Source organism: uncultured Faecalibacterium sp. (assembly GCF_900066275.1).
GTDB lineage: Bacteria > Bacillota > Clostridia > Oscillospirales > Ruminococcaceae > Faecalibacterium > Faecalibacterium taiwanense.
In genome coordinates, this window is the sequence record NZ_FMFG01000009.1 from 1 (window position 1) to 56,817 (window position 56,817).

The window sequence follows — 56,817 nt, forward strand, 5'->3', positions numbered from 1 at the left end:
GTGCCTTCACCCACCCGTGGCCGATGCCGCCGGGATTGGTGGTGGCCCGCATGTACACCCGCGTGCCCGGGCCGGTGGGACGGTTGCGGCTCATCATGTAGCTGTACTCTTCCCATTCAAAGTGGGTCAGCTCGTCAAAGCCGATAAAATCGAAGGCCTTGCCCTGATAATTGGTACGGTCCTTGGTGTACTGCATGGAGCCAAAGTAAATTTTTGCCCCGCTGGGGAAGTTCCACACATGGGCCGTGGCGTTGTACTGTGCCTGCGGGAACGCCCTGTGGTAGTACACCTGGCTCTTGTCCACCAGATCGGAAAGCTGCGGGTAGGTCTTGCGCAGGATCAGCGCCCGGTAGTGCGGAATGTGCACCTGCCGCAGCGCTTCGATCACCAGCGCGTCGCTCTTGCCGCCGCCTGCTGCACCGCCGTACAGCGCTTCCGGTTCCGGGCGGCTCATAAATTCGGCCTGCCGCGGCTGGGGCCGCCAGACCACCGGCACTCTTGCTTGTACAATGCTCATGGTTCTTCCTCCACCGTCGGCAGCAGCACCACGCCGCACTCCGCTCCTTCTGCCTGTGCCCCCTGATCGTTCAGGGTCTTGGCTACACCGGCCAGATCCTTGAGCACCGCCGTGGCCTCCTTGAGGTCTTTCATGGTGCCTGCTCCCGATGCGCCTTCCTTTTTTGCCGCCTTCTGCCGGGCATTCAGTTCCCGCACCTGCTGTGCCAGCAGGGTGCTCAGGGTGTCCGTGGCTCGGCTCAGGCTGGCCAGCCCTCTGGCCTGTTTTGTCTGCCCCATGGTGTTGGGTATCAGCTCCTTTCCGCCCTGGTGTGCTGGGCTATGGCAAAAGGATACCACTGGTGCTGCTTTCACAACAGTGTGCACTTTTACAGGGCCATAGTGTATATTTTAAATCAAAGAATCCGATTCGTATACTTTCGTCCCTTGTAATTCATCGCTGTTTCGTATCTTTTCAAAAGCAGTGTTTTTTCTCCATCAAAATTTGTGGCAGACCCGCAGAAAACCTTCAAAGTCATACTCATTTGCGATTTTTGGACAGAAAATGAAAAAAGTGTGTTTATTCTGTGGACAAATGCTTTTGTAAAATGTTACAATAGGTTCTGTTCTTTCCCGTCCCACGCACGGACGGGATGTTTTATCTGAATCAGGAGGTTCCTCATGTTAGAAAACATCTTTCATCTGAAGGAGAACCACACCGATGTCAAGACCGAGATCATGGCAGGTATCACCACCTTCATGACCATGGCTTACATCCTTGCGGTCAATCCCAACATCCTTTCTGCTTCCGGCATGGATTCGGAAGCCGTTCTGATCGCCACCGCGCTGGCGTCCTTTGTTGGCACTGCGCTTATGGCTCTGCTTGCCAACTATCCGTTTGCACTGGCACCCGGCATGGGCCTGAACGCCTACTTCTCCTACACGGTCGTTCTCACCATGGGCTACAGCTGGCAGTTGGCCCTGATGGCCGTCTTTGTAGAGGGCATCATCTTCATCGTGCTGTCCCTCACCAATGTCCGTGAGGGCATCTTCAATGCCATCCCCATGACCCTGAAGAGCGCCGTCAGCGTGGGCATCGGCCTGTTCGTTGCTTTCGTTGGCCTGCAGAACGCAAAGCTGATCGTCAACAGCGATTCCACCCTCGTCACCTACCAGCACTTCAAGGGCGAGACCTTCTCCAGCGTGGGCATGGGCGCGATCCTTGCCCTGTTGGGTATCGTGATCACCGCCATCCTGCTGGTAAAGAAGGTCAAGGGCGGCATCCTGTACGGCATTCTTATCACCTGGGTGCTGGGCATCCTCTGCGAGATCGCCGGCATCTATGTTCCCAACCCCGACGCAGGCATGTACTCCGTCATTCCCACCGCCTTCGTCAGCTTCGACTTCTCCGCGCTGGGCAAGACCTTCGGTCAGGTGTTCAAGACCGATTTCTCCGGCGTTGGCATCCTGAACTTCTTCGCCGTCATGTTCTCCTTCCTGTTCGTTGACCTGTTCGATACTCTGGGCACCCTGATCGGTGTTGCCTCCAAGGCCGACATGCTGGACGAGGACGGCAAGCTGCCCCACATCAAGGGCGCACTGATGGCCGACTCCATCGCCACCTGCGCAGGCGCTGTGCTGGGCACTTCCACCACCACCACCTTCGTCGAGAGTGCTTCCGGCGTTACCGAGGGCGGCCGCACCGGTCTGACCGCTATGACCACCGGCATCCTGTTCCTGCTGGCAACCATCTTCAGCCCTCTGTTCCTCACCATCCCGTCCTTTGCAACGGCTCCGGCCCTGATCATCGTGGGCTTCTACATGATGGGTTCCGCCGTCAAGATCGACTTCAATGATCCCAGCGAGGGCATCCCCGCCTTCCTGACCATTCTGGCCATGCCCACCGCTTACAGCATTTCCGAGGGCATCGCCATCGGCGTGATCTCCTGGACCCTGATCAATCTGGTCACCGGCAAGGCCAAGGAAAAGAAGATCAGCCCCCTGATGTATGTGCTGACCGTGCTGTTCATCCTCAAGTACGTGTTCCTCTAAGCCGCTGATCTTACCGCAAGCAAAAAAGCTCCCGTCCATCATCAGGACGGGAGCTTTTCTGCTTCCTGTGATCCGGAACAGCCTGTGCATTCGCTCCGGGCTGTCCGGCGTGGAACTATTCTTTTTTAGCAATCGGGGTTATTTGCGCCGCGGGTGGATATGCACTTCCGGGATAGCTACGTTATCGTAGTGGATCGGCTTATCTGCCGCCGGAGTGCCGTCCGCATCCGTATGATGTGCCACCTTGCCGGTATGGATTTCCGGCAAGGCCACGGTTTCTTCCTCATGGGGATGCTCCCGCTTTTTTCCGAGCCACGTTTTCAGATGGTGATAAAGCGACATTGCACGTCTCCTTTCCCGGTGCGGAAGCCCGCCCGAACTGTAAAGATCAGCTTCAGATAAAATTGATGAACACCGTAATGACCAGACTGTTCAGAAAGTCCGCAAACAGACTGCCCACCAGCGGGATCAGCAGATACGCCTTGACCGAGGGCGAATATTTATCGCAGATGGCCTGCATGTTGGCCATAGCGTTGGGCGTTGCGCCCATGCCAAAGCCGCAGGTGCCGGATACGATCACCGCCGCGTCGTAATCGCGGCCCATGATGTTGAACACCACCAGCACCACATACAGGATCATGAACAGGGTCTGCCCGGCCAGCAGCACGATCAGCGGCAGGGCCAGCTCTGCCAGCTGCCACAGCTTCAGGGTGATCATGGCCATACCCAGGAACAACGAAAGGCAGATGCCGCCAATGTCATTGATCTCGCCCATATACACGGTGTAGCCGCCGCCATACTCACCCACATTGCGGATGATGGCCGCCGCGATCATGGCACCGATGTAGATGGGGAAGGTCATGCCCGTCAGGCTCAGAAGTCTGGACAGCACCGTGCCGATGCCCATGGCGACGATCAGCTGGAAGCTTGCCGCCGGGTACATGGTGGTGTGGCGCTCGTGCTTCATTTCTTCTTCCACCAGTAGGCTGTCATCCTCCGGTACCACCGTGGCCAGCAGGTTGTGCCGCTCTATGAGCATCTTACCGATGGGGCCGCCCATCATGCTGCCCGCGATCAGGCCATAGGTGGCCGCTGCCGTACACAGGGTGGTGGCCCCCTGAATGCCAAAGTCCTCCAGCACCGGGCCAAAGGCACCGGCGGTGCCGTGACCGCCCACCATGGGGATGGAGCCGGTGCAAAGGCCCACCAGCGCATCCACGCCCAGCAGCTTTGCCAGCCCCACGGCTACAAAGTTCTGGCTGACGATCAGCACGATGACCACGCCCAGAAACACGATCATCGCTCTTCCGCCGCTTTTCAGCACCTTGAGGTTTGCCTGGAAACCCACCGAGGTGAAAAACATCACCATGCAGACTTCCTTTAGAATATCATCAAATGCAAACTCGGCAACGCCGGTCACATAGCACACACAGGTAAAAATGGCGAACAGCACACCGCCAATGACCGGAGCCGGAATGCAGAAACGTTCCAGCACCTGCACCCTTGCCCGCAAAAATTTGCCCAGCATCAGCACCAGCACAGCAACGGCCAGTGTCTGATACATATCCAATTCGATCTTCATTGCTCTACTTTCCCTCAGTTCCCAGCCGCTTCATCGACCGTAATTCCTGCCGCCTTATAATATGCGGCCGCGCCCGCATGGAACGGGATGCCAACGCCCTCTACTGCGTTTTCCTCCGGGTCCAGCGGGATGCCCAGCTGCTCTTCCAGCCCTTCCCGGCTGGAGAACAGAAGCTGTGTCAGCTGCTGCACCTGCTTTGCAGGCAGCGCGTTGCTGGCCAGCAGAACGGCTTTCACGCCCACCGTCTGCACCTTTTCCGTCTGTCCGGGATAGGTGCCTGCCGGCAGCGTAACGCCGCTGTAGGCGCTGTAAGCGCTCTGCAGACGCTGTGCTGCCGCACCGTCCACGTTCAACAGCCGGATGCCGCACTCGCCTGCCAGAGCGGTCAGCACCGGGCTGGGCGCGCCCACCGTCATAAAGATGGCATCCACCCTGCCCGCCTTCAGCTGGGCAGCGGCATCCTCATAGTTCAGGTTTACCATGCTCACCATCTTGTCGTTCAGGCCATAGGCAGATAAGATCTGCCGCGCGTTCTGCTCCGAACCGGATTCCTCCGCGCCAATGCTCACCGTCCTGCCATGCAGGTCCTCAATGGACTGGATGTCGGAATCCGCCCGCACCACCACCTGACAGGTCTCGGTGTACAGCGCCGCCACGGCACCAAAGCCCCGGCTTTCCTCCTCGTCGACAAAGATGCCGGTCTGGTCATAGGCATCCTGCACAAGGTCTGCCTGTGCAATGGCCAGCTGCAGGTATTCGCCGGCCAGCAGACGCAGGTTCGCTGCGGAACCGGCGGTAGCCTTCAGCTCCACCTGCCCGTTGTCCGTCTCATTTTCCAATGCTGCGAACCGCTCACCGAACTCTCGGTAGATGCCGCCCTCGCCAGCCACGCCGAAGCGCAGCCGTTTAACGGTCTCCACCGACGAGCATCCGCTCAGCAGTGCTGCTGCCAGCAAAGCTCCGGCCAGCACCGCCGCGAGCCATTTCTTTTTCAAGATCACCACTCCTCTTCCTGCCGCCGCAGTGCGGCAGAGCTTTTATTCTAAATTATACGCATATTGCGGATGAAATGCAATCACCTATATTCTTACCCGCCGAACAGCCCGAAGAAGCTGGTATGGGTCACTCCCAGCACAAGGAACAGTGCGATCAGTGCAAACAGTACCCCGATGATAATATCCATCTGGTGCACGGTCAGCGGAAAATGGTCGTACATTTTTTCTTTCGCATTCACAAAGTTTTTGTCGCCGTTGTTCAGCAGGCTCTTTTTGCCCTCCTCAAAATCCGCCTTCTGCGCGGCCAACTCTGCCTGCTCCTGTGCAAGCTGTTCTTCCCGGGCCGCAAGGGCAGCTTCCCGCCGGGCAAGCTCCTCTGTGAACTGCTCCCTTGTTCGGTTTTCCTGTGCCATAAGCACACCTCCTGATGTTGTTTTTCTTTATGATACCACACAAATGCAAATAAAAAAAGCGGGCCGCCTGCCCAAAAGCAGACGACCCACAGAAAAAGCTCTTACTTCTTTGCCAGATACTTGCGGATATCGATAGCCACAGCCACGATAATGACAAGGCCCTGAACGATGTAGGTGTAGGAGGAGTTCACGTTCATGAACTGCAGAGCCACCTTCATCAGCTCAAAGACCAGAACGCCGACCAGAACGCCGGGAACAGTACCAACGCCGCCGGTGGTGGAAACACCGCCGATGGTGCAGGCTGCGATGGCATCCAGCTCATAGCCCTGTGCGGTGTTGACGGATGCGCCGCCGGACTTTGCAGCCAGCAGGCAGCCTGCCAGACCGAACATGCAGGAAGCCAGGATGTAGATGCGGATCTTGGTGGCGTTGACGTTGACACCGGCCACCTCAGCAGCAGCCTCGTTGCCGCCGATGGCGTACATGTACTTGCCGTGACGGGTCTTGTTGTACAGGAACCAGAAGCACCCGGCCACGATCAGAGCGATCCAGATCAGCACAGGCACACCGATGATGGTGTTGGAGGCCAGAGAGGTGAAGTTTTTGTTCAAAGAGCCGATGGGGGTACCGCCGGTGTACACCAGGCAGATACCGTAGACCACCTGCTGCATACCCAAGGTAGCAATGAAGGGCTGCACCTTCAGGTAGCTGACCACCAGACCGTTGCACAGACCCACGATGGCGCAGATGGCAATGACCAGAATGAACACCACGGGGGTGGACAGGGTGTGCATGTTGGGGTAGAACTTACCGGATGCGCCCTCGGTCTGCGCAAAAATGCAGGCAAGGCAGGCGGCAAAACCAGCCAGACGACCGGCCGACAGGTCGTTACCGGTGGTGATCAGGCAGCCGGAAATGCCCAGCGCGATGATGTAGCGGATGGACACGTTCTTGAACAGGTTGATCATGTTGGTGCCGGAGAAGAAGTTGGGGTGCATGATGCCAACGATCAGAGTGATGGCCAGCATCATCATAATAATGGCGTTGTTGCTGAGCCACTTGCCCACAGCCTTGCCATTCAATTTTTTGGTAGCTTCCACGATAGACAGCCTCCTTAATTACTGATTTGCCGCAGCTGCGTCAGGTGCGGTCTCGAACTGGGTAGCCAGCGCCATGATGTTCTCCTGCGTAGCGTCCTTGCCGTCGATAAAGCCGGTGATGCGGCCATCGCACATGACCATGACACGGTTGGACATACCGATGATCTCGCTCATTTCGGAGGAGATCATGATAATGCTCTTGCCCTGCTTGGCCAGATCGGCGATGATGCAGTAAATTTCATACTTTGCACCAACGTCGATGCCGCGGGTAGGCTCGTCCAGAATGAGCACATCGGGGTTGTTGGCCAGCCACCGGGCGATCAGCACCTTCTGCTGGTTGCCGCCGGAAAGGCTCTTGATCTGGGTCTTGGGGCTGGGCACCTTGATGGCCATCTTTTCCTTGTTGGTAGCCACCAGATCCAGGATCTTCTTGTTGTCCAGCATGATGGGGCCCTTGCGCAGGGCATCCAGCGATGCAATGGAGATGTTATCCGCAACACTCAGCACACCCATGATGCCGGTGGCACGGCGGTCCTCGGTCAGCAGAGCCACGCTCTTCTGGATGGCGTCGCGGGGCTGCTTGATGTTCACCTCTTCGCCCTTGATCCACACCTTACCGGAGGTATGGGCACGCAGGCCGAAGATGCCTTCCATCAGCTCGGTGCGCTGTGCGCCCACCAGACCGGCCACGCCCAGGATCTCGCCTTTTTTGACCTCGAAGCTGCAGTGGCGGAAGGAGCGCGGATGGATGGATGTAAAGTCCTCCACCTTCATCATCACCTCGTCCGAGGGATGGTTCTCCAGCGGGGGATACAGGTTCGACAGCTCACGGCCGACCATCTTTGCAATGATCTCTTCCTTGGTCATGTTGGCAACGTCCCACTTACCGATGTACTGGCCATCGCGCATGATGGTGACTTCGTCCGCGATCACCTTGATCTCGTCCATCTTGTGGCTGATATAGACCAGTGCCACGCCCAGAGCCTTCAGCTCGCGCATGATGCGGAACAGCGACTCAACTTCGTTTGCGGTCAGTGAGGAAGTGGGCTCGTCCAGGATCAGCACCTTGCAGTTTGCGGAAACAGCCTTTGCAATTTCCACCATCTGCATCTGTGCGATGCTCAGAGAGCCAAGCTTTGCACGGGGATTGATCTCCAGCTTCAGCTTTTTCAGCAGCTCCTCCGTATCCTTGTACATTTTGGCGTGATCCACCACCGTAACAGGACCGTACTTTTTGGTGGGGTAGCGGCCCAGCCAGATGTTCTCGGCCACAGTACGTGCCGGGATCGGCTGCAGTTCCTGATGCACCATGGCAATGCCGCGGTTCAGTGCATCCAGAGGGGTGGTGATGGTAACTTTTTCGCCCTCGTATTCAATTTCGCCCTCGTCCATCTTGTAAATGCCAAACATGCATTTCATCAGTGTGGACTTACCGGCGCCGTTTTCACCCATCAGCGCCATGACCTTACCGGGGCGAAGCTCCAACTGGGCGTGATCCAGCGCTTTGACGCCGGGGAAGGTCTTGACCACGCCTTTCATTACCAGACGGTATTCTGACATTCCGCAGAGCCTCCTTGTCGTTTATTATAAGGCCGCAGAAAAACCTTTTTTTCAAAACAAGGCGCGTGCGCGGAGAATATTTCTCGCACGCACGCGCTTTATAGCTTTGTTCAAGCCGTCAAGGTCCACTGCGCACCTTGCATTGTTTCAGGAAAACTTTGGTCTTACTTCACGTACTCGGAAGCGTTGTCCTTGGTCACCTTCACATAGTCGACCCAGTAGTACTGCTCGACCTTGGAGCCTTCAACGTACAGCTTGGTAGCCTCAGCAGCTGCGGTAGCCTGACCCACGTCGTCGTTCAGCACGGTACCGGTCATGTTGCCATCCAGAACGTCCTGAACAGCCTCAGCCAGTGCATCGACACCGACCAGATAGATGTCCTTGCCGACGGTGCGGTTAGCCTGCTGGATGGACTGCAGAGCGCCCAGTGCCATTGCGTCGTTGTTGCAGAAGACAACTTCGATCTTGTCGCCGTACTGAGACAGAGCGTTTGCAACGTCCTGCTGAGCGGTGGTCTGATCCCAGTTGTCCAGGTACTCGTACAGGCACTCAACTTCCTTGCCTGCATCGGTCAGGGCCTTGATGGAGTACTCGGTGCGGTACTGAGCATCGATGTTCTCGGGGTCGCCCTTGCACATAATGTAGGTGATCTTGCCGTCGCCGTTGATATCGCCCTGAGTCTCGGTCTCCAGGATCAGCTCGCCCTGATAAGTACCGGACTGACGTGCGTCAGCACCAACGTAGCAGCACTTGTCTGCGTAGGAGTCCAGAACGCTCTTGTCGGGCTCACGGTTGATGAAGACGATAGGAGTCTCAGAGGGCTTGACGGTATCAACGATGGTCTGTGCGGAAGTGGTCTGCACGGGGTTGATGACCAGCACGTCCACGCCCTGCTGCAGGAAGGTGTTGATCTGCTCGGTCTGGGTGTTCTGGTCGTTCTTGCCGTCCATGATGGTGACGGAGTAGCCCATGTCCTTCAGGTACTCTTCCAGATCGGAGCGGTACAGGGTCATGAAGTTATCAGCAAACTGATAGATGCACACGCCGATGTTTGCGGAACCGTTGGTTGCAGCAGCGCTGGAAGCAGCAGCAGAAGATGCAGCAACAGAAGAAGCAGCAGTAGAGGTGCTGGAAGAGCCGCCGCAGGCGGTCATAGCAGCAGTTGCACCAACAACAGCAGATGCCTTCAGGAAGTCACGACGCGAAATCATTTTCATAATAATGTTCTCCTTCAATTCGTATCTCAGCATTTTCACAGGAGCAATCTTGCATGCACCTGTAATTCCTGTTCGTATTATACCCTTGCAGCACCCCACTGTTCAAGAGAACAAGTTCACAAGATTGAAGGAGTTCTTTTGTGCTATTTCAACAAATGCTTTTTGGGCTCGCCAATTTCTTTTCTCGAAACATCACAATTTTTCATACATTTGCAACCTCCCTACAAAAGCAAAAAAATTATGTCATTTTTCTCTCAAAAAGATTACAAAATGTTGCATCGTCCGGTTTTTGCAGCTTTTTTATTTCTTGTATATCTTGAAAAATATTTTCAGGAATAGTTCATCCCTGTTCTTCCGCATTTTTTCGCTTCATTTCTGAAATTTTCTGAAAATCGCCTGTCATTCCCGGTTCCTGCCGCCCGCCTTTTGCAAAGAAAATGCCCAGAAGCTTTCCTGAGCCTCCGGGCATTCCGATCCGAGTATCTTTTACAGATGCAGCAGCATCTTTGCAATGTTGAAGTAGATCAGCAGCGTGGTGGTATCCACAATGGTGGTGATCAGGGGTGAAGCCATCACGGCCGGATCCACATGCAGCTTTTCTGCCGCCACGGGCAGAATGCCGCCGATGATCTGCGAGAGCAGGATGGTGCAGATCAAAGTCAGGCACACCACCAGCGCCACCGGAGCCGCGATGCGGTCAAACACCAGCAGCTTTACAAAGTTGCATACGGCCAGCGTGCCGCCGCACATCAGGGCTACGCGGCTCTCGCGCCACAGGATGCGGGGCAGATCGTGGGGCTGGATGTCGCCCACCGCCATGCCGCGGATGATGGTGGAAGTGCTCTGGCTGCCCGCGTTGCCGCCTGCGTCGGTCAGCATGGGGATGTAGGCGGTCAGCACGGTCACAGCGGCCAGTGCATCCTCGTATCCGCGGATGACCATGCTGGAGAAGGTGGCGCTGATCATTAAAAACAGCAGCCACGGCGCACGGCTCTTATACAGATCCCACATGCTCTGCTTGAAGTAGGGCTTGTCGGAGGGGCCGATTGCGTTCATCTTTGCAATATCCTCACTGGCCTCATCCTGCAGGATGCTGATAGCATCGTCAATGGTCACGATGCCCACCAGCCGGTTCTCGGCGTCCACCACCGGGATGGCCAGAAAGCCGTATTTCTCGAACAGCTTGGAGACGTCCTCCTGATCCGTGGTGGTGCTCACGCTGACCACATTGGAATCCATCAGGTCCTTGATAGGCTCTTCTGTGTTCTTTGCCAGCACCAGCGCCCGCAGGGACACCACGCCGATCAGCCTGCGGCTGTCATCGGTCACATAGCAGTTGTTGATGGTCTCCTTGTCAAAGCCATTCCTGCGGATGGCCTCCATAGCCTGTGCCACGGTCATGTCCGGCCGCAGCTCCATCAGCTCGGTGGTCATCACGCCGCCGGCCGAGTCCTCCGGGTACTTGAGCAGCTCGTTGATCATGCGGCGGGTGGTGGGGTCGGCCTGACCCAGAATGCGCTTGACCACGTTGGCAGGCATTTCCTCCACAAGGTCGGTGGCATCGTCCACGAACAGTTCGTCCACAACAGCCTTCAGCTCGGTATCGGTCAGGCCGTCGATCAGCTTCTGCTGGGTCTCAGGGGCCAGTTCGGTGAACACATCTGCGGCCAGATCCTTCGGGCACAGACGGAACAGCACCGGGAGCTTTTCTGCAGGCAGATTCTCAAATACCGCCGCAAGGTCGGGCGCGGGCAGAGTTTCCATCACATCCCGCAGGCTCTGGTATTTCTTGGCATCGTCCAGATTTGCCAGCATGGTCTTGAGGGTATCGATCGAGATTTCAGACATAAAAAAGCTGCCTCCTTTTCAGTGGCAGCTCTCGTTTCTTCTTTTCAGGGAACGCAAACACGCGCCGTGTGCATTCACACACAGCAGGGTCTGCGCAAAGCAGAAACGGCGGCTGCCATCATATAAAGTAATCGGGGAGAAAGACTGCTGCTACTGCCAGCAGGTTCCATGACAACCACCTCGTTTTCCTGTTGTAAAAAGACACTTTTTGCCTTTTCCGCCCATTACTTTACCACTGCTTTTTTGCCGCGTCAACCCTGCTTTTTAAATTTTTCCGTTTCTTTACAAAAAGTAAAAGTGCCCGATGACATTTTTCGTATCATCAGGCACTTTTATCCTGTCAGAGCATGTCCCGGGCGGGATGGAAGGCTCTTTGCTTACAGGGTCTCTACCGTATCAAACAGGTCTTTTGCGGCTTCCACAGCATCCTTGCTGCCAAACACCACCCGCACGCCGTTTGCCATGGCGGCACCCAGCTCTGCGGCCTGCTCCTTCAGCAGTGCGGCATCCACCGCACACAGGGCCTTGCGGTCTGCCGCCATCATTTCATCAGTGATGCCGCAGAAATACCGGCGGTCCGTCTCGCGGGCCTCAGCACGCGGCTTGCGGGGGGTGTCCAGCTTGGCCACAGTACCCACAATAAAATCGTTCAGGTCTTTTTCGGTGTACTCCCGTGCTGCCAGTTCTGCCGGACCTTTTGCAAAGGTGTCGTAGCTTTCCTTTACATGGGGGTCGCGGTAGGTGTACAGGTATTCCACGCCGTCCGAGGAGAGCATTCCGGTGCCGTAAGCGCCGCCCACCTCACGGATGTTGTGCCACAGGTATTCGTAGCTCATCACGCGGGCCAGCGCCTTGCGGTCGCTGCGGCGCTCCATGGGCCATACCTGTACATCGTAGTTCACACCGCCGTCAATGATAAACGCTTCGTTCACCGGCGGTGTCAGCGGCTCCACATAGGGCTTTGCCGCAGCGCGGCCCTCGGCAGCAAAGCGGCTGTCCGGCAGCAGAGTGCGCAGCTTTGCAAGGGCATCCTCGCTGCCGTACAGGCTGACCGTCAGCTCCGCGTGCTGCAGCACCTCTGTGCGCAGGGCATCCAGCTTTTCACCCAGTGCTGCCCAATTGCCGCGCTCCTGCACGCCGCACAAGAACTTGTAATAGCTCACACCGCTGCAGCGTTCACTCACCGCGCCGTCCACCGTGTAGTGGGCACTGGCGCGGGTGGCTGCGTATACATTGCCCTGCTGGATGAACTGCTGTTCCATGTTCAACTTCTGCTGGCTCAGCACCCGTGCAAAAGCAGCTTCTGCCGCCGGGCCGGTAAGGATGGTATCATACAGCCATTCGCCGCCCAGCTCCACAGCCTTTTCCAGACTGCGTTCCAGCAGGCTCAGGCACAGGCTCAGCTTGGCATGGCAGGGTGCACCCTCCTGCCGCCCAGTCCAGATGTCCAGCTGGGTGCGGCTGTCGCCCAGCCATGTGCTGCGCAGAGTGTTCAGTTGCTGAGCGGTGTGTTCGGTGCTGTCCAGCTCGTCCAGCACATCGGTCAGCAGGTCCAGATACGGCATGTCCTCAGGCTTCACATTACCAAGGTCATAGTAGAAGTTCAGGTACAGGCTGCCTGCCGAAGGGTGATGCAGCAGCTGTACCCCGGCCAGAAGTTCCCGCTCGCCTGGGGCCGTCCTTGCTCCGTCGCCAAGGTCGGCAACGGTCAGCGGGTGCTCCAGCACAAGCTTGCCATCGGTGCGGATGGGTTCGCTCTCCTCTTTTTTAGGCAGGGTGGGCACCTGCACCACCTGCACCGGAGCCGGTGCAAACAGCTCACGCAGCAGCTCATCGAACCAGCCATCGGCCATCTTTTCCCGCAGGGAAGCAAACAGCCTGTCCGTGTGCAGCAGCAGGGCGGGGTCGCCGGTGTGCAGCCAGCCAGTAGAAGCATTGATGGCATCCAGCACGCCGTCTGGCAGGGTGCCCGGGCGCTCCAGCGATGCAAACTCTGCTGCGTTCAGCGAAGCCAACAGCAGTTCCTGCGGGATGCCCTCGGCCAGAATGCCGTCCACCGCCTTGCGCACAGCGGCAGCAAACTTGCGGGCGCTCTCCTCGGTGGCACCGCGCAGCACCAGTTCCAGCACCGGCTGCAGGGTGCTGTCGTCAAAGCCAATGTCAATATCTGCGCCCAGCTTTTCGGCCAGCAGCGCCGCCTTCAGCGGGGAGTTATTGGTGCCAAGCAGGGCATCCAGCAGGATCTCCACGCCCAGCTGCCGCTCCCGGTCTGCAAAGGCACCGGTGTACCATGCCAGAGCACACTGCACCTCGTCCGGCTCCGGGTTTTCGGTATAGTAGGGCAGTTCCACGCAGGCACCCGCCTGCTCGTGCTGCATGGTCAGCTGCGGACGGCTGGTGCCCTTGGGCATTTTTGAAAGATAATCCCTGTCCAGCAGTTCCAGCTTTTCAGCCATATCCATTTTGCCATAGAGGGTAATGCAGCAGTTGTCGGCGCTGTAGTGGCGGTGATATACCCGCTTATACTTTTCATAGGTCAGCGCCGGGATGCTGGCCGGGTCGCCGCCGGAAACAAAGCCGTAGGCCGTATCCGGGAACATGGCCCGTTCCAGTGCATTTTCCAGCTGAGCATCCGGTGCAGCCAGAGCGCCCTGCATCTCGTTGTACACCACTCCGCTCACGGTACCGTCGGCACTGCGGTGCCAGCCCTCCTGCTCAAACACGCTCTTGTCCACCATGGCCAGCGGGCAGAACACCGCGTTCAGGTAGACATCCATCAGGTTTTTGAAGTCGGTCTCATTGGGCGTAGCGAACGGGTAGACCGTCTTATCCGGGAAGGTCATCGCATTCAGGAAAGATGCCATACTGCTTTTGAGCAGCTGCAAGAACGGCGAGGTCACCGGGTATTTTTCGCTGCCTGCCAGCACCGAGTGCTCCAGAATGTGGAACACGCCGGTGTCATCGGACGGGAAGGTGCCAAAGCCGATGCCAAACGCCTTGTTGGAATCCTCATTTTCCACCAGCAGCACCGTGGCACCGCTCACATCGTGGGTAAGCACGGTCAGGGTTCCGTGCTGTTCAGGGCAGTCCTCGGTACGCACGAGGGTATAACCGGGAAATCGTTCCATTTCGTTTTCTCCTTTGTGGTTTTGAAATCGTTTGACACTATTGTATCATTCGAGGGCAAAAAACACAATTACCGGTTTGTTAATAATAACCAGAAGGACAATTTAAAATGGCCTCCGTTACACTCTGGCCATATTCAGCGGAAATTTTATTTTTATTTCGCATTTGTCGCGGCCTGCGGGCCGCTCCAAACGCACTTTCACGAATAGAGTCGCTGCCGAAAACTGCATCTTTACTGCGTAATGGCAACAATATGTCGTTTGCCATTGTGCCCTTCCCGTGAAAAAGGAAACAAGCCGGCCCCGCAGGGCTGGCTTGTTTGCAAAATTATAAAATAATATTTCCTCTGATATTGCCAACGCGAAAGCGTCGGCAATTTTAAATCGTATTTTTTACACCTGTTTTGCGCCCTCAGTCCGGCAGGACACCCGGAACAGCACAAAGCCCACTGCAAACAGCAGCGCCAGCATCCCAATGCCAACATTGGCGCTGCCGGTCAGCTGGCTGCCCACGCTCACGATCATGGTGCCAAGGAAGGACGCGCCCTTGCCGCAGATGTCGAACAGGCCAAAGTATTCGCCGGATTTTTCAGCCGGGATGATCTTGGCAAAGTGGCTGCGGCTCAGTGCCTGCACGCCGCCCTGGAACATGCCCACCAGCACGGCCAGTATCCAGAACTGCCACTGGCTGGTCAGGAAGAAGGCAAACACCGCAATGCCGGTGTAGGCCGCGATGCAGACCGGGATAAGCTGGCTGGACGGATATTTTGCGCTTAGACGACCAAAGATCAGCGCCGAAGGGAAGGCCACGATCTGCGTTACCAGCAAGGCAAGCAAAAGGCCGGTGGTCTCCAGCCCCAGTGCCGTGCCGTAGGCGGTGGCCATATCGATGATGGTATACACGCCGTCGATGTAGCAGAAGAAGGCCAGCAGGAACCAGAACACCTGCTTATCCTCGCGCAGATGCTTGAGGGTGTGGCCGATGCGCACAAAGCTCTGCCGGATGGCGTGCTGCTCTACCTCCACATAGTTGATCTGCTTATAGCTCCGCAGCAGCGGCAGGGTGGTGCCCAGCCACCACACAGCGGTGATGAGCAGCGCCACGGAAAGGGCGGTCATCTGGCTCAGGCCGATGGCCCCGCTGCCCAGCACCAGCGCCAGACACACCACAAAGGGCACGCAGCTGCCAATGTAGCCCCATGCATAGCCCTGCGAAGACACAACATCCATGCGTTCCGGGGTGGTCACATCGCCCAGCATGGAATCGTAGAACACCAGACTGCCCGAAAAGCCGATCTTTGCAAGGATGAAGATGATCAGGAACGGCAGCCATGTAGTAGCAAGGCCCATGGCACAGCAGCCTGCCACGCCCACGAACAGGCAGAGCATGAAGATGGGCTTTTTAAAGCCTCTGGTATCGGCCAGCGTGCCCAAAATCGGCCCCAGCACTGCCGTGATCACCGTGACCACCGAGCTTGCATAGCCCCAGTAGGCCAGATAGTTCACCGGACTCAATCCCCCGGCCTCGGCCAGCGCATTAAAGAAAATGGGCACCAGTGTGGCGATCATCAGCACAAAGGCCGAGTTGCCCACATCGTACAGGATCCATGACCGCTCCAGCGGGGTCACCTTGAATTTTTCGCTTTGCATTTTTACTCTCTCCCTGCACCGCCGGGCGGTGCACCCTCATTTTTTGTGCCCGCTCAAAACTCCCCGAAGGTGTGGTCAAAGGCCTTGCTCAGGGGCTGGTCCGTGTCCAGCTTTGCCACAAATTCCAGGATCAGCGTTTCTGCCAGCGGAAGCGCCTGCGCATACAGTTCTTCCAGCCGCTTGCCGCTCTCCACGCACTTCGGGTTCGGCTGCGGATCTGCCACAAGGCCGTGCAGCATGTCGTATTTGCCCACCACCTTCATGCCGGTCAGCACCACCCAGCGCTTGACAGGATTGGATGCCTGCAGCAGCCTGTGCACTGAGATCATGCCCTTGAGCGAGTCCAGCGCCACCTGCTCCGAGATGCCCTCGTAAAAGGGCGCGATCGCCTTTGCATTCTGTTCCGACGGGTGGATATGGCTGGCTGTGAAAAACTTCAGCGGGTCGTATCCGTCCCGGCGCAGCAGCATGTTGTCAAACTCGGTCTCGATCTCGCAGTGGGTCACGCCGCTTTCCCGGGTGAACTGCTCCACATACGGGTGGCAGGTGCTGTCCAGCGCAAAGTGGCACACAAAACCCAGTGCATAGGCCAGCGCAGCATCCCGGTCCGCCTCGCAGTGCACCACCCTGCGCGCCCGGTCAAAAAAGACCCGCCCCGGCTCCTCGTGCATGGCGTTGCCCAATGCACCCACCGGGTTGGACTTGGCAGCATGGTAATAAAACAGCAGGTCCGGCCCGTGCAGGCCGATATCATAAAGCTCACGGTTCTGTTCCAGCTGAGCACGCAGTTCATCCGGCAGATGTTCCAGCACATTGGTGCCAAAGCGGCGGTGCGCATAAGTTGACGGCATGGCAGATTCCTCTCTTTCTCTCCGACAGGGTGCACAAAACGTCCCCCGGTTTTTGCGTTCTGTTTCAGTATAGCAGAAAGTTTCCCGACCTTCTACCCTTTTACGTCTGATTTTGGTAAAAAATTTGAATTATTTTGTGTTTTCGGCCAGTGGGCAGGCCGCGCAGCAAAAAAGGCACAGCCATCTGCAGACAGCTGTGCCTTCTCCCTTAAAATTCAGACTTTTTCGTAGCCCTGCGGCATCTCGTTCTTCCGGTTGCGGTCCATCAGGGTGCGCAGCGCGTCGCTGGCGCTCATGCCCTCCTTCACGATGGCGTTCACCGTCTGCACAATGGGCATTTCCACATTGTACTTTGCGGCCAGCTCCATGGCAGCGGGCAGTGCATTGATGCCCTCCACCACCATGCCGACTTCTTTGACTGCCTGCTCCGGGCTTTTGCCCTTACCGATCAGAATGCCCGCACGATTGTTGCGGCTGTGCATACTGGTGGCCGTCACGATCAGGTCGCCGATACCGGCCAGACCCGCAAAGGTGTGGATGTTGCAGCCCATGGCCACGCCCAGCCGGGCGATCTCGGCAATGCCGCGGGTGATGAGGGCTGCGCGGGCGTTATCGCCGTAGCCAAGGCCGGTGGAGATGCCAACACCCAGCGCAATCACATTCTTCAGCGCGCCGCTCAGCTCCACGCCCTTGATGTCGGCGTTGGTGTACACACGCATACAGGTGTTGCTGAACACATCCTGCACATACTCGGCAGCGGCTTCATCCGGGCAGGCCGAAACGATGGTGGTGGGCATGTCCAGCGCCACCTCTTCGGCGTGGGTGGGGCCGGAGAGCGCTACCAGCTTTACCCCTTTGGGGCCGCCCTCACGGTTCAGCTCGTCGGCGATGACCTCGGTCATGGTATATAAGGTGTCCGGCTCCATGCCCTTTGCAACGTCCACAAGGATCTGGCCGTCCGGGATGTAAGGCCGGGCCTTTGCCGTGGTGGAGCGCACAAATACCGACGGCACTGCAAACAGCAGCACATCCTTGCCGGTGCACACTTCCTCAATGCTCTTGGTAAACTGCAGCTCTTCCGGGATCTTCATGCCCGGCAGATTGGGGTGCACCCGCGTAGCGGAAAGGTTCTCCACCTCAGCCGGAAGCGCCGACCACACCTGCACATCATTGCCGCTGACACACAGCATCCGTGCCAGAGCCATGCCCCAGGTACCTGCACCCAGAACGCCAATTTTTTTCTTCGTCACGTTCGTGTCCTCCGTGTCTGCACCGCGCAAAGGGCACTGCACCCTCTGCGGTGAATTTGCGCCTGTGCCGGGCCAAGCCCGGTGCGCGTTGTTATGTTCATTGTACACGAAAGCCGGTGCGCCGTCAACCGCTTGCCGCATTGCACAAAGTTTTCCAGATGGGTCGTCCGTTTTTGTACACATCACGCGTTTTGAGCAAACCGTTTGCACTCCATCCGGATTCATGCTATAGTATTCTGGTAGGTTTTGTAGGAATTTTAGAAAAAGCCCTTGACTTCAAGCGCACTCCAAGCCTTATAATACCTTTGTTCTTACAATTTACAGAGTATTTGAATACCGTTCTGAGGGAACATTTTTCATGTTTGAAGCATTTCTTTCCAACCGTACGGTCAGCGTGCTGGCGGAGGCCCTGCCCCGTATCCTTACGGCAGGCCTTACCATGACCATCCCGCTCACGCTGGTCTCCTTCTTTTTTGCCATGATCATTGCCGTGGCCGTTGCGCTGGTGCAGTACGCCAATGTGCCGGTGCTGCGGCAGATCGCGCGGTTCTACATCTGGGTCATCCGCGGCACACCGCTGCTGGTGCAGCTGTTCATCATCTTTTATGGTCTGCCCAGCGTGGGCATCATGCTGGACGCTTTCCCTGCTGCGGTCATCGCCTTTGCCTTCAACGAGGGTGCCTACTGTGCCGAGACCATGCGCGGCGCACTGGAAAGCGTGCCGCAGGGCCAGCTGGAAGCCGGTTACTGCGTGGGCATGAGCTGGTGGCAGATCATGCGCCGCATCGTGCTGCCGCAGGCCCTGCGCACCGCAGTGCCCGCCCTCTCCAACTCGCTCATCGGCATGATCAAGGACACCTCGCTTGCGTCCAATATCACAGTAGCCGAGCTGTTCATGGCCGGTCAGCGCGTGGCCGCCCGCACCTACATCTTCCTGCCCATCTACTGTGAGGTGGCCGTGGTGTATCTGCTGTTCTGCACGGTCATCACCAAGCTGCAGGCACTGCTGGAGCGTCGGCTCAACGCCCACGGCTTCCAGTAAGAAAGGAGTGTGGCAACCATGTCCATGTTAGAGATCAAAAACGTCCACAAATCCTTTTTCACCTACACAAAGCCCCGCCTGCAGGCAAGCATCTTCCACCGGCCCGGTGCACGCAAAGTGACCAGCGAGCTGCAGGTGCTGCGCGGCGTGGACCTGACCGTGGAAAAGGGCGATGTGGTGGCCATCCTCGGCCCCTCCGGCTCCGGCAAGACCACCCTGCTGCGCTGTCTGAACTTTCTGGAGACTGCCGACGCAGGCCAGCTCACCTTTGACGGTGAGACGTTCGACCTTGCCCAGGCCAGCCGTGCCGACATTGCCCGGCTGCGCAAAAAGACGGCCTTTGTGTTCCAGAGCTACAATCTGTTCCGCAACAAGACTGCCCTGCAGAACGTGACCGAGGGCCTCATCATTGCCCGCAAAATGCCCAAAGAGCAGGCGGATACCGTTGGCATGAAGATGCTGGAAAAGGTGGGCCTTGCCGACCGAGCCGACTACTATCCGCGCCAGCTTTCCGGCGGCCAGCAGCAGCGCGTGGCCATTGCCCGGGCACTGGCCTCCGACCCGGAGATCATCTATTTTGACGAGCCGACTTCGGCCCTTGACCCGGAGCTGACTGGCGAAGTGCTGGCCGTGATGCGGCAGCTGGCCGAAGAGGGCATGACCATGCTGGTTGTCACCCACGAGATGGGCTTTGCCCGCAATGTTTCCTCCAAGACCGTTTTCATGGAGAACGGCGTGGTAGTGGAGCAGGCTCCCTCGCATGAGTTTTTCGCCAACCCCAAAGAGGAGCGTACCCGCGAATTTTTGCGGAAGATCGCTCACACCGAGTGAGGTTTAACCAACTCCCCCAGTCTGCTTCGCAGACAGCCCCCTCCGGGATGGGGCCTTTGGCAAAACCAGAAAGTCTCCCTCTTTGCCTGAAGGAGTTTATTTCACAAATATTTTTATAGAGAAAAGGGAATCCAACTATGAAACGCAGAACTTTTATTTCTCTTATGAGCGTCATGGCCGCTGCCGGCGTGCTGACTCTGTCCGGCTGCTCCAATTCTTCCGGCAGCACCGCTGCTTCCGGCACGGCCGCCTCTGTGGCTCCTGCTGCCGGCGACCAGCTGTCCAACATCCAGTCCAGCGGCAAGCTGATCGTCGCCCTGGAAGGCGCATGGCAGCCCTGGAGCTACCACGACGAATCCGATACTCTGGTGGGCTACGATGTGGAAGTCTCCCGCGCCATTGCCGAAAAGCTGGGCGTGGAGCCGGAGTACGTCGAAAGCGACTGGGACAGCCTGTTTGCCGGTCTGGACGCAGGCCGCTACGACATCGTGTGCAACGGCGTGGAAGTGACCGACGAGCGCGCCAAGACCTATGATTTCACCGAGCCCTACGGCTACATCCACACTGCCCTTGCCGTCCGCAAGGATAACGACGAGATCACCAGCTTTGAGGACCTGAAGGGCAAGACCACCGCCAACAGCCTTGCTTCCACCTACATGGAACTGGCCGAGAGCTATGGTGCCACCGTACAGGGCATCGACACGCTGGAAGAGACCATCCAGCTGCTCACCGCCGGCCGCATCGACGCCACCCTGAACGCCGATGTCTCCTTCTACGATTACCTGAACGTCCACCCGGATGCAGATTTCAAGCTGGTGGCCCAGACCGAGGATGCATCCCACGTTGCCATTCCTCTGCGCAAGGGCGATGCCAGCGCCACCCTGCTGGATGCCATCAACACCGCCATTGAGGAGCTGCGTGCCGACGGCACCCTGAAGGAGCTGAGCGAGAAGTATTTCGGTCAGGATATTTCTGCGGAGAACTGAATCATTTGAATGCCCTCCGCTTTGCTCTGGGCATTTTCAGCGGAAAATTTATTTTAATATTGCAAACCCCGGCAGACTGCGGTCTGCCGGGGTTTGCCTTTTCACGGGAAGGGCTATAACCGGCAAATGCATCAATCGCGTTTTCTTCAGCTCTGCACATTCATTGCATCTGAATGCAAAAAGCTCTCCCTTTCGGGAGAGCTGGCATCGCGCAGCGATGACTGAGAGGGTTTTATGCGTGAAAATATGCGTAGATGATCTGTGCCGTCTGTTTGCCCACGCCGGGGGTATTTTCCAGCTGGTCAGGCGTGGCTTCCTTCACCGCACCCACGCTTTTGAACTGGGCCATCAGCGCCTTGGCCGTTTTGGGGCCGATGCCGGGGATTTCCGTCAGGGTGGAGGAATAACTCTTCTGCTTCATCTGCTGCTTGCGGTAGGCATTGGCAAAGCGGTGGGTCTCGTCCTGAATGGCCGTGATAAAGGTAAAGGTGCCCCGGTTCATATTGATGGCAATTTCCCGGCCGTCGCTGTCCACAATGGCGCGGGTGCGGTGGTGGTCGTCCTTCACCATGCCGTAGAGCGGCACATCCGCAAGGGCAGTCCCGGCCAGTGCATCTTTTGCCGCGCTCACCTGCCCCCTGCCGCCGTCCATCAAAAGCAGATCCGGCTTCTGCCCGAACCAGTTGCTGCAGGGTTCTCCTTTTTTTGCAAGCTCTGCGTACTTTTCATACTCTGCCGCCCGCCGGGAGACAGTCTCTGCCAGTGATGCATAGTCGTCAGTGCCCGCCACCGTCTTCATCTTGAACTTGCGGTAGCCCGCCTTGTAGGGCTTGCCGTCCTTGAAAGTGACCATGCCGCACACGCTGGAGCCATCGCCCCAGTTGGAGATATCGTAGCTCTCAATGGCACGGGGCGGCTTTGCAAGGCCCAGCACCTGCGCCAGCTCGTCCAGCAGCTTTTCCTCCCGGGCATAGCGGCCGCTCTCCCGGGCAAGACGCTCCACCGCGTTGGTGTGGGCCATCTCCACCAGATGGGCCTTATCGCCCCGCTGGGGCACATACAGCTGCACCTCACTGCCGCGCTTTTCGTTCAGCGCCTGCTGCAAAGCGTCGCTGTCCGGCGGCAGCTCGTCCACCGCAATGATCTTGGGGATCTGTTCGTCATCCAGATAATACCGGGGCAGAAATTCCTCCCGCACGGCGGCAATGTCCGAAGTATCGTGGAACAAAAACTCCCGCTTGTCGGTCAGCCGTCCGTCCCGGAAGCGCAGCACCGCCGCACACACGCTGTCCGGCGTGCCTGCCAGCGCCACCACGTCCATCTCCACATCCGGGTCCACAATGACCTTCTGCCCGGCGCTCACCTTGGTGATGGCTGCGATCTGGTCCCGCAGCAGGGCCGCCGTCTCAAATTCCAGCCGGTCCGAGGCCTCCTGCATCCGCTCGTTGAGGATCTTCAGGATGTCCTTTTTGCCGTAGCGGATCAGGTGCACAGCGCTCTTGACGGCCTGATTGTAGTTTTCGCAGCTGATCCTGCCGCTGCACACTGCCATGCACTTGCCGATGTGGGCGTTCAGGCAGGGCCGTCCCTTGCCGATCTCCTGCGGGAAGCGCTTATTGCAGCGCGGCAGCAGAAAGGCATCCATGGCGGTTTCTGCCATCTGCCGCGCCGCAAAGCTGGAGGTATAGGGGCCGATATACTCGGCATCGTCCTCCTCCTTTTGCAGCACGAAGGAGAGCCGGGGCCATGGCTCCTTTGTCACCTTGATATAGCTGTAGCCCTTATCATCCTTGAGCAGGATGTTATACTTCGGCGTGTGAGCCTTGATCTGGCTGGCTTCCAGCACCAGCGCTTCAAACTCGCTCTGGCAGACGATCACGTCAAAGGCATAGGCATGGGCGATCATCTGGCTGACCTTGTTGTCGTGGGGCACGCCCTCGCGGAAATACTGGCTCACCCGGATGCGCAGCCGCTTTGCCTTGCCGATATAAATGATGGTGTCCGTCTTATCCCGGATGATATAAACACCGGGCAGCAGCGGCAGCATACAGGCTTTCTGATACAGTTCAGCTTTGGTCATGGATTCTCCTTGAAAAACAAAAAGCGGCAGGTTCCCCCGCCGCTCCATTTATAGACACAAATTACTCAGCAAAACCGGACTCCACCAGCTTGATCAGGCCGTCAACAGCAGCCTGCTCATCAGCGCCGTCAGCGATGATGCGGATGGTGGTACCGCCCACGATGCCCAGAGACAGAACGCCCAGCAGGCTCTTTGCGTTCACGCGGCGTTCTTCCTTCTCGACCCAGATGGAAGACTTGAACTCGTTAGCCTTCTGGATGAAGAAGGTAGCCGGACGAGCGTGCAGACCAACCTGATTTTCAACGGTAACTTCTTTCACGTACATAGTAAAGCGCTCCTATCTAATATCGTTTTGGGTATAGAATCTGTATCCTGTGCCTGTTGCGTTACGATTATTTTAGCGCAAGTCGAAACGGTTGTACAGCCCCCCGGCGCATTTTTGGCGGTTTCTCCAATGAAAAGCGGCCCATTTTTCATTATTTATACAAAGATAATAAAATTATTCCCCGAAGGTTAGAGGGTAGATACAAAAGTTTTCAACATTTTTTCGACCATCGGGCAATATCTCGGCCGTTTTTGTGCGTTTCCAGCACCATACCCTCCGGTCCGAGCATCCATTTTCGTGCCTTTTTCGCTGTCCGATGCACCTGCAGCTGCCGCCCGGAGTTACTTCTGTGTGCTGCCCTCGTACCGCATCCAGACCAGCGCGCACTTTTTCACCACAGCCGGATATTGCTCCGGCGTGAACTCCAGCTCGGTGCCGCTGGTCAGCTTCCAGCCCATGCGGGTGTACAGCGCTATGGCGCGGGTGTTGGTGTTCAGCACGCTCAGCACCGGGTGCGGGTGCTCCGGCAGCTTCCTGCGGGCAAAGTCCAGCATCTTCATGCCAATGCCCCTGCCGCGGGCTTTTTCAGTGACGAACAGATGTTCGATGTGCCCCACCTTGTGGTTGATGCTCACGATGCCGTCCGGCACATCCTTGGTGGTGTGCAGGTAGCACACCCAGCCTGCGGCCTTTTCCTGCCGCAGCTGCAAAAGATATTCTTCCTCGTTGAGGCTGGCACAGTATTCCGGGGTCCAGTTCTCGGCACAGGTGGTGCGGCGGCCCTCCACAAAGATGCGAGCGGCAGCAGCAAACTGCTCGTCGGTCTTGACAAGGCGCATGTTCTCGCCGCGCTTCCATTTGGGCAGCTCGGTCACAGGGTGGGTCTCATACCACTTCTCGTACAGCTCCGGGCGGCGCAGGCGGGTGCGCTCCCGGCTCTGTTCCCCGCGCCACGCATCGATCTTCTGGTGGTCGCCGCCCAGCAGCACCTGCGGCACAGCGCGGCCTTCCCACACCTCGGGGCGGGTGTACTGGGGATACTCCAGCAGGCCGTCCCAGTAGCTTTCTTCCTCGTAGCCCTTCTGCTCAGCCAGCACGCCGGGCTTCAGGCGCAGCACACTGTCCGCCACCACAAGGCTGGCCAGCTCGCCGCCGGTGAGGATGTAGTCACCGATGGAGATCTCTTCGTCCGCAAAAGCATCGATCACACGCTCGTCGATGCCCTCATAGTGGCCGCATACCAGTGTCAGGTTATCGTACTGGGCCAGCCGCTTTGCGTGCTCCTCGGTGTAGCGCTGGCCGCCTGCCGTCAGGAACACGATATGCGGGGCCGGACGGCCCTGTGAAGCCACTTCCTGCTGCACAGCACGCAGGCAATCTGCGATGGGCTGAGCGTACAGCACCATGCCGCAGCCGCCGCCGTAGGGGTAATCGTCGGTCTGCTTCTGTTTGTTCAGGGTGTAGTCCCGGATCTGGTGGCAGTGGGTCTCAATAAAGCCCTTCTTTGCCGCGCGCCCGATGATGCTGGCATCCAGCACCTGCTGGCACATTTCCGGGAACAGGGTCACGATGTCCACACGCATTCCCATGGCTCACTCTTCCTCCCGTTCGCTGTCAAAGTCATCGTCCAGCAGGCCCGGAATGGGGGTGACGAGGAGATAGCCCTCCGGCGGGTTGCGCTCTTTCAGAAAAGCATCCACGCCCGGGAACATGTATTCCTTGCCGTTCGGTGCTTTGACGGTGTAGATATCCTGTGCACCGGGGTGATCCACGCTGGTCACAACGCCGTACACCCTGCCGGTGTCGGCATCCCGCACTTCGCACCCGATCAGGTCGGCCACATACCAGCGGCCTGCGGGCAGGGTGGCATCATTGCGGTCAAAGTAGAACACCTGCCCCCGCAGCGCACGGGCAGCATCCATATCGTCCACGCCTTCCAGCTGCAGCAGAGCCATCTGGCCCTGTGCGCGGATGGACACGATCTTATAGGCCCTGCCGCCCTGTGCCGAGGGGTACAGCCTGCCCACCTTTTTCAGAAAGTTGACGCCGTCGCACCAAAGCTCCAGCTTCATTTCGCCGCGCACGCCGTGGGTGGTCACGACCTTGCCCGCTTCCAGATATTGCTGCATAATCTTGCTCCTATAATCAAAAAGGCCCCTTGCCGCAAGGGCAAAGGGCCTGTAGGGTGCTCAGTCGATCTCAACAAGGACCTTTTCATCGACCCGCACAGCAGCCGCGCGCATCACCACACGAATGGCTTTTGCGATCCGGCCCTGCTTGCCGATGACACGGCCCATATCTCCCTCTGCCACGCTCAGGTGGTAGACGATGGTGCCGTCCTCGCGAGGCTCGTCCACCGTGACCTTAACGGCTTCCTTATCCTCCACGAGACCGCGGGCAACTGCCAGCAACAGCTCCTGCATGAGTCAGCCCTCCCTACTTACAGAACGTTGGACTTCTTCAGCAGGACGCGAACGGTATCAGTGGGCTGTGCGCCGTTGGCGATCCACTGCTTTGCCTTCTCAGCGTCGATCTTGATCTCGGAAGGCTCCTTGTTGGGATCGTAGGTGCCGATCTCTTCGATGAAACGGCCGTCACGGGGGAAGCGGCTGTCAGCAACAACAACACGATAGAAGGGAGCCTTCTTGGCGCCAACGCGGCGCAGACGAATCTTAACTGCCATGGTAAATATCCTCCAAAAATTGTTTTGTGCGGCCCTTGCGGGCGCATGTTGATTATATTGTACAAACCCGCAAGGGGGTTGTATCACAAAAATTATTTCAGTCCGCGGAAGGCATTGGGGTTGCCCATCATACCGCCCAGACGGCGGGCAAAGCCCTTGGGGCTTTTCTTGAACTGCTTCATCATCTTCTGCATCATCTCAAACTGCTTGAGCAGCTTGTTCACATCCGCCACGGTGGTACCGCTGCCTGCTGCAATGCGGCGCTTGCGCTTTGGGTTGATGATGGAGGGCTTCTCGCGTTCTTCCTTGGTCATGGAATAGATCATGGCCTCGATGCGGTCGAACGCCTTTTCATCGACCTGACTGGGATCGATGCCGCTGCCGCCGGGCAGCATGCTCAGCATCGCGCCTGCACCGCCCATCTTGCGAATCTGTGCGAACTGGTCCAGCATGTCGTTCATGTCGAACTTATTCTCCATCATCCGCTTGGCGGTCTCTTCGGCAGCCTTTTCGTCGGCCGTCTCCTGCGCACGCTCGATCAGGCTCAGCACATCGCCCATGCCCAGAATGCGGCTTGCCATGCGGTCCGGGTGGAACACATCCAGATCGTCCAGCTTTTCGCCGGTGCCCTGGAACTTGATGGGCTTGCCGGTAACGGCCAGCACCGAAAGTGCCGCACCGCCGCGGGTATCGCCGTCGGTCTTGGTGAGGATGATGCCGTCGATGCTCACCTTCTCGTTGAAGGTCTTGGCAACGTTCACAGCGTCCTGACCGGCCATGGCGTCCACCACCAGCAGGGTCTCGTCCACAGGAACGGCTTCCTTGATGTCCACCAGCTCCTGCATGAGCACATCGTCGATCTGCAGACGACCGGCGGTATCCAGGATCACGATGTCATTGCCGTAATCCTTGGCGTGTGCCAGCGCCTTCTTTGCAATTTCCGGCGGCTTTGCGCCCGGCAGCGTGAACACCGGTGCGCCCGCCTGTTTGCCCACCACCTGCAGCTGATCGATGGCCGCAGGGCGGTAAATATCGCAGGCCACCAGCATAGGGCGGCGGCCCTGTTTGATAAAGTACTTTGCCAGCTTTGCGGCGTGGGTGGTTTTACCGTTGCCCTGCAGGCCGCAGAGCATGATGATCGTCTGGCCCTTGTTCTTGATGTTCAGGCGGGCCGCCTCGCTGCCGCCCATCAGGGCAACCAGCTCTTCGTTGACGATCTTGACCACCTGCTGTGCCGGGGTCAGGCTTTCCATGACCTCCTGACCCATGGCGCGCTCGGACACCTTTGCACAGAAGTCCTTGGCAACCTTGTAGTTGACATCGGCTTCCAGCAGGGCCATGCGCACCTCACGCATCGCGGCCTTGATATCTGCCTCGGTCAGCTTGCCGTGACCGCGCAGCTTTTTGAACACACCGGCAAGGCGGTCGGTAAGGGATTCAAATGCCATTGTACGGTGCTCCTTTCACAGGTTTCAGCTCTCGTTCGCTTCGTCGATGGAGCGGATGAGCTTTAACATTTTGGTCAGCTGGTGTTCGTACTCGGTGGTGGTCAGGCCCTGTGGGCCGGTGCACTCGAACCGTGCATCGATCACCATTTGCTCCAGCTCTTCCAGCTTCTGCTGCACGCGGCGGTAACGCGCCGCAAAGCCGACCTTTTCCTCCAGCTCCTTCAGCGCGTTCTCGCCATGCTTGATGGCATCCCGCGCACCCTGACGGGTGATGCCGAAGTTCTCGCCGATCTCGCTCAGCGAAAGGTCGTCGTTGTAATACTGGCGCAGCATTTCGCGCTGTTTCTCGGTGAGCACCTCGCCGTAAAAGTCCAGCAGATAGCCCATTTCCAGATCTTTTGCCATCCTCTGATCCCCCGGTTTTGTGCCTGTACTTTCGAGAAGTGATGTAAAGTTCATTTGCTTTACGGATGAAGTATAGCAGATGCACCGCATCCTGTCAAGAGCCTTTCGGAGATTTTTCCAGAAAATCCGCCAAAAATTCGCCGTTTTTGCTAAAACGCATCTTGACGCGCGCAGTCCTTTTGCGTTAGGATAAGATTGTTGTATCCCATGAAAGGAGGGTCTTCGTGCCGATCTACCCCAATTTTTACCAGACGCTCAGCGCCTGCCCCATCGTGGAGCTGCGCGGCTATGCTGCCGCCTGCGGGCTGAAGGGACGGCTGTATGCCTATCTGGACTTTGCAGGCCCCACCGGCACGGCCCGGGACGGCCTTGCCGAAGGGATGCTGGCCCTTGCCATTGAAAAAAAGAAGCTGATCTCCGGTCAGCCCATCATTGAAGCGGCCTCCGGCCCGTTTGCCGCTGCGCTCACGCTGGCGGGCCTGACCGCCGGTCACCCGGTGGTTCTGGTGATGCCGGAGGATGCCCCCGCCCTGCGGCAGGAGACCCTGCTGCGGCTGGGTGCGCAGATCCGCCACAGCCCGGCCCGCAGCGGTGTGAACGGTGCCCGCCGTCTGGCGGCACAGACCGCCGCCGCCAACGGCTGGTACTACATGGACTGGCTTGCCAACGATGATAACCCGGAGTACCACCGCCGCGTTACCGGCCCTGCCATTGTGCAGAGCATCGCGCGGGAGGGCAAAAGCGCTGTGGACGCTATCGTGATCGGCGTGGGCAGCGGCGGCACCGTGACCGGCGTGGGCGAGACCATCAAGGCATGGACGAACGATGTGCGCATCGCCGCCGTGGAGCCTTACGAATCGCAGGCGCTGGGCGGCGGCCTGACCGGCCCCCACGGCATCAGCGATCTGGGCTACGGCTTTGTGCCGGAAAACTTCAACGCCTATGTGGTGGACAACGTGGTGGCGGTGAACACCACCGACGCGCAGCGGGCCGCGCAAAAGGTGCTGCGCACCGATGCCATCCCGGCTTCGGTGGCATCCGGTGCCGTTTTGCAGGCGGCCGCACAGCTCATCCATGTAGGTGCCAGCCGCTCTGCCCTTGCCATCCTGCCCGGACGGCAGATCGTAAATACATTATAAGGAGAAATCATAGAGTTCCCATGACAAACGACATGACAAAGGGAGCCATTACACCGCTCCTGATCCGTTTTACCATTCCGCTGGTACTTGGCAACCTGTTCCAGCTCACCTACAACGCCGCCGACAGCATCATCGTGGGCAAGTTCGTGGGCGAGGAAGCTCTTGCCGCCGTCGGCACTTCCAACCCGCTCATGACTCTGGCCATCCTGTTTATCAACGGCATGTGTCTGGGTGCCGGCATTCTGGTCAGTACCGCATTCGGTGCCGGTGATACCCAGCTGATGGAGCATCAGGTGTCCACCACCGCCATTGCAGGCACCGTGTTCTCGCTGGCATTCTCGGCGCTGTGCGTCATTCTGGCCACGCCCCTGCTGCAGCTGATGCAGGTGCCCGCCGATATCCTGCCCATTGCGGTCAGCTACCTGCGCATCGTGTTTGCAGGCCTGATTTTCACCTTCTTCTATAACTTCCTTGCCGCCACCATGCGTGCACTGGGCGACAGCAAGAGTGCCCTGTATTTCCTGATGATCAGCTCTGTGCTGAACATCGGCGGCGACCTGTTCTTTGTGCAGGTGCTGAACTGGGGCAGCAACGGCTGCGCCCTTTCCACCGTGGTCAGCGAAGCACTGTGCTGCGTGCTGTGCGTACTGTACATCCGCTGGAAGGTGCCCATCCTGCAGCTGGGCAGGCGCTGGCTGGTGTTTGACGGCAAGCTGCTGCGCAAAACGGTCAGCTACGGCTGGACCAGCGCCATGCAGCAAGCCACCGTGCAGCTTGGCAAGATCGCTGTGCAGGCCATCGTGAACACCATGGGTGTCAACGCTATGGCTGCCTTTACCGCTGCTTCCCGCATTGACGACTTTGCCTATACCCCGCAGCAGAACATCGGCCACGCCATGACCACCCTCATGGCGCAGAACCGGGGTGCCGGCAAGCACGACCGTGTGAAGCAGGGCTTCCACTGCGGTATGCGCATCGAAACCGCTTACGGCGTGCTGATCGCCTTTGTATGCTTTTCCGGTGCGCCCTTTATCATGAAGCTGTTCGTCACCGACCCGGAGGTCGTCCATCTGGGCGTGCGCTTCCTGCGCACGGTTTCCCTGTTCTACCTGATGCCCGCAGCCACCAATGGCATTCAGGGCTTCTTCCGCGGCATTGGCGATCTGAAGGTCACGCTGGTGTCCAGCACCTTCAACATGGTGTTCCGTGTGGCGGCAGCTGCGGTGTTCGTGCTGGTGTGGAAAATGGAGATCGAAGCTCTGCCTTACAGCTATGCGGTGGGCTGGGTCGTCATGCTGCTCTACGAGCTGCCCATGCTGGTTCGGTATCTGCGCAGCCATGGAGACGAATTATGATCGTTTTATTTGATTTGTGATACGAAAAAGGCTCTGCATCGCAAGGATGCAGAGCCTTTTTCGTATTAAACTTACTTGCGGCTTGCCAGCAGGTTCTCGATCTTCTTCAGCGGATCGATGATGCTGGAAACAGACATGTCGTGGTTCAGTGCCACCACAAAGTATGCAGCGTACTTGGAAACATCCACATCCACATACCAGTCGCGGGTGAGCAGCTCAGGCATACGGTAGGTCAGGTTGGTGCCCACAACATAGGTCAGCTTGCCCTCGGCCACAGCCTTGTCGAACTTCTCCAGACCGCTGGTGAACAGGGGGAAGGTGGCGTTGGCGATGATGTTGGCAGCGCCGCGCTCCTTCAGGTTGCTGGCGACCTCCAGCATGCTCTCGCCGGAAGCAATGATGTCGTCTGCGATAAAGACGGTCTTGCCTTCCACGCTCTCGCCCAGATACTCGTGGGCAACGATGGGGTTGCGGCCATTCACCACGCGGGTGTAATCGCGGCGCTTGTAGAACATGCCCAGATTGCAGCCCAGCACGCTGGAGAAGTACATGTTGCGGTTCATGGCGCCCTCGTCCGGGCTGACCACGGTAAACTTGCTCTTATCAAAGGAGAGGTCCGGGTCCTTCTTCAGCAGGCTCTTCAGCACCTGATAGGTGGGCATTGCGTTATCAAAGCTCATCAGCGGCACAGCGTTCTGCACGCGGGGGTCATGAGCATCAAAGGTGATGATGTTGCGCACACCCATGGTCTGCAGCTCCTGCAGGGCCACAGCGCAGTCCAGACTTTCGCGCACCACACGGCGATGCTGACGGCCGCCGTACAGGCTGGGCATAATGACCGACACACGGTGTGCCTTGCCGGCCACTGCCTGGATCAGGCGCTTCAGGTTGGCGAAGTGATCGTCCGGAGACATGTGGTTCTCGTAGTTGAACAGCTTGTAAGTCACGCTGTAGTTGCCGGGATCGACCACGATGAAGATATCGTCGCCGCGCACCGACTCCTTCACCAGACCCTTGGCATCGCCACTCTGGAAGCGGGGGCAGTCGCAAGGAATAATGAAGGTCTCTTTGTCAATTCCGGCAGCCTTGGCCCAGCGGACCAGATGCTTGTCGATCAGGCCGGTCAGTTCCTCTGCACCGGGGCAGGAGATCAGCCGCATATCTGCCACGCTGGGCTGCTCAAAGAACGACTTCGGGGAAATTTCAATAGACATAGTCATAACTCCTTATTGCTGTTTACGATCCGTATCATGCACACAAGAGCGCATATCTAGTTTTATTTTATCACATTTCGTCGATTCTGCCATATCAATTTGTTTCATGTCAGGATTTTCTGCGCCTTGCACAGCTGTTTTTCTTTTTTCTCAAAGAGAATGTGTGTTTTCGACAAAAAGACAGCCGATTCTTTGCCATTTCGCAAATTTCGGCTGATTTCCGTGGAAAAGTAAGACTTTTCTTTGTCTGAGCAGTCTGCCGGGATCGCTCTTCCTGGAGATAAAAATGCAGTGTGCCGGGCAGCGGAGATGCTGCTGTTTTCGCTCGTTCGCCCTCCCCGGCAGAGCCGCAAAAACAAAGGCATCTGCAGCAAATTTGCTGAGCTTCAGAAGCTCAGAAGCGATCGTTGCAGATGCCTTCTTATTTTATATGATTGCGCTAGGTGCTTTGTGTTCCGCTTACAGGGCAGCGACCGCAGCCTTCAGGGCATCCACGCGGTCGGTGTTCTCCCACTTCACGCCCAGATCCTCGCGGCCCATGTGGCCGTATGCGGCCAGCTTGCGGTAGATGGGCTTGCGCAGGTCGAGTTCGCGGATGATGGCGGCGGGGGTCAGGTCGAACACCTTTTCCACAGCCTGCTCGATCTTCTCATCCGAGACGGTGCCGGTGCCAAAGGTATCCACCATGATGGACACAGGCTTTGCCACGCCAATGGCATACGCCACCTGCACTTCGCACTGCTTGGCCAGACCTGCAGCCACGATGTTCTTTGCCACCCAGCGGGTCGCATAGGCTGCGCTGCGGTCCACCTTGCTGGGGTCCTTGCCGGAGAAGGCGCCGCCGCCGTGACGGGCATAGCCGCCGTAGGTGTCCACGATGATCTTGCGGCCGGTCAGGCCGGTGTCGCCCTGCGGGCCGCCCACAACGAAGCGGCCGGTGGGGTTGATGTAATACTTGGTGTTCTCGTCCAGCAGCTCAGCGGGGATGGTGGCCTTGATGACCTTTTCCATCACATCGGCGCGCAGCTGTTCCATGCTGACGCTCTCGCTGTGCTGGCTGGAGATGACCACAGCATCCACACGCACGGGCTTGTTGTTCTCATCGTACTCCACAGTGACCTGGCTCTTGCCATCCGGACGCAGATAGTCCATCTCGCCGTTCTTGCGCACCTCGGTCAGGCGCTTTGCCAGCTTGTGGGCAAGGCTGATGGGCATAGGCATCAGCTCCGGGGTCTCATCGCAGGCATAGCCGAACATCATGCCCTGATCGCCTGCACCGCCCACCTGATCGTTGGTGCCCAGTGCGATGTCGGGGCTCTGGCCGTCGATGTTGGAGATGACGGCACAGGTGTCGGCATCAAAGCCGAACTTTGCGCGGGTGTAGCCGATATCTGCCACCACCTCGCGGACGACCTTCTGGAAATCCACATAGCAGTTGGTGGTGATCTCGCCCATGATGTGCACAAGGCCGGTGGATGCACAGGTCTCGCAGGCCACGCGGGCATTGGGGTCGTGGGTCAGAATTTCGTCCAGAATGGCATCCGAGATCTGGTCGCAGATCTTGTCGGGATGTCCTTCGGTGACGGACTCAGAAGTAAACAGGTGTCTTGCCATTTGTTTTGCCTCCTAAAGTTTTTACAGCAGGGTGTGTATTTCTTGCTCCAACATTCCGTTCAAGCTTTTTTGCGCGAAAAATAAAAGCGCCCAGAGCCCGAAAGCTCTGAGCGTTGCACTCTTATCTCTCGGTTTCCCGCAGGATTTGGCACCTTGCGCTCACGCGCAGGTTGTCGGGCTTCACAGGGCCTGTCCCCTCAGCCGCTCTTGATAAGTCGGTATTCAGTTGGTACGTTCAGTATTCTATCATTGCTTCGTCAGATTGTCAAGAAGAGTATCACTCTTTTTAGACATTATTCTGAAATTGATGGAGCATTCCCCTGCTCCGGTACGGCATGGCCGTTCCGGGCGGCGTGGAAGGCGCGCTTTTCCGCATACATCCGCTCGTCCAGTTCCGCCAGAAATTTCTCCACGCTGCCGCCCTCATACTTTGCCACACCGGTGGAGAAAGACAGCTGAAAGCTGCCCGCCGGGGCGGCGGCGTTATAGCGCTGCACCCGCTGCTCGATGGCGGCACAGATCTTATTCAGGATCTCCTCCGAGCCGTGCCGGATCAGCACCATGAACTCATCGCCGCTTATGCGGATAGCTACCGAGTTTGCCACCAGGGCCCCGGACAGGATGTGACCGATCTCCTGAATGGCGCGGTCGCCCGCACCATGACCGTAGGTGTCGTTGATCTCCTTGAAGCAGTTCACGTCCATCATGATGCCGTAAACATCCTTTTCCTGCGTGGCGTGGATGCGCTCCAGACAGTAGTTCATGTACTTGCGGCCAAACAGGCCGGACAGCTCGTCGATATAGCTGCGCAGACTGCGGAGCTGACTGTCCACAAACACAAAGGCGATGGCCACCGACAGCCAGCCGAAGGCCATACCGTAGAACGCACCCTGCAGCACCGTGCCCACCGCACAGGTGATCACAAAGTAGTACACCGAGAAAAACTCCACCGTAACGCCATCGCGCTTGGCCTTATGCACCTGCCACACGCTCTCGGCATAATAGCCGAACAGCAGCAGGTAAAGCAAACTGTTCAGCGGACCGCGATGGTAAACGTTGTCCGCAGAGATGGTAAAGATCCATCCTGTGCCGAAAAGGTTCGCCGCCAGCAGCGCCAGAACAGCCAGCAGCGGCGCGCCCAGAAGCAGATGCCTTCTGCGCAGGCGTCCGGTGCTGCGGTAGACCCGGAAGTCCACATACAAACACCACGCAAAGCCCACGCTCACGGTAGCGCCGGTGCAGACGGTGTTCATGAGGTACAGCCAGAACCGGCTTGCCGCGCCGGGCACGCCGTCCAGCAGAAAGCTGATCGTCTCTGTCGCCTGTGCCAGCAGAGTCACCACCAGCATCCGGCAGAACAGCTCACTTCCAACACTGTTTTTACTCTCGCCGCGCACCCGCAGCAGAAACAGAAAGCATACCAGCACCGCCCCTGTGCCATTGGCCACAAGGATCTCGGGTATATTCATTGCATTTCCTCCCCTGCCCGCCTTATCCCACAAGGCAGACAGCCCCTGTTTTATACAGTATCTATCTGTATTATATACCCTGCCGCGTCCTGCTTGCAAGGCTTGGCATCAAAAGGGCCGCTGCACAGCAATTTGTGCAGCGGCCCTTGGGAAAACCAGACGATCCAGAACAGCCTTCGCGTGCGCTCTGGTTCTGTTCTGCGGAAATATTATTTATAATTGCATTTTTTCGCAGAAAGATCAATAGCCCTTTGCCTGCTCGCCGTTCAGAATTTTGACAGCGCGGGAGGTGCCCAGACGGTCAGCACCCAGCGCAAGGAAGGTCTCCATGTCCTCCACGGTAGAAATGCCGCCGGCAGCCTTGACCTTGCAGCGGCCATGCACGCCCTTGACCATCAGCTCCACATCGTGGAAGTTTGCGCCTGCGGTGGAGAAGCCGGTGCTGGTCTTGATGTAGTCCGCGCCTGCCTCGCAGACGATATCGCACATCTTTTCCTTTTCCTCGTCGGTCAGCAGGCAGGTCTCGATGATGACCTTCAGGACCTTGTCGCCCACCGCCTGCTTCACGGCGCGGATGTCCTCGCGCACGGCATCGTACTCCTTGTTCTTCAGGCGACCGATGTTGATAACCATATCCACCTCGGCGGCACCATTCTCAATGGCAGTCTTGGCTTCAAACGCCTTGCTGGCGGTATCCATGGCACCCAGAGGGAAGCCTACCACGCAGCATACCGGGATGCGGCCCGCCATATACTCCACCGCCTGCCTGACGTAGCAGGTGTTGATGCAGATGGATGCGGTGTGGTTTGCAATGGCTTCGTCACACAGGGTCTGGATCTGGGGCCAGGTGGCCTCCGGCTTCAGCAGGGTGTGATCGACATGGGAGAGAATTTCTTCACGAGTCATGTTTGTTTCTCCTTTTTACTTGCTGGCACGGCGCACCTTTGCCATGCCGACAGCACTCAGGGCAATTGCAGTTGCTGAGACCGTTGCACCAATAATGCCCAGCACCAGACCGGAGACCAGAAATGCAAAACCTTTCAGACCACGCTTCATAAAACCGTACCTCCTAAATTATATTGGATATTTTCTCCGCCTGCGGCGGAGAAAATATCTCACTTGCGATTTTTAAAGATGATCAGCTTGCTGAACACATAGTTCAGCACGATCACCAGTACATTGGAAAAGACCTTCACGGCAAGGCCCCACAGTGCCTGCGCATTGTAGCGGCTGGTAACGAAGATCGCCGTGGGGCCGTCTGCACCGCCGATGACGGCAATAGCGGCAGAGCCATCCGTGACCCCCGCCGGTGTGCCTGCATAGGAGGCTGCCATCTGGATGGCCGTATCCGGGCCAAGCCAGTGGGCCACCACGCTCAGCACCCCCTGCATCAGCTCGTCCATCAGCGCTGCACCCTGCGCAGCCAGCAGATTGCCCAGCACCAGCATAATTGCAGTGTCCAGCAGCATTGTACCCAGACGACAGGTGACGAATGCACCAAATTCCCTCGCCATGGCCTTGCCCTGCGTTTTGCTGTGGAACACAAAGGCGCGGTTGGTGCAGTAGGCAAACAGGATGCAGATGATGTTATCCAGCACATTGCCCCAGCTGTTGGCGGCTGTATAGCCAAACAGCTTGTTGAACAGCGCATACAGCACAATGTTCAGCAGGGTGCACAGCACGCCGAAAACCAGATAGCTCAGCACTTCCCAGTGTTTCTTGAAAAAATTTATCATAGTTCGTCAAACCCTCTCCGTCCGCTCGCGCTGCTCGCGTCCACCTCTCCCGAAGGGCGAGGTTTTATTGCGGGCGCGGCGAGCCTGCCCTCTTTTGCCAAAAGCTCTCCCCTTCGGGGGAGCTGTCACCGCAGGTGACTGAGAGGGTTCTCTCCTTAACAAAAACAGCCCCGCCGCCGTTTTCCCGGCAACGGGGCTGTTGATCGCATTGTGTCAGAAGCTTTTCTTCCAAACGAAAGGCTGATTACTCAGCGTCGTCGTTCAGCAGGGCCTTCATAGACAGGCTGATGCGCTTCTTGTCGAAGTCGACATCCAGCAGCTTCACATCGACCATATCGCCGACCTTCAGTACGTCAGAGACCTTCTCAACGCGGTCATTGCTGATCTCGCTGATGTGGACCAGACCATCAACACCCGGCAGGATGCGGACGAATGCACCGAACTTGGTCAGAGAGACGACCGGAGCATGGAAGGTGCTGCCGATGGGGTAGTTGTTCTTCAGCTGCTCCCAGGGGTTGTCCTCGGCCTTCTTGTAGCCCAGAGAGACCTTGTGGTTCTCGGTGTCGATGTCCTTCACATACACCTCGATGGTATCGCCAACGGAGACGACCTCGGAAGGATGCTTGATGCGGTTCCAGCTCAGCTCGCTGATGTGGCACAGACCGTCCACACCGCCGATATCGACGAATGCACCGTAAGAAGTCAGGCTCTTGACAACGCCGGTGTAGGTCTTGCCCACCTCAACGTTTGCCCAGAACTCTTCACGCTTTGCCTTGTTCTGCTCAGCGGTCACCTTGTTGATGCTGCCGACGATCTTGCGGCCGGAGCACTCGGTGACAACCAGCTGAACGTGCTGGCCAACCAGAGCGGTGTAGTCCTCATCACGGCGCATAGTAGCCTGAGAACGAGGAACGAACACCTTGACGCCCTTGACGTTGACCACAACGCCGCCCTTGTTGAACTCGGTGACATCGCCTTCGACGACCTCGCCGGACTCAGCGGCCTTAGCGATCTCTTCCATGCCCTTGCGAGATGCGAGCTTCTTGCGGGAGAGCTGGATGACGCCATCCTGATCCATAACCTTCTCGACGATGAGGTCCAGCTCATCGCCAACCTTCACCAGGTCTTCGACCTTGGCGGAGGAATCATCGGTCAGCTCGCTCAGCTTGACAAAGCCGGTCTGCTTCGCTCCGATATCCACCTGGATCTCGTTGGCAGAGATGCTGGTCACGATTCCTTTCACAATACTGCCTGCATGAACACGCTTTTCCTCGGATGCATTCAGCATCTCCTCAAAGCTCATGCTGTCATTGATTTCTGCGCTCATACTGTTAAGTACCTCCTCAATAATAGACGATGGCGTTGAAGCCCCGGCTGTCACGCCCGCCACTTTAACATCTGCAAACCATTCCGGCCGAAGTTCGCTCGCTGTCTCGACCGTTACGGCACGCGTGTGTTTTGCGGCGACCTGTACCAGCTTTTGGGTATTGGAAGAATGATGACCGCCAATGACAACAATGATGTCGCATTTTTGGCTGAGGTCTTCCGCTTCCTGTTGCCTCGCCCACGTCGCATTACATATTGTATCAAAAATTCGGGCGTTTGTATAGGCTTTTTTGAGAAACTCCGAACTTTCTTGCCATTTTGTAACCTGAAATGTGGTCTGTGCAACTGCAAACAGGGGTTTTTGCGGGTCAGAGGGGCCTTTCCATGCCTTCAACTCGGCCAGATCTGCAAAAACGAACACCTCTCCGCGGGTGTGGCCCACGATCCCCTGCACCTCCGGATGGGTCTTGTCGCCTGCCACCAGCAGCACTGCCCCCGCCTTTTCGGCCTCGGCGGCAATGCGCTGGATCTTCTGCACGAAGGGACAGGTGGCATCATGGTAGGTGATGCCGCGCGCATCCAGCTCGTCGTACACGGTGCGCGGCACGCCGTGGCTGCGGATGACCACCTCGTACCCGGCGGGCACATCGGCGATGGCATCCGCCACAAGGGCACCCTTTTTCTGCATATCCTCCACAGCCTGCGGGTTATGGATCAGCGGGCCGAGGGTGGCCACCTTGCAGCCTTCGTTCAGCAGGCCATAGGTCAGATCCACCGCCCGCTTGACACCAAAGCAGAACCCCGCCGTTTTGGCAACTCGGATCTCCATCTTTTACGCCCCCATCTTTTCCCACGCATCCAGCAGGGCCTGCTTGTTGGCACGCAGCTTTTTGGTGTCGCGGCGGCTCTCCATGGCAAACTGCTCTGCAGGCATCGGCTCGCCGTAGATCACCCGTACTTTGCAGAACAGGTGCATTTTTCCATCCGGCGTATCGTACAGGATGCGGCAGGGCACTACGTCCACCCCGGCCCCCGCCGCAATGACGAACAGTCCGCTCTTGGGCGGCAGAAGCTTCCCGTCCTTTTCGCGGGTGCCCTCCGGGAAGATGAGCAGTGTTTCGCCGTTTCTGCACTTTTCTACGGTCTGCTCAATGGCAGCCATTTCATCCTTTGTGCCGCGCACGCACACCGCGCCGCAGCAGCGGAAGAACCAGGTCAGCAGGGCGTTGATCTCGAACAGTTCCTTCTTGGCGAACACGATCATCCGCCTGCTCCACCGGGTGACCACGATGAACACCGGGTCGATGGCGGAGACATGGGTGGGTGCAAGGATGCAGCCCTTTGTCTGCACCTTTTTCAGGTTTTCGCGGCCCTCTACATGGATGCGGAAGCCGATATGCCACAAAAGCCACGCAAAGGGCACTAAGATGTAATATAATATCATTTTATCGTTTTATTCACTTTCTCCGCAATGATCTTCTTCATTGCAGCAAGGCTCTGTTCAAAATCCAGCTCCGAAGTATCCAGCAGCACGGCATCGTCCGCCTGCTTCAGGGGTGCAGCGGCACGGTGGGTGTCCTGATAGTCCCGCTGCTTCACGTCGGCCAGCACCTCTTCATAGGGAGTATCGATGCCCTTGGCCTGATACTCTTTCCACCTGCGTGTGGCGCGGGCTTCCGGCGTGGCGGTGAGGAAGATCTTCACCGTGGCATCCGGCAGCACCACCGTGCCGATGTCGCGGCCGTCCATCAGCACGTCCTGCTTTTTGGCCATATCCCGCTGCAGTTCCAGCAGAAAGGCGCGCACAGCCGGGTTTGCGCCCACGGCAGAGGCAGCCATACCTGCGGCCTCGGTGCGGATGGCGGTGCTCACATCCTCTTCCTTTAAATAAATGTGCTGCTCGCCCTCAATGGAGGCCAGCCGCAGCTCGATCTGGGGAAGCAGCGCGTTGACCGCTGCGTTGTCCTTGGGGTCCTTGCCTGCGCGCAGGGCATACAGGCCGATGGCGCGGTACATGGCACCGGTATCCACATAAATATAGCCCATTTCAGCCGCCAGACGGCGTGCCAGCGTAGATTTGCCTGCACCTGCAGGCCCGTCGATCGCAACAGATACCATGTTGTATCTCTCCTTTTTAAACTGAACGATTTAAAATGGCCTCCGCATTCGCTGTGGCCATCTTCAACGGAAAATTATTTTAAATATTTACAAATCTGGAAAATCTGCGGATTTTCCAGATTTGATTTTTCACAAGTGGGGCCGCAACGGCCAACTGAATCTGCTGCTCGTTCCCTTCGGGAACAGTTGCGCAGTGGTCTGTGAGACTATCCCGGCAACAACTCTTTTTGTGAAAACGTATTTTGAAAACGACCGCAGTCGTTTTCAAAATACAAATCAAAAAAATCTATTCCTATAAATATGCCCAGAGCAGCGCGGAGGGCATTTAAAATTGTTTTATCTGTAATTACAGATTATTTGCAAATGCCTGTGCAGTGCAGAAGGCGATCTGCAGGTTGTAGCCGCCGGTATAGGCATCCACATCCAGCACTTCGCCTGCAAAGTAAAGGCCCATCGCCTTTTTGCTCTGCATGGTTTTGGGGTCCACCTCCCGCACGGACACGCCGCCGCTGGTGATCACCGCGTGGGCCAGATCGCCCCGGGCATCAATGGACACCCGCCAGTGCTTCATCAGCTGCACCAGCTCCCTCTTCTGCTCCCGGGTGATCTGGTTTGCCTTGGTAGCCGGGTCGATGCCCCAGCGCGCCACCATCACCGGCTGCATACTGGACGGCAAAAGCTTTACCAGCGCGCCCTGCGCCGCATGGTTTGCCAGCAGGGCAAAATCCCGCGTGATGCGGTCGTAAAGCTGCTCCTCGCTGAGAGCGGGCTTGAGGTCGATCTCCGCATGATACTTGTGTTTTTTCATGTCGCCCAGATGGCTGGATGCGCTCAAAGTCAGCGGGCCGCTGATGCCAAAGTGGGTGAACAGCATCTCGCCCTGCTCGTCAAAGATGGCCTTGTCGTCCTCGAACAGGGTCAGGGTGACGTTTTTCAGGGCCAGACCCATCATTTTTTTGCAGTCCGCGTCATGGCTCACAAGGCTGACCAGACTGGGCACCGGCTCCACAAGGGTGTGCCCGGCCTGCTGCGCCAGCCTGTAGCCATCGCCGGTAGAGCCGGTGGTGGGGTAGCTCACGCCGCCGGTGGCCACCAGCACGGCATCCGCCCGGTACTCCCGGCCGGAGGTGCCCCGCACACCGATGCACCGCAGTGCCGGGCCTGCCTTTTTCTTTTTGGGGTGGCGCGGGTTTTCCGGTGCGGCGGGAGCTGCTTCCGGCTCCGGTGTTACCTCTTCCAATAGCAGCTTTTTCGCGCCGTCATGCACGAGTTCAGCATCCTGCGCATAGCGCAAAAGAGCCTGCCGGATCTCTTCGGCCTTGTCCGACACCGGAAACACCCGGCGTCCGCGCTCCACCTTCAGCTCCACGCCAAGGCCCTCGAACAGTTCCATGGTCTTTGCCGGTGGAAAGGCCCCCAGCGACGAATACAGAAAGCGCGGGTTGGTGCGCACATGGCGCAGAAACTCCTCTGCCGGGCAGTCGTTGGTCACATTGCAGCGGCCCTTGCCGGTGACAAGGATCTTCTGGCCGGGCTTGTCCATGTGTTCCAGCACCGTCACCTGATGCCCTTGCCGCACGGCGGCACCCGCCGCCATCAGTCCTGCCGCGCCTGCGCCGACGATCAATACTTTCGCCATCCGTTTTCTCTCCCATCGCCTAATAATACGAGTATATCATACCAGAATCGACACACAAAAGCAATGTGTTGCCGTATTTCTGCCAATTACAACAGCTGGGCAAGGATGCTGTTCTGCACGATGAGACCCGCCGGGGTCAGGGCAAGGGTGCGGCCGTCAAAGCTTGCATAGCCCGCCCGGACGCAGTTTTGCACAAAGGCCAGCTGTGCGGTGGAAAATTCTTTCCCGTAAAGTTTTTTGTATGCATCCAGCGAAAGGCCTTTGCGCAGACGCAGCTGTAAAATAAGGTAGTCCTCTGCGCCGCAGCTGCCGTCCATCACCGGGGCGGCGGCATCGTTCAGGAAAGCGGCGGTGTCCGGCGGGTAGTAGAACCGTCTGCCGCCCATGCAGGAGTGCGCCGCCGGGCCAAGGCCCAGATAGTCGCCGCAGTCCCAGTAAATGAGGTTGTGTCTGCCCTCATAGCCGGGCTTTGCAAAGTTGGAGATCTCGTACTGTTTGTAGCCGTGGTGTTCCAGCTGTTCCACTGCATAAAGGTAAAAATCGGCGGCTTCATCGCCGGTGGGCAGGCCTTCGGGCGGATGTTTACCAAAGGCCGAATCCGGCTCGATCTTCAGCAGATATGCCGAAATATGGGTAGCCCCACCACCCTCGATCAGTTCCAGCGTTTCGTCAAACTCAGCTTCGGTGTAGTGGGGCAGTGCCAGCATGATGTCGCCGCTGATGTTCGCAAAGCCTGCCCGCCGGGCGGCGGCAAAGGCAGCCCGCGCCTGCTTTGCTGTATGCGGTCTGCCCAGCGTGCGCAGCTGGGTATCCCGGGCAGACTGCACCCCGAAGGAGATGCGGTTCACGCCCGCCTCCCGGAAGCCTGCAAGACTTTCTTCCGTCACCGTCTCCGGGTTTGCTTCCAGTGTGATCTCGGCCCCCGGCATCGGCCGGGCCGCATCGATCAGCCGTTTTGCCTGCTCCGGGCGCAGCAGGCTGGGCGTGCCGCCGCCAAAATAAAGGGTGTCCGGCTGCAGAGGTGCTTCCGGCGCAAAGCGGGAAAGCTCCCGCAAAAGAGCCTCCACATAGGCATCCGGCACGCCGCGCTCACCGGGATGGGAATAGAAATCGCAGTATCTGCATTTGGAAAAACAGTAGGGTATGTGTAAATAAAGCCCAAGAGACATACAATATCACAGCCTTTTTCATGAAACGTTCATTTCTATGCAGTATACTATATTCCGTAGACCGGAGCAAGGAAAAAGTGTTCCGGCAGAAAGAGACTGGAGGAGTCCCATATGGATTACAATTACAATGGTTACGATCGAGGCTACACGGAGCCTGCCATGACCTCGGCTGACTATATGAACCGCACCTACCGCTGGATGGCGGTAGGCCTGCTCATCACCTTTGCAGCGGCGTTCGTTACAGCCGCTACCCCGCTGCTGTACGTCGTCAACTCGCTGTATCTGGTGTTCACCATCGCAGAGCTGGTGCTGGTGTATGTGCTCAGCTCCCGCGTGCAGAACATGTCGGTGGGCGGTGCAAGAGCCACCTTCTTTGCCTATGCACTGCTCAACGGCATGGTGCTGAGCTACTACTTCCTGATATTTGATCTGGGCACCCTGGTGCTGGCCTTCCTTGCCACCTCGCTGTACTTCGGCCTGATGGCGGTCTACGGCACTACTACCCACAAGGATCTGTCCGGCTGGGGTCCCAAGCTGATGATGGGCCTGTTCGCGCTCATCATCACCGGCTTTGTGGGCATGCTGTTCGGCATGAGCTTCCTTACCACGGTGCTGTACAGCGCTGTCGGTCTGGTGGTGTTCATGCTGCTGACCGCCTATGATACCCAGAAACTGAGCCAGATGTTCTCCTACTACGCCTATGACGGTGAGCTGGCCGAGAAGGCTTCCATTTACGGTGCACTGACGTTGTATCTGGACTTCATCAACATCTTCCTGTATGTTGTGCGCCTGCTGGGCATGAACAGCCGCCGCCGCAACTGATTTTTGATCCGCAAAGGCTCTCCCGAAAAGGGAGAGCCTTTTTGTTTGGTAATATCATTTAGAATATCCTCCGCTTCACTCTGGGTATCAGCACAGAAGGCCACAGAGGGAAGATGCATTTTCCGGCTGCGGCCCTTCCCGTGAAAGTGCAGGCCAGCCAGACCCGCAGGTCTGGCTGGGCTGCTATATTACAAAATATCATTTCCTCTAAATATGCCCAGAGCAACGCGGAGGGCATTTAAATAAAAGAATGCATAAAACCTGCCCTGCTGTCCCACACTAAGCCCAGAAGCAATGCGTACACAATGCAGCAGATGGGAGTAACGACAATGGAGCAGATCAAAAAGTTTTTGCGCAGCAGGGGCTTTACACTGGCACTGCTGGCCTGTCTCGTCGCAGCCGCAGCGGCGGGCGTGTGGGCAGTGCGCACCGTGCGGGATGAACTGAAAAAGAGCTACGACGACCTGACGACCCCGCAGGAGGAACCTGCCCCGGAGCCGCAGCTCACCCTTGACCCACAGGAGGACGATGTATGGCAGCAGCCCGTGACCGACGCCGCAGAATCTGCGGCAAATGTACCCAAGCCCGCATCCTCTGCGTCCTCTTCTGGGGCGCAGTCTGGCTCTGGTTTGGTGCACGAACCCTCCGCACTGCAGGGCGCATCCTCGCCTGCCAGCAGTTCAGCTGCGCCTGTCTCCACGCAGCCCGTCTCAGGCAGGGTCTTGAACGCCTACAGCGGCGATGAGCTGGTGTACAGCAGCACCCTTGGCGACTGGCGCACCCACAACGGTGTGGACTACGCCTGTGCGCAGGATGCACAGGTGTGTGCTCCCGCCGCCGGTAAGGTGACCGCCGTGGACACCGATAGCCGCTGGGGCAGTGTGGTGTGCATCGAGGACAGCGCCGGGCACCTGTGGCGGGTGTGCGGCACTGCCGACCCCACGGTGCAGACCGGCGATGAAGTGAGTGTGGGTCAGATACTTGGCCGTGCAGGCAGCATTCCCAACGAATGCGCCGAGGAGACGCATATCCATCTGGAAGTACTGCAGGGTGAGCAGTATCTTGACCCGGCAAAGCTGCTGAACTGATGCAGTTCGCCGTATCCCCTGCGTATTTTTCAGTAAAATATTCCAAGCAGCAAAAAATCGGAAAGGCCGTTCTGGTCTTTCCGATTTTTCATTCTATAGGATAGATGCAGGCTCAGGCATTTTCCAGCTCAACCACCGGCCAGCCCAGAAGGCGGATGGCTTCGCGGTCGTGGGTAGCCAGCAAGACAGGCTTTTCTCCGCAGCGCTCCCGCAGCAGCGCCGCAGCAGCGGCAAGGGTGTCCGGGTCCATTCCGGTAAAGGGTTCGTCTAACAGCAGCGTATCGCTGGCGGCCCACAAAGCCCGCAGCAGAGCCGTGCGGCGCTTCTGTCCGCCGGAAAGCCGTGCTGCAGGCAGGGCCAGTGCGGCAGCATCCATGCCAAGCTGTTGAAAATCTTCTATAATTTGCTCCTTGTATTGTTCTGCACTGCCGGGCAATACCAGCGTCACGTTCTGCACAGCTGTCAGCTGCGGGCAGAGCCGGTCTTCCTGAAACACTGCTGCCACCCGGCCAACGTCCTGTACTATGCCAGAAGTGGGTTCTTCCAGCCCCATGAGGATGCGCAGCAATGTGGTCTTGCCCCAGCCGCTGGGTGCCCACAGCACCGCCGGGCCTTTCACCGTGAGGCACAGGTCCCGGAACAGCGTTTTTTTCCCGAACTGTTTTGTCAGATGCTCGATGGTCAGCATTGCGGCACCTCCCCGGTCACGGCGCGGGTCACGCAGTCCAGAAGCAGCAGGAACAGCTTTTCAAACCCGGCGCTGAGCAGGATGATCACAAACGTCCATGCGAACAGCTCCCCGGTGGAAAGGGTGATCTTGGCCCGGTAGAGTGCATCGCCGATGCTGCCATTGGGCAGGCCGATCACCTCAGCGGCAACGCCGCTCTTCCAGCAGATGCCAAGGGCCACGCTGCATCCCTGCCGGAAGGCTGGCAGCACCGCAGGCAGCCACACCGCCCGCAGCCGTCGGCCCAGCGGAAGGTGAAACACCTTCGTCATCTCCAACAGCTGTGGGTCTGCGCTCTGGATGCCGGTGCGCACCGCACCGTACAGCACGGGCAGCACCATTAAAAAGCTGATGAGCACCGAAAGCGATGCCCCCCGCACCCACACCAGCGCCAGAATGATAAAGCTTGCCACCGGCGTGGCTTTGACCAGCTGCAGCACCGGAGCAAGCAGCACATCTGCCGTGTGCCACGCCTGTGCGGCCACAGCCAGCACGATGCTTACGGCCACGCCCAGCTCAAAACCCAGCAGAATGCGCCCGGAGCTGAAACCCACCCGCTGCCAGAACTCTGCCTGCGGCAAAAGCTGCAAAAGAGTGCGCACCGCCTGCACCGGCGAAACAAGGAACACCTCCTGTCCCACCGCCATGGCGGCGCACTGCCACACCGCCAGCCAGAAGGCTGCAGCGCCCAGCCGCTGAAAAAATTGTTTATGTTGGTTCATGGTTCTTTCCTGCTCCTGACGGTCTGAAATGGCCTCCGCTCTGCGGATCGTATAAGTATCATACCACATCTTTTTCCAAACGCCAATGACCCGTGCATCATGATGCATAAGAGCTTATCATGCCTGTCATTACTTTTCTTCATGTTTTTCTTTCTTGACATGAAATGCATAAAACGATAAACTGAACTGTATAAATCTCTGTCATCTTTGATGCAAGAAAGAAATGAGGTGTCTGTCCTATGCAGAAGCTCTCCGGCAAAAGCCTGCTTTTGGTCAGTTTTACGCTATTTTCCATGTTTTTCGGAGCCGGGAACCTGATCTTCCCGCCGCATCTGGGCGCACAGGCCGGTACCAGCCTCTGGCCTGCCTTTGCGGGCCTTGTCGTCAGCGCCGTCGGCCTGCCCATTGCGGGCGTGGTGGCTGTGGCACGGGCAGGCGGTCTGGATAAGCTTGCCGGCCGGGTGCATCCGGTGTTCGCCATGGTGTTCACCATTCTGGTGTATCTTTCCATCGGGCCCTGCCTTGCCATCCCCCGCACCGCCAGTACCTCCTTCCAGATGCTGGTGCCGCTGATAGGCGGCGGTACCGGGCTGCAGCTGGCCTACTCGGTGCTGTTTTTTGCAGCGGCCTTTCTGGTGGCGCTGCGGCCGGAAAAGCTTACCGACTGGCTGGGCCGCATCCTCTGCCCCTGCCTGATCGTGCTCATCGTGGTGCTGTTTGCCGGGTGTCTCATCCATCCGCTGGCGGCACACTACGGCACACCCAGCGCAGAGTACGCAGCCCTGCCCGCTGTGCAGGGCATCCTGTACGGCTACCAGACCATGGACACGCTGGCCGGGCTGAATTTTGGCGCGGTCATCGCCCTGAACATCCGCGCCCGGGGTGTCACAGAAAGCCGTGCCGTGGAGGGCGGCACCATCCGGGCCGGTTTTATTGCAGGCGGGCTGCTGCTGGTGGTCTACGCCATGCTGGGCCACGCCGGGGCCGAGACCGGCACGGTGTATCCGGGCCTTGCCACCGGTGCCGAGGTGCTCACCGCTCTGGCACAGCAGCTGTTCGGCCGGGCGGGCCTTGTGCTCATTGCGGCCATTTTTGTGATCGCATGCTTCAACACCTGCGTGGGCCTGATCGCCTGCGTGGGTCAGTATTTTCATCAGCTTCTGCCCCGCATCCCCTACCCTGCCCTTGCCGCTTTTTTTGCTGTGGCCAGTATGCTGGTATCGAACCTCGGCCTTGCTGCCATCATCCGGCTGTCCACTCCAGTGCTGAACGCCATTTATCCCGCAGCCATCGTGCTGATCCTGCTTTCCTTTATGCCGGGCCTTGAAAAGCACCGGGCGGTGTATCCGCTGTGCATGGGCCTGACCGCCCTGCAGAGCATCGCCGCTGCGCTGCCGCTGGGGGCAGTATCTGCCGCCGCCAACGCTCTGCCGCTGGGCAGCATGGGCTTTGGCTGGGTGCTGCCTGCGCTGGCCGGGCTTGCAGGCGGGCTGCTTTTAAACAAATCTGATCTGCAATAAAATAACCTGAAAGGCCCGGTTCCCATGTTACAGGGAGCCGGGCCTTTGCTATTTACTGCAGTTTTTTGCGTTTTTCGTAGTCGTTCAGGGCGGCAAGCGCTTCCTTTGCCATGGGCACCAAAGCTATCATGTTGAAAATGGTCATCAGGCCAATGCCAACGTCGCCCAGATCCCACACCACCGTGTAGGCCTGCATACCGCCGATCACCAGCATGGCCAGCGCGATCAGCTTATACACGGTCTGGCTCCACCAGTTGTCGCCGCACAGATAGGCCACATTGCCGCGGGCATAGTACAAAACGCCCAGAAAGGTGGAAAAGCTGAACAGCGCCAGCGTGGCCGCAATGAACACGACACCAAAGCCGCCCAGATGGTACTGCAGGGCAGTCTGCAAAAGGTCCATGCCCGCAAGTCCTTCTGTGATCTCCTGCGGCACCAGCAGCATCAAAAAGGCCGTGCAGCTGCAGATCACCACCGTATCGATCAGCACGCCCAGTGCCTGCACAAAGCCCATCTTGACCGGGTCGTCGCACTCTGCGGCGGCAGCTGCACAGGGTGCCGAACCGCTGCCCGCTTCGTTGGAGAACAGGCCGCGCTTGACACCGTTCATCAGCACAGCACCAAAGCCGCCAGCCACGGCCTGCCGCAGACCGAACGCTTCCGCAAAGATGCGCCCGAACACCGCCGGGAGCTTGGGCAGGTTGAACAGCACGATGCCCACGGTGATGACAAAATAGCACACCGCCATGATGGGCACCATCACGTCCAGACTTTTCACGGTGGCATTCTTGCGCAGCACGATCACCGCCGCAATGGCCGTGAGCACCAGTGTGGTAGTAAGCGGCGGAATATGGAACGCATTTTCAAACGCGGAACTGACCGAGTTGGAGATCACCTGACTGATGCCGCACCAGCAGATGAGGCCAGACACCGCAAACAGCGCCGCTACCACAGAGCGTTTGAGCTTTTTGCCGCGCCTGCGCTCCGCCAGCACATGCAGATAGTAGGCCGGTCCGCCGCGCCAGCCGCCGTACAGCGGGTCGGGCTGGCGGTATTTCTGGGCAAGGGTGGATTCGATAAAGGAGGTGGACGCACCCAGAATGGCAGTGACCCACATCCAGAACACCGCACCGGCACCGCCTGCAGAAACAGCGGCCACCACGCCCACCAGATTGCCCATGCCCACGCGGGTGGCGGTGGAAATGACCAGCGTCTGGAAGGAGGAAAGGCCGTCCCTGCCCTGCTTTTTCTCGCACACGGCGGCGATCATATCCCGGAACAGCCGCACCGGCAAAAGACGGGTGTGGCAGGGGAACCAGATGCCCGCCGTGAACAGCAGCACCACCATGAAGGAAATGCCGATGCCGCCGCCCAGCGGGATGGTGAATAGATCGCCCCACAGCAGGCGATAGACGGATTCGATAAGATTTACCAGCAAGGCAGATTCCTCCTGTAGATCAATGGAATGAAGACGATAACTTCATTATAGTACAGTACAGAAGAATTGTAAAATCTAAAATATTGATAGAAATAATCGATGGAACAGGATAACTTGACAAATCACATAGCTTCGATTATACTACAAACAGAAGGGGCGCTGACTGCAAAGGTCAGCTTTCCATCCCGTTAGTCAAAAAGATTGACCGCTCGAGTTGGGGAACTGTGAGGCGGTCAATCTTTTTTGTTATCATCGCTTTTTATCTGGGAAAACTTTGCCATGACCTCAACGGTCAGACGGATCACATCCACGACCAAGCTCAACAACGCGAGAATGAACGTGAGCAATGCGAGAGTCTCCAGCAGATTCATTCGATATCCCTCCCTTCGCCTTCAAGGCTCCGGGCAGGGTACTTTCAAAAAAGTTTCCTCCCGGACCTCTGCTTGTTCTATGTAGAAATAGAAAAACCAGCGATACGGGATAGAAAGCATGACCACCAATTTTGCAATCAGCGCCTTATTGTTATTTTAACACAATCTTTTTGGAATTACAACACAAAAGCCGCCCGGCGGTCATACCGGGCGGCGGAGGAAGATGCACGCTGCTGCGCGCAAAACAGAAGATTTTTACAGAATGTCGATGTACTCACCGGCCAGCGCCTTGTTCATGCTGCGCACGGCACAGAACTTGCCGCACATGCTGCAGGTGTCGCTGTGGTCGTCCTCCGGCAGGCGGGCATCGCGGATGGCCTTTGCGGTCTCCGGGTCCAGTGCGCAGGCGAACTGTGCATCCCAGTCCAGCACGCGGCGGGAATCGCCCATCTTATCGTCGATGTCCCGGGCGTGGGGGATGCCCTTGGCGATATCGGCGGCGTGGGCAGCGATCTTGGAGGCCACGATGCCCTGCTTCACATCGTCCACATTGGGCAGAGCCAGATGCTCGGCGGGGGTCACATAGCACAGGAAAGCTGCACCGCTGGCTGCAGCCACAGCGCCGCCGATGGCAGCGGTGATGTGGTCGTAACCGGGGGCGATATCGGTGACGAGGGGTCCCAGCACATAGAAGGGTGCGCCCATGCAGATGCTCTTCTGCACCTCCATGTTGGCAGCCACCTGATTCAGGGGCACATGGCCGGGGCCTTCCACCATCACCTGCACGTTGTGTGCCCATGCGCGCTTGGTCAACTCGCCCAGACGCACCAGCTCCTCGATCTGGCACACATCGGTGGCGTCAGCCAGACAGCCGGGACGGCAGGCATCGCCCAGCGAGATGGTCACATCATGCTCGGCGCAGATCTCGCAGATCTCGTCAAAGTGCTCGTAGAAGGGGTTCTCGTTGCCGGTCATGCTCATCCATGCAAACACCAGAGAGCCACCGCGGCTGACAATGTTCATCTTGCGCTTGTGCTTGCGGATCTGCTCGATGGTCTTGCGGGTGATGCCGCAGTGCAGGGTGACAAAGTCCACACCGTCCTCTGCATGCAGGCGCACCACATCGATGAAGTCCTGTGCAGTCAGCTCAGCCAGATCGCGCTGGTAGTGGATGACCGAATCGTACACCGGCACGGTGCCGATCATCACCGGGCACTCGTGGGTCAGCTTCTGGCGGAAGGGCTGGGTGTTGCCGTGGCTGGACAGATCCATAATGGCTTCGGCACCCATGTTGACGGCGCTCATCACCTTCTGCATCTCCACGTTGTAGTCCTTGCAGTCGCGGGAGACACCAAGGTTCACGTTGATCTTGGTGCGCAGCATGGAGCCGACACCCTCGGGGTTCAAACACTCGTGGTGCTTGTTGGCCGGAATGGCTACCTTGCCCTCGGCCACCCACTGGCGGATCTCCTCGGTGGTGCGATACTCTTTTTTAGCCACGATCTCCATCTGCGGCGTGATGATGCCCTTGCGGGCAGCATCCATCTGAGTGGTATAAGTCTGCATACGCTCTGTTCCTCCAAATGACAGTTTATCTCTGAACAGCAGGGTGCTGGTCATACATTGATGCGGGGGAGTCTGCGTGCCGGGAGCTTTCTCCTCGGACACGAATCGGGCCATTCCATCGCCCGCCCTACTGCCTGCGGCAGCAGGGTCCCACCCCAGCGGACGGTCCTCGGAGAAACTCCCGACCCGCAGGCAAGGGTGGCAGGCAAGTAGCCGTCATTCAGAAAAAACAGAACGTTCTGGATGCCGGCACCTGCGCAAAATACGCTTTTCATGTTGGTTTTCTCCATGAATTTTATAACGCGGCCCAAGGTGGTGTCCCCGGTTTGCCGCGGGATCGGTCAGATGATCTGCTCCGACAGGGCTTTCAACTCTTTGCACTCGGTCTCGATGTCGTCTGCTGCAAAGATGGCGCTCACAAGGGCCACGCCATCCACACCGGTGCCCTTGAGCTGCAGGATGTTCTCCTTGTGGATGCCGCCAATGGCCACCACCGGGATGTCCACGGCATCACAGATGGCCTTCAGGGTCTCGTGGGGCAGAACATCCACATCGGTCTTGGTATGGGTGGCAAAGGCTGCGCCCACGCCAAGGCAGTCTGCGCCGTGCTTGACGGCTTCCCGTGCTTCCTCCACACTGTGGACGGAAACGCCGATCATCATTCCCTCGCCCACACGGGCGCGCACCTGCGCTGCGGCCATATCCTCCTGCCCCACGTGCACACCCTCGGCATGGCAGCGGATGGCAATGTCCACATTGTCGTTCACAAAGAACGGCACGCCGTAGCGCTGGCACAGAGCATGGATCTCCACAGCCTCTTTCAGAAAGGCTTCGTCGTCCAGCTCTTTTTCACGCAGCTGCACACAGGTGACACCGCCCTTCAGGGCGCTCTCCACCTGTTCATAGAGGGTCTGCTTTCCCACCCATGCGCGGTCGGTGACGGCATACAGAAGCATGTTCTGCTTATCGCACTTCATAGTTTGCTCCTTCTTCCAGCTGATCCGGGGTCATATTGTAAATGGCATCGATGATATAATTGCGGTAGGTGGAGTTGCCGTCCAGCGGGGTCAGGCGCTTGTGGGCGGTCTCGCCCGCAAGGCCCATGGCGCACACTGCGGCTGCAGCGGCTTCCAGCGGATGGCCGGGGTTTGCGGTGACGAACGCCGCCGTCAGGGCCGAAAGCTGGCAGCCCGTACCGGTGATGCTGCTCATCATGGCATTGCCGTTGCGGATGCAGTAGGCTTTTTCGGCATCCGCCACGATGTCGATGGCACCGGTAATGGCAATAACGGCACCCGTCTGGGCTGCAAAGGCCTTGGCAAAGGCCACGGCAGAATCCAGATTGGCCTCAGTAACTTTATCGGCCACATCGGCATCCACGCCCTTGGTGGTTCCCGCGCCGGAGGCCAGCGTTTTGATCTCCGAGATGTTGCCGCGGATCACGGTGAACTTTACGTCCCTGAGCAGGCGGAAAGCCGTGTCGGTGCGCAGGCGGGATGCACCCGCACCCACCGGGTCCAGCACCACAGGATGGCCCAGCTGGTTTGCCTTTTTGCCCGCCAGCAGCATGCTGGTGATGGTGCGGCTGTTCAGGGTGCCGATGTTGATGTTCAGACCGCCGCAGATGGTGGTGATATCCTCCACCTCGGCGGCATCGTCGGCCATGATGGGCGAAGCACCGCAGGCCAGCACCATGTTGGCGCAGTCGTTCACGGTGACGTAGTTGGTAATGTTATGGATGAGCGGGCAGGTGCGGCGCAGGTTCTCGAATTCTGTTTTGAACATTCGGGTGCCCCTCCGTCAGGAAAGACTGTTCTGCATGGAGCGCAGTGCGCCGGAGCGCTGCAGGCTGTACACCAGCACGCCCGCAATGATGGAACCCACTGCAGTGGAGATGAGGAACGGCACGATGTAGGCATAGAACGCGATGTCGCCGGCGCTCTTGCCCATGAGGAAAATGGCCACCGGGTAAGCGCACAGGCCGCCCAGAATGCTGGTGCCGAACACCTCGCCCACCATGGTGGCAAGGATGTTTTTGGTCTTATGGTACACAAGGCCGCACAGCAGTGCGCCGAACATGCTGCCGGGGAAGGCCATCAGGCTGCCCAGACCCAGCAGGTTGCGCAGCAGCGAGGCCACAAAGGCCACGCCCACGCCCCACCACGGGCCAAGCAGCACCGCGCAGGTCACATTGACCATGTGCTGGATGGGTGCACATTTGCTGCCGAACATGGGGAAGCTGAATACGCTGCCCACCACGCACAGAGCGCACAGCATGCCGGCCAACGCCAGCTTTTTCACAGAGAGTTTTTTCATAAGGCAAGGCTCCTTTCCAAACCTGCGGAAGCAGCAAAAACCATACAGCGCCTCCGCAAACAGCCCGCACCCGGTGCCAGACCCGGCGCAGGAACTATAAGAAGCGGTCGAGACTTGCTGGTCTCCTCTCACGCCGGAACACGGCTTCCCATCGCTGACGGTCACAAAGCTCAGGGCGCTCCCCCTCAGCTCGCTGCGGCACTTCCGCAGAAAAGTACAAGGCATCCTCCTTAATGGTAATAGGTACACAACAAAAAAACAGGAGACACCTTCCGCGGTGCCTCCTGCAAAAAATCATCCATTCTGACTTCCTACGGCGGCATTATCCGCATCAGGTAAAAGGGTCGAAGTTTAGGTACTTCCTCTCAGCCTGCTTCACAAGCTCCCCTGTATTTGATTGTGACTGTATTCTACACCCTTTGCGCACAAATTGCAAGAGGGGGCAAAGGCGCGCACAGCGGTGCAAAACGTTTTTCACGCAGGTTTTGGGGCGTTTCACGCAGGTTTTATTGAAAAAGAAGGTGAAATATGGCCTTTTTAAGGCGGACGCATCCCCCCCTTGTAAGCAAAAAGGAGGAATTCCATATGAAGCAGACGACCCTGACCCAAAGGCTGCTTTCGGCCCTCGTGGCGCTGTGCATGGTGCTGAGCGTGTGCGCACCCGCCTTTGCGGATGTGACCGACCCTGATATGGCCAAGGCCGCACAGTGGTGCACCGAGCAGGGCACCATGGGTGCCAAGGGCGACCGCTTTGAGCCCGAAGGCTGGACCCCGAAGTTCAAGGTGATCGAAGTGTGGAACAAGGCGTTCCCCGCAGCCTGATGCCGGCAGTGTGGATGCCGTGCTCGGTTCGGACCTTTTCCGTGAAAATGGGGCTGTTGCAAAATAGCTCTCTGAAAAAATCATGAACAAAACCCGGAACCTTTTCTCGGCCAAAACGGCTCAAAAAGGGTTCCGGGTTTTTGATGTTATGCTGTTTCCGCCTTATCCGTTCCACCCTCTGGCAGAGGGGTCCAGCATTTCGGCGGCAGAGTAAATGAGGGCGTTGCAGATGGCTGCAGCCACATTGCTGCCGCCCTTGCGGCCCATGGCGGCGATGGCAGGCACGCCGTATCGCTCGCAGGCGGCAAACAGTACTTCCTTGCTTTCCACCACATTCACAAACCCCACCGGCACGCCAATGACCAGTGCAGGCCGCAGACCGGCTTCCATTTCCTCCGCAATGGTCAAAAGGGCCGTGGGCGCATTGCCAATGGCCAGAATGGCCCCCGGGTGCTCCCGGGCAGCGCGGTGCATGGCGGCAACGGCACGGGTGGTGCCCGCCTGCTTTGCGGCTTCGGCCACAGCGGGGTCTGCCATGTAGCAGATGGCTTCACCGTTCAGTTTTTTCAGGCCCGGCTTTGTGATGCCCGCCAGCGCCATATTGGTGTCGGTAACGATGAAAGCACCCGCGTGCAGGGCCTTGACTGCGGCTTCCACCGCGCCGGGTGTAAAGCGCAGATTTTTGGCATAGTCGAAATCCGCGGTGGTGTGGATGACCCGCTTGACCACCGCAGCCGTCTCCGGCGGCGGGGTCAGGCCCAGCTCGTCCAATTCCCTTGTGATAATGGAGATGCTCGTCCGTTCAATGTCGGCGGGCAGATGATGCTGCGGTGTCATGTGTTGTCTCCTTTTTGCATTCCCATGGCGGCATAGATGGCGGGCATATCCAGTGCCGCGCGCACACCATCGGCAAGCAGATCAAACTGCTGCTGACGGTACTGCTCCATGGGGATAAGCTCGGCCCCGGCCGGATCGATGCCCTTCCGTTTGCACAAAAATGCGGTCAGTTTTTCGGTCAGTTCGCCGGTGTCGAACAGGCCGTGCAGGTAGGTACCGAATACACCGTCCTGCACACAGCCCTCCGGCGTGCCGTCTGCAAGGATGCAGAACGCACTGCCCCGCACCTCGGTGCGGCCTGCGTGGATCTCGTAGCCCGTCAGCTTTGCGCCTGCAAAGGGTTCTGTGGTCACACAGGCTGCGGTCTGGGTCAGGTGCTTTTCGGTGCCGAACACCGTCGTGGTGGGCAGCAGGCCAAGGCCCCGCAGGGTGCAGGGGGTGCCGCTCTCCTCCCCTGCCGGGTCGCAGAGCTGTTCGCCCAGCATCTGATAGCCGCCGCACACGCCCAGCACCGGCGTACCGGCTGCCGAAAGCCTGAGCACCGCCGCTTCCAGTCCGCTTTCCCGCAGCCAGCGCAGGTCGTCCATGGTGTTCTTGGTGCCGGGCAGGATGACGAGATCCGGTGCACCCAGCTGGCGGGTGCGCTGCACATACCGCACGCCCAGCAGCGGGTGCTGTTCCAGCGGGATAAAGTCGGTGAAGTTGGACACATGCGGCAGGCGCAGGATGGCGATATCCAGCGGCTTGACCGCAGCTTTTGTATCCAGCCGGTCGGAGAGGGAATCCTCGTCCTCGATCTCCACCCGCAGGTACGGCACTACGCCCAGCACGGGCAGGTGCGTTTTTTCTTCCAGCATGGCAAGGCCGGGCCGCAGGATCTCCACATCGCCCCGGAACTTGTTGATGATGAGCCCCCTGATGCGGGCACGCTCGTCGGCTTCCAGCAGCTCCACAGTGCCGTACAGCTGGGCGAATACGCCGCCGCGGTCGATATCGCCCGCCAGCAGCACCGGCGCATCCACCATCTTTGCAAGGCCCATGTTCACGATATCGTCGGCTTTCAGGTTGATCTCCGCCGGGCTGCCCGCGCCTTCGATCACGATAATGTCGTTCTCGGCGGCAAGGCTGTTGTAGGCTTCCAGAATGTCCGGGATAAGGCTGCGCTTCATTTTAAAATAGGCGGCGGCAGGCATCTGGCCCCGGGCCTTGCCGTTCACGATCACCTGACTGCCCACATCGCTGCTGGGCTTGAGCAGGATGGGGTTCATGCGCACATCCGGCTCCACGCCTGCAGCCTGTGCCTGCACCACCTGAGCACGGCCCATCTCTGCACCGTTGCGGGTGACGAAGCTGTTCAGGGCCATGTTCTGGCTTTTGAAAGGGGCCACGCGGTAGCCATCCTGCGCAAAGATGCGGCACAGCGCCGCGCACAGCAGGCTTTTGCCCGCACCGCTCATGGTGCCCTGCACCATAATGCATTTTGCCTTGCTCATTGTGCCACCTCCGGCAGGGTTTCGGCCAGCAGTGCAAGCAGCTGCCGGTTCTCGTTTTCTGTGCGCACGGCGGTGCGGTACCAGCTGGCATCAAGGCCCGGATAATTGCCGCAGCTGCGCAGTACCGCACCCTTGCGGCGCAGCGCTTCGCCCAGCGCTTCCGGCGCGCGGAACAGCAGATAGTTAGCCCGGCCCTCGATCACCCGCAGGCCCAGCGCCCGCAGGCCGTCTGCCAGCACAGGCCGCTGTGCTTCGATCAATGCACGCACCTTCGCCACATATTCCGTCTCGTCCAGCGCAGCAATGCCCGCCGCCTGTGCCAGACTGGAAACCGCCCACGGCTGGCCCGCTGCCCGCATCCGGGCAAGCAGCTCTGTA

The 56,817-nt window shown here is 58.2% G+C and carries 55 protein-coding genes and 2 riboswitches (1 of these 57 only partly in view); of the genes, 10 read left to right on the forward strand and 45 right to left on the reverse strand.

Translation table 11 applies throughout. From position 1 onward, the window contains the following. Positions 1–517 (reverse strand): phage terminase large subunit (locus QZL71_RS04935; protein WP_294648047.1); only part of this gene is annotated, 517 nt, incomplete at its 3' end. Further along, positions 514–795: a chemotaxis protein gene (locus QZL71_RS04940; protein ID WP_097775081.1), complete on the reverse strand. Its 282-nt coding sequence runs from the start codon at positions 793–795 to the stop codon at positions 514–516. The genes QZL71_RS04935 and QZL71_RS04940, both read right to left, overlap by 4 nt. A gap of 381 nt (positions 796–1,176) precedes the next feature. Between QZL71_RS04940 and QZL71_RS04945 the strand changes: the two genes are divergently transcribed. After that, entirely contained in the window at positions 1,177–2,547 is a 1,371-nt protein-coding gene (locus tag QZL71_RS04945; protein WP_120020513.1) for an NCS2 family permease, read from the forward strand. Between the two features lie 138 nt (positions 2,548–2,685). On the opposite strand, the gene QZL71_RS04950 is transcribed toward QZL71_RS04945, so the two are convergent. From QZL71_RS04950 to QZL71_RS05010, 13 genes are all read right to left on the reverse strand, one after another. Beyond that, positions 2,686–2,889, reverse strand: coding sequence for a hypothetical protein (locus tag QZL71_RS04950; protein ID WP_097775079.1), 204 nt, complete (start codon positions 2,887–2,889; stop codon positions 2,686–2,688). A 52-nt stretch (positions 2,890–2,941) separates the two neighbouring features. Next, positions 2,942–4,129, reverse strand: a complete 1,188-nt coding sequence (gene gltS, locus QZL71_RS04955) for a sodium/glutamate symporter (protein ID WP_097775078.1) — start codon at positions 4,127–4,129, stop codon at positions 2,942–2,944. Positions 4,130–4,143: 14 nt separating this feature from the next. Further along, complete coding sequence (locus QZL71_RS04960; protein ID WP_294648048.1) at positions 4,144–5,130, reverse strand: TAXI family TRAP transporter solute-binding subunit; 987 nt, start codon at positions 5,128–5,130, stop codon at positions 4,144–4,146. Between the two features lie 86 nt (positions 5,131–5,216). Next, positions 5,217–5,537: a hypothetical protein gene (locus QZL71_RS04965; RefSeq protein WP_097781527.1), complete on the reverse strand. Its 321-nt coding sequence runs from the start codon at positions 5,535–5,537 to the stop codon at positions 5,217–5,219. Positions 5,538–5,638: 101 nt separating this feature from the next. Then, a complete protein-coding gene (locus tag QZL71_RS04970) occupies positions 5,639–6,637 on the reverse strand; it encodes an ABC transporter permease subunit (protein WP_097775075.1) in 999 nt (332 codons plus the stop codon). Positions 6,638–6,655: 18 nt separating this feature from the next. Beyond that, positions 6,656–8,197, reverse strand: coding sequence for a sugar ABC transporter ATP-binding protein (locus tag QZL71_RS04975; RefSeq protein WP_120080914.1), 1,542 nt, complete (start codon positions 8,195–8,197; stop codon positions 6,656–6,658). 164 nt (positions 8,198–8,361) lie between these two features. Next, positions 8,362–9,414, reverse strand: a complete 1,053-nt coding sequence (locus QZL71_RS04980; RefSeq protein WP_223388907.1) for a substrate-binding domain-containing protein — start codon at positions 9,412–9,414, stop codon at positions 8,362–8,364. Positions 9,415–9,900: 486 nt separating this feature from the next. Next, a complete protein-coding gene (gene mgtE / locus QZL71_RS04985; RefSeq protein WP_294648051.1) occupies positions 9,901–11,262 on the reverse strand; it encodes a magnesium transporter in 1,362 nt (453 codons plus the stop codon). 377 nt (positions 11,263–11,639) lie between these two features. Continuing rightward, the gene (locus tag QZL71_RS04990) at positions 11,640–14,390 is read right to left on the reverse strand and encodes an insulinase family protein (RefSeq protein ID WP_294648054.1); all 2,751 of its coding nucleotides are present in this window, start codon (positions 14,388–14,390) and stop codon (positions 11,640–11,642) included. 79 nt (positions 14,391–14,469) lie between these two features. Beyond that, a complete protein-coding gene (locus QZL71_RS04995; protein WP_294648056.1) occupies positions 14,470–14,655 on the reverse strand; it encodes a hypothetical protein in 186 nt (61 codons plus the stop codon). 125 nt (positions 14,656–14,780) lie between these two features. Beyond that, entirely contained in the window at positions 14,781–16,037 is a 1,257-nt protein-coding gene (locus tag QZL71_RS05000) for an MFS transporter (protein ID WP_294648058.1), read from the reverse strand. 53 nt (positions 16,038–16,090) lie between these two features. Continuing rightward, positions 16,091–16,888, reverse strand: a complete 798-nt coding sequence (locus QZL71_RS05005; RefSeq protein ID WP_097781521.1) for a zinc dependent phospholipase C family protein — start codon at positions 16,886–16,888, stop codon at positions 16,091–16,093. A gap of 215 nt (positions 16,889–17,103) precedes the next feature. Beyond that, a complete protein-coding gene (locus tag QZL71_RS05010) occupies positions 17,104–18,279 on the reverse strand; it encodes an NAD(P)H-dependent glycerol-3-phosphate dehydrogenase (protein WP_207698376.1) in 1,176 nt (391 codons plus the stop codon). 217 nt (positions 18,280–18,496) lie between these two features. Between QZL71_RS05010 and QZL71_RS05015 the strand changes: the two genes are divergently transcribed. The 3 genes from QZL71_RS05015 (at position 18,497) to QZL71_RS05025 (ending at position 20,997) form a co-directional block, all read left to right on the forward strand. Next, positions 18,497–19,180 (forward strand): amino acid ABC transporter permease, encoded by a 684-nt coding sequence (locus tag QZL71_RS05015; RefSeq protein ID WP_097775067.1) that lies wholly within the window; start codon positions 18,497–18,499, stop codon positions 19,178–19,180. 18 nt (positions 19,181–19,198) lie between these two features. Further along, positions 19,199–20,011: an amino acid ABC transporter ATP-binding protein gene (locus tag QZL71_RS05020; protein WP_223388895.1), complete on the forward strand. Its 813-nt coding sequence runs from the start codon at positions 19,199–19,201 to the stop codon at positions 20,009–20,011. Between the two features lie 137 nt (positions 20,012–20,148). Further along, a complete protein-coding gene (locus tag QZL71_RS05025; RefSeq protein WP_294648061.1) occupies positions 20,149–20,997 on the forward strand; it encodes a transporter substrate-binding domain-containing protein in 849 nt (282 codons plus the stop codon). A gap of 232 nt (positions 20,998–21,229) precedes the next feature. On the opposite strand, the gene uvrC is transcribed toward QZL71_RS05025, so the two are convergent. The 8 genes from uvrC to QZL71_RS05065 all read right to left on the reverse strand — a co-directional run bounded on the left by uvrC (position 21,230) and on the right by QZL71_RS05065 (position 27,938). After that, entirely contained in the window at positions 21,230–23,077 is a 1,848-nt protein-coding gene (gene uvrC / locus QZL71_RS05030) for an excinuclease ABC subunit UvrC (protein ID WP_294648064.1), read from the reverse strand. Between the two features lie 61 nt (positions 23,078–23,138). Next, complete coding sequence (locus tag QZL71_RS05035) at positions 23,139–23,402, reverse strand: HPr family phosphocarrier protein (protein ID WP_005920365.1); 264 nt, start codon at positions 23,400–23,402, stop codon at positions 23,139–23,141. Positions 23,403–23,743: 341 nt separating this feature from the next. Further along, positions 23,744–24,991 carry a tRNA (guanosine(37)-N1)-methyltransferase TrmD gene (trmD, locus tag QZL71_RS05040; protein WP_294648068.1) on the reverse strand — a complete coding sequence of 416 codons (1,248 nt, stop codon included), beginning with the start codon at positions 24,989–24,991 and terminating at the stop codon, positions 23,744–23,746. Between the two features lie 3 nt (positions 24,992–24,994). Further along, positions 24,995–25,531 carry a ribosome maturation factor RimM gene (rimM, locus tag QZL71_RS05045; protein ID WP_005944690.1) on the reverse strand — a complete coding sequence of 179 codons (537 nt, stop codon included), beginning with the start codon at positions 25,529–25,531 and terminating at the stop codon, positions 24,995–24,997. 60 nt (positions 25,532–25,591) lie between these two features. After that, positions 25,592–25,825: a KH domain-containing protein gene (locus QZL71_RS05050; RefSeq protein WP_005934928.1), complete on the reverse strand. Its 234-nt coding sequence runs from the start codon at positions 25,823–25,825 to the stop codon at positions 25,592–25,594. Between the two features lie 17 nt (positions 25,826–25,842). Then, complete coding sequence (rpsP, locus tag QZL71_RS05055) at positions 25,843–26,085, reverse strand: 30S ribosomal protein S16 (protein WP_005944692.1); 243 nt, start codon at positions 26,083–26,085, stop codon at positions 25,843–25,845. Between the two features lie 92 nt (positions 26,086–26,177). Beyond that, a complete protein-coding gene (gene ffh / locus QZL71_RS05060) occupies positions 26,178–27,533 on the reverse strand; it encodes a signal recognition particle protein (protein ID WP_120080934.1) in 1,356 nt (451 codons plus the stop codon). Positions 27,534–27,557: 24 nt separating this feature from the next. Next, on the reverse strand, positions 27,558–27,938 hold the full coding sequence (locus tag QZL71_RS05065) for a sigma factor-like helix-turn-helix DNA-binding protein (RefSeq protein WP_097775061.1): 381 nt from the start codon (positions 27,936–27,938) through the stop codon (positions 27,558–27,560). Between the two features lie 224 nt (positions 27,939–28,162). Here QZL71_RS05065 and QZL71_RS05070 point away from each other — a divergent pair, with 224 nt between their 5' ends. Both QZL71_RS05070 and QZL71_RS05075 read left to right on the forward strand, forming a co-directional pair. Next, positions 28,163–29,077, forward strand: a complete 915-nt coding sequence (locus QZL71_RS05070; RefSeq protein WP_097781517.1) for a pyridoxal-phosphate dependent enzyme — start codon at positions 28,163–28,165, stop codon at positions 29,075–29,077. A 20-nt stretch (positions 29,078–29,097) separates the two neighbouring features. Continuing rightward, positions 29,098–30,432, forward strand: a complete 1,335-nt coding sequence (locus tag QZL71_RS05075; protein WP_294648071.1) for an MATE family efflux transporter — start codon at positions 29,098–29,100, stop codon at positions 30,430–30,432. A 71-nt stretch (positions 30,433–30,503) separates the two neighbouring features. Here the strand turns inward: QZL71_RS05075 and QZL71_RS05080 are convergent, their stop codons facing one another. The 11 genes from QZL71_RS05080 to hemW all read right to left on the reverse strand — a co-directional run bounded on the left by QZL71_RS05080 (position 30,504) and on the right by hemW (position 42,717). Next, the gene (locus tag QZL71_RS05080; RefSeq protein WP_044954082.1) at positions 30,504–31,646 is read right to left on the reverse strand and encodes a ribose-phosphate pyrophosphokinase; all 1,143 of its coding nucleotides are present in this window, start codon (positions 31,644–31,646) and stop codon (positions 30,504–30,506) included. A gap of 459 nt (positions 31,647–32,105) precedes the next feature. After that, on the reverse strand, positions 32,106–33,260 hold the full coding sequence (gene metK, locus QZL71_RS05085) for a methionine adenosyltransferase (RefSeq protein ID WP_097776372.1): 1,155 nt from the start codon (positions 33,258–33,260) through the stop codon (positions 32,106–32,108). Positions 33,261–33,378: 118 nt separating this feature from the next. Then, positions 33,379–33,477, reverse strand: a riboswitch (SAM riboswitch). Positions 33,478–33,553: 76 nt separating this feature from the next. Beyond that, the gene (locus QZL71_RS05090) at positions 33,554–34,729 is read right to left on the reverse strand and encodes a GGDEF domain-containing protein (RefSeq protein WP_294648074.1); all 1,176 of its coding nucleotides are present in this window, start codon (positions 34,727–34,729) and stop codon (positions 33,554–33,556) included. A 240-nt stretch (positions 34,730–34,969) separates the two neighbouring features. Continuing rightward, a complete protein-coding gene (deoC, locus tag QZL71_RS05095) occupies positions 34,970–35,635 on the reverse strand; it encodes a deoxyribose-phosphate aldolase (protein WP_005944715.1) in 666 nt (221 codons plus the stop codon). Between the two features lie 15 nt (positions 35,636–35,650). Next, positions 35,651–35,785 carry a hypothetical protein gene (locus QZL71_RS05100; protein WP_005944717.1) on the reverse strand — a complete coding sequence of 45 codons (135 nt, stop codon included), beginning with the start codon at positions 35,783–35,785 and terminating at the stop codon, positions 35,651–35,653. Positions 35,786–35,844: 59 nt separating this feature from the next. Next, positions 35,845–36,465 (reverse strand): GtrA family protein, encoded by a 621-nt coding sequence (locus QZL71_RS05105; protein ID WP_294648077.1) that lies wholly within the window; start codon positions 36,463–36,465, stop codon positions 35,845–35,847. Between the two features lie 244 nt (positions 36,466–36,709). Beyond that, positions 36,710–38,620, reverse strand: coding sequence for a bifunctional 4-hydroxy-3-methylbut-2-enyl diphosphate reductase/30S ribosomal protein S1 (locus tag QZL71_RS05110; protein WP_097775054.1), 1,911 nt, complete (start codon positions 38,618–38,620; stop codon positions 36,710–36,712). Positions 38,621–38,623: 3 nt separating this feature from the next. Continuing rightward, a complete protein-coding gene (locus QZL71_RS05115; RefSeq protein WP_097775053.1) occupies positions 38,624–39,235 on the reverse strand; it encodes a lysophospholipid acyltransferase family protein in 612 nt (203 codons plus the stop codon). Continuing rightward, positions 39,232–39,909, reverse strand: a complete 678-nt coding sequence (gene cmk, locus QZL71_RS05120) for a (d)CMP kinase (protein WP_097781510.1) — start codon at positions 39,907–39,909, stop codon at positions 39,232–39,234. The genes QZL71_RS05115 and cmk overlap by 4 nt, the downstream gene beginning before the upstream one ends. 346 nt (positions 39,910–40,255) lie before the next feature. Beyond that, complete coding sequence (locus tag QZL71_RS05125) at positions 40,256–41,548, reverse strand: NAD(P)/FAD-dependent oxidoreductase (RefSeq protein ID WP_294648080.1); 1,293 nt, start codon at positions 41,546–41,548, stop codon at positions 40,256–40,258. 86 nt (positions 41,549–41,634) lie between these two features. After that, positions 41,635–42,717: a radical SAM family heme chaperone HemW gene (gene hemW / locus QZL71_RS05130; protein ID WP_154258969.1), complete on the reverse strand. Its 1,083-nt coding sequence runs from the start codon at positions 42,715–42,717 to the stop codon at positions 41,635–41,637. A gap of 111 nt (positions 42,718–42,828) precedes the next feature. On the opposite strand from hemW, the gene QZL71_RS05135 reads away from it, so the two are divergent. Together QZL71_RS05135 and QZL71_RS05140 are read left to right on the forward strand one after the other, a co-directional pair. Further along, on the forward strand, positions 42,829–43,539 hold the full coding sequence (locus QZL71_RS05135) for a Bax inhibitor-1/YccA family protein (protein ID WP_097775049.1): 711 nt from the start codon (positions 42,829–42,831) through the stop codon (positions 43,537–43,539). Positions 43,540–43,868: 329 nt separating this feature from the next. After that, on the forward strand, positions 43,869–44,627 hold the full coding sequence (locus QZL71_RS05140; RefSeq protein ID WP_294648083.1) for a M23 family metallopeptidase: 759 nt from the start codon (positions 43,869–43,871) through the stop codon (positions 44,625–44,627). Positions 44,628–44,739: 112 nt separating this feature from the next. Here QZL71_RS05140 and QZL71_RS05145 read toward each other — a convergent pair whose 3' ends face one another. Both QZL71_RS05145 and QZL71_RS05150 read right to left on the reverse strand, forming a co-directional pair. Further along, the gene (locus QZL71_RS05145) at positions 44,740–45,315 is read right to left on the reverse strand and encodes an ATP-binding cassette domain-containing protein (RefSeq protein WP_294648086.1); all 576 of its coding nucleotides are present in this window, start codon (positions 45,313–45,315) and stop codon (positions 44,740–44,742) included. Then, complete coding sequence (locus tag QZL71_RS05150) at positions 45,309–46,076, reverse strand: ABC transporter permease (protein WP_294648089.1); 768 nt, start codon at positions 46,074–46,076, stop codon at positions 45,309–45,311. The genes QZL71_RS05145 and QZL71_RS05150 overlap by 7 nt, the downstream gene beginning before the upstream one ends. Positions 46,077–46,315: 239 nt before the next feature. Here QZL71_RS05150 and brnQ point away from each other — a divergent pair, with 239 nt between their 5' ends. Further along, entirely contained in the window at positions 46,316–47,596 is a 1,281-nt protein-coding gene (gene brnQ, locus QZL71_RS05155) for a branched-chain amino acid transport system II carrier protein (RefSeq protein ID WP_294648092.1), read from the forward strand. Between the two features lie 52 nt (positions 47,597–47,648). Here brnQ and QZL71_RS05160 read toward each other — a convergent pair whose 3' ends face one another. From QZL71_RS05160 to thiW, 6 genes are all read right to left on the reverse strand, one after another. Further along, positions 47,649–49,034, reverse strand: coding sequence for an alanine/glycine:cation symporter family protein (locus QZL71_RS05160; RefSeq protein ID WP_294648095.1), 1,386 nt, complete (start codon positions 49,032–49,034; stop codon positions 47,649–47,651). A 233-nt stretch (positions 49,035–49,267) separates the two neighbouring features. After that, positions 49,268–49,405: a hypothetical protein gene (locus QZL71_RS05165; RefSeq protein ID WP_294648096.1), complete on the reverse strand. Its 138-nt coding sequence runs from the start codon at positions 49,403–49,405 to the stop codon at positions 49,268–49,270. 255 nt (positions 49,406–49,660) lie between these two features. Next, positions 49,661–50,971 carry a phosphomethylpyrimidine synthase ThiC gene (thiC, locus tag QZL71_RS05170; RefSeq protein ID WP_294648098.1) on the reverse strand — a complete coding sequence of 437 codons (1,311 nt, stop codon included), beginning with the start codon at positions 50,969–50,971 and terminating at the stop codon, positions 49,661–49,663. A 341-nt stretch (positions 50,972–51,312) separates the two neighbouring features. After that, positions 51,313–51,948, reverse strand: coding sequence for a thiamine phosphate synthase (gene thiE, locus QZL71_RS05175; protein ID WP_097775043.1), 636 nt, complete (start codon positions 51,946–51,948; stop codon positions 51,313–51,315). Then, complete coding sequence (gene thiM, locus QZL71_RS05180) at positions 51,935–52,756, reverse strand: hydroxyethylthiazole kinase (protein WP_294648101.1); 822 nt, start codon at positions 52,754–52,756, stop codon at positions 51,935–51,937. Before thiM ends, thiE begins: the two co-directional genes overlap by 14 nt. Positions 52,757–52,771: 15 nt before the next feature. Beyond that, positions 52,772–53,287 (reverse strand): energy coupling factor transporter S component ThiW, encoded by a 516-nt coding sequence (thiW, locus tag QZL71_RS05185; protein WP_118528981.1) that lies wholly within the window; start codon positions 53,285–53,287, stop codon positions 52,772–52,774. A 291-nt stretch (positions 53,288–53,578) separates the two neighbouring features. Next, positions 53,579–53,686, reverse strand: a riboswitch (TPP riboswitch). A gap of 186 nt (positions 53,687–53,872) precedes the next feature. Here thiW and QZL71_RS05190 point away from each other — a divergent pair. Next, positions 53,873–54,109, forward strand: a complete 237-nt coding sequence (locus tag QZL71_RS05190; protein WP_294648104.1) for a hypothetical protein — start codon at positions 53,873–53,875, stop codon at positions 54,107–54,109. Positions 54,110–54,271: 162 nt separating this feature from the next. Here the strand turns inward: QZL71_RS05190 and QZL71_RS05195 are convergent, their stop codons facing one another. The 3 genes in view from QZL71_RS05195 to QZL71_RS05205 are tightly spaced (each overlapping or abutting the next) and all read right to left on the reverse strand, a layout consistent with a single transcriptional unit that may run on beyond the window. After that, complete coding sequence (locus QZL71_RS05195) at positions 54,272–54,946, reverse strand: precorrin-8X methylmutase (protein ID WP_097781499.1); 675 nt, start codon at positions 54,944–54,946, stop codon at positions 54,272–54,274. Next, on the reverse strand, positions 54,943–56,439 hold the full coding sequence (locus QZL71_RS05200; RefSeq protein WP_223388863.1) for a cobyric acid synthase: 1,497 nt from the start codon (positions 56,437–56,439) through the stop codon (positions 54,943–54,945). The genes QZL71_RS05195 and QZL71_RS05200 overlap by 4 nt, the downstream gene beginning before the upstream one ends. Further along, positions 56,436–56,817 carry the final stretch of a pyridoxal phosphate-dependent aminotransferase gene (locus QZL71_RS05205; RefSeq protein WP_097775037.1) on the reverse strand. The gene runs 686 nt beyond the window's last position, so 382 of the gene's 1,068 nt are visible here — the last part of the coding sequence; the start codon falls outside the window, past its right edge; it ends in the stop codon at positions 56,436–56,438. Before QZL71_RS05205 ends, QZL71_RS05200 begins: the two co-directional genes overlap by 4 nt.

Coding starts and splice junctions, on each gene's coding strand:
- QZL71_RS04940 (WP_097775081.1), bottom strand. CDS start 795: ATGGGGCAGACAAAACAGGCCAGAGGGCTGGCCAGCCTGAGCCGAGCC.
- QZL71_RS04945 (WP_120020513.1), top strand. CDS start 1,177: ATGTTAGAAAACATCTTTCATCTGAAGGAGAACCACACCGATGTCAAG.
- QZL71_RS04950 (WP_097775079.1), bottom strand. CDS start 2,889: ATGTCGCTTTATCACCATCTGAAAACGTGGCTCGGAAAAAAGCGGGAG.
- gltS (WP_097775078.1), bottom strand. CDS start 4,129: ATGAAGATCGAATTGGATATGTATCAGACACTGGCCGTTGCTGTGCTG.
- QZL71_RS04965 (WP_097781527.1), bottom strand. CDS start 5,537: ATGGCACAGGAAAACCGAACAAGGGAGCAGTTCACAGAGGAGCTTGCC.
- QZL71_RS04975 (WP_120080914.1), bottom strand. CDS start 8,197: ATGTCAGAATACCGTCTGGTAATGAAAGGCGTGGTCAAGACCTTCCCC.
- QZL71_RS04980 (WP_223388907.1), bottom strand. CDS start 9,414: ATGAAAATGATTTCGCGTCGTGACTTCCTGAAGGCATCTGCTGTTGTT.
- mgtE (WP_294648051.1), bottom strand. CDS start 11,262: ATGTCTGAAATCTCGATCGATACCCTCAAGACCATGCTGGCAAATCTG.
- QZL71_RS04990 (WP_294648054.1), bottom strand. CDS start 14,390: ATGGAACGATTTCCCGGTTATACCCTCGTGCGTACCGAGGACTGCCCT.
- QZL71_RS04995 (WP_294648056.1), bottom strand. CDS start 14,655: ATGGCAAACGACATATTGTTGCCATTACGCAGTAAAGATGCAGTTTTC.
- QZL71_RS05000 (WP_294648058.1), bottom strand. CDS start 16,037: ATGCAAAGCGAAAAATTCAAGGTGACCCCGCTGGAGCGGTCATGGATC.
- QZL71_RS05005 (WP_097781521.1), bottom strand. CDS start 16,888: ATGCCGTCAACTTATGCGCACCGCCGCTTTGGCACCAATGTGCTGGAA.
- QZL71_RS05010 (WP_207698376.1), bottom strand. CDS start 18,279: ATGCGGCAAGCGGTTGACGGCGCACCGGCTTTCGTGTACAATGAACAT.
- QZL71_RS05015 (WP_097775067.1), top strand. CDS start 18,497: ATGTTTGAAGCATTTCTTTCCAACCGTACGGTCAGCGTGCTGGCGGAG.
- QZL71_RS05020 (WP_223388895.1), top strand. CDS start 19,199: ATGTCCATGTTAGAGATCAAAAACGTCCACAAATCCTTTTTCACCTAC.
- QZL71_RS05025 (WP_294648061.1), top strand. CDS start 20,149: ATGAAACGCAGAACTTTTATTTCTCTTATGAGCGTCATGGCCGCTGCC.
- uvrC (WP_294648064.1), bottom strand. CDS start 23,077: ATGACCAAAGCTGAACTGTATCAGAAAGCCTGTATGCTGCCGCTGCTG.
- QZL71_RS05035 (WP_005920365.1), bottom strand. CDS start 23,402: ATGTACGTGAAAGAAGTTACCGTTGAAAATCAGGTTGGTCTGCACGCT.
- trmD (WP_294648068.1), bottom strand. CDS start 24,991: ATGGGAATGCGTGTGGACATCGTGACCCTGTTCCCGGAAATGTGCCAG.
- rimM (WP_005944690.1), bottom strand. CDS start 25,531: ATGCAGCAATATCTGGAAGCGGGCAAGGTCGTGACCACCCACGGCGTG.
- QZL71_RS05050 (WP_005934928.1), bottom strand. CDS start 25,825: ATGCAGGAGCTGTTGCTGGCAGTTGCCCGCGGTCTCGTGGAGGATAAG.
- rpsP (WP_005944692.1), bottom strand. CDS start 26,085: ATGGCAGTTAAGATTCGTCTGCGCCGCGTTGGCGCCAAGAAGGCTCCC.
- ffh (WP_120080934.1), bottom strand. CDS start 27,533: ATGGCATTTGAATCCCTTACCGACCGCCTTGCCGGTGTGTTCAAAAAG.
- QZL71_RS05065 (WP_097775061.1), bottom strand. CDS start 27,938: ATGGCAAAAGATCTGGAAATGGGCTATCTGCTGGACTTTTACGGCGAG.
- QZL71_RS05075 (WP_294648071.1), top strand. CDS start 29,098: ATGACAAACGACATGACAAAGGGAGCCATTACACCGCTCCTGATCCGT.
- QZL71_RS05080 (WP_044954082.1), bottom strand. CDS start 31,646: ATGTCTATTGAAATTTCCCCGAAGTCGTTCTTTGAGCAGCCCAGCGTG.
- metK (WP_097776372.1), bottom strand. CDS start 33,260: ATGGCAAGACACCTGTTTACTTCTGAGTCCGTCACCGAAGGACATCCC.
- QZL71_RS05090 (WP_294648074.1), bottom strand. CDS start 34,729: ATGAATATACCCGAGATCCTTGTGGCCAATGGCACAGGGGCGGTGCTG.
- deoC (WP_005944715.1), bottom strand. CDS start 35,635: ATGACTCGTGAAGAAATTCTCTCCCATGTCGATCACACCCTGCTGAAG.
- QZL71_RS05100 (WP_005944717.1), bottom strand. CDS start 35,785: ATGAAGCGTGGTCTGAAAGGTTTTGCATTTCTGGTCTCCGGTCTGGTG.
- QZL71_RS05105 (WP_294648077.1), bottom strand. CDS start 36,465: ATGATAAATTTTTTCAAGAAACACTGGGAAGTGCTGAGCTATCTGGTT.
- QZL71_RS05110 (WP_097775054.1), bottom strand. CDS start 38,620: ATGGAGATCCGAGTTGCCAAAACGGCGGGGTTCTGCTTTGGTGTCAAG.
- QZL71_RS05115 (WP_097775053.1), bottom strand. CDS start 39,235: ATGATATTATATTACATCTTAGTGCCCTTTGCGTGGCTTTTGTGGCAT.
- cmk (WP_097781510.1), bottom strand. CDS start 39,909: ATGGTATCTGTTGCGATCGACGGGCCTGCAGGTGCAGGCAAATCTACG.
- QZL71_RS05125 (WP_294648080.1), bottom strand. CDS start 41,548: ATGGCGAAAGTATTGATCGTCGGCGCAGGCGCGGCAGGACTGATGGCG.
- hemW (WP_154258969.1), bottom strand. CDS start 42,717: ATGTCTCTTGGGCTTTATTTACACATACCCTACTGTTTTTCCAAATGC.
- QZL71_RS05135 (WP_097775049.1), top strand. CDS start 42,829: ATGGATTACAATTACAATGGTTACGATCGAGGCTACACGGAGCCTGCC.
- QZL71_RS05140 (WP_294648083.1), top strand. CDS start 43,869: ATGGAGCAGATCAAAAAGTTTTTGCGCAGCAGGGGCTTTACACTGGCA.
- QZL71_RS05145 (WP_294648086.1), bottom strand. CDS start 45,315: ATGCTGACCATCGAGCATCTGACAAAACAGTTCGGGAAAAAAACGCTG.
- QZL71_RS05150 (WP_294648089.1), bottom strand. CDS start 46,076: ATGAACCAACATAAACAATTTTTTCAGCGGCTGGGCGCTGCAGCCTTC.
- brnQ (WP_294648092.1), top strand. CDS start 46,316: ATGCAGAAGCTCTCCGGCAAAAGCCTGCTTTTGGTCAGTTTTACGCTA.
- QZL71_RS05165 (WP_294648096.1), bottom strand. CDS start 49,405: ATGAATCTGCTGGAGACTCTCGCATTGCTCACGTTCATTCTCGCGTTG.
- thiC (WP_294648098.1), bottom strand. CDS start 50,971: ATGCAGACTTATACCACTCAGATGGATGCTGCCCGCAAGGGCATCATC.
- thiE (WP_097775043.1), bottom strand. CDS start 51,948: ATGAAGTGCGATAAGCAGAACATGCTTCTGTATGCCGTCACCGACCGC.
- thiM (WP_294648101.1), bottom strand. CDS start 52,756: ATGTTCAAAACAGAATTCGAGAACCTGCGCCGCACCTGCCCGCTCATC.
- thiW (WP_118528981.1), bottom strand. CDS start 53,287: ATGAAAAAACTCTCTGTGAAAAAGCTGGCGTTGGCCGGCATGCTGTGC.
- QZL71_RS05190 (WP_294648104.1), top strand. CDS start 53,873: ATGAAGCAGACGACCCTGACCCAAAGGCTGCTTTCGGCCCTCGTGGCG.
- QZL71_RS05195 (WP_097781499.1), bottom strand. CDS start 54,946: ATGACACCGCAGCATCATCTGCCCGCCGACATTGAACGGACGAGCATC.
- QZL71_RS05200 (WP_223388863.1), bottom strand. CDS start 56,439: ATGAGCAAGGCAAAATGCATTATGGTGCAGGGCACCATGAGCGGTGCG.